Origin of the sequence: Nonomuraea sp. NPDC026600 (genome assembly GCF_040638335.1) — a bacterium.
In the GTDB taxonomy this organism is placed as follows: Bacteria; Actinomycetota; Actinomycetes; order Streptosporangiales; family Streptosporangiaceae; genus Nonomuraea.
Genome location: NZ_JBEZYD010000065.1, coordinates 1 through 43,823, shown reverse-complemented (window position 1 = coordinate 43,823; position 43,823 = coordinate 1). Strand labels below are relative to the sequence as shown.

Genomic DNA, 43,823 nt, shown 5'->3' with positions numbered 1-43,823 from the left:
ACAGCTGGCCACACCAACGACCAATAACAATCAAGCACATCAAGGGGTCAAAATTCAGACGACGCCAGGGGGTCCAGATTCAGCCGTCGTTGACATTCCAGGCCGATCCGGACATGGAGCATGGCCGCGGGCTGGCGATCGTCGCGGCCTACTCCGAGCGATGGGGTGTCGATCCCTCGCCGGACGGGAAGACCGTCTGGTTCGTCTGCGGAGAACGACCAGCTTCGCGAGCGAGCGGTCCTGCGTAGAAGAGCGCCGAGCGGGTGGCGAAGCAGTGGCGATTGGTGCGAGCTCCGGCCAGCTCCTTCTCACAGCTGTATTCGGCTACCACCCTGGCCACGTCCTCGGGCAGGTCGAAGATGAACCCCACGCCGGGCGGTCTCTCAGGCCAAGCCCAGGCGTGGATCTCCGCCAAGTCACACTCCAACTGCGACAAAGAGCTGGCCACGCCGACTCCCTCCACCTCCCCGGTGGGGCAACGCGACACCCACCGCTCGTTCGCATAGGTGATGGCATAGGTGATCGTCTTGCTCACCGACACATTCTTTCTGTGATCGCCTCCAGGCGCTTGAGGCTTCACGAAAGAGCTGCGGGTCGCGATTCGCCGAATCGTCCGGGATTGCCAGCTCGGCGAACGGCTCGGAACGAATCGGTTAGGGGCGCAGGTCTGTCTTGGCCTTACCGCTGACCGGGTCGCGCGGGACAGACAGGTGCTGGTGGACCATCATCCACTCGCCGCCCCTCCGCTCGAACACTCGCGTCCCCCGTGACCAGCTGTCAAAGCCCTGCCCGTTCGCCGCCTCCACCCGGACCCGGTTGAGGCCCCACGCCACCGCGAGGTCCTCACGTACCAGGATCTTCAGGTCTGGCACGTCCAGGCTGACCACGGCGTCACCGGCTGCCTCCAGGCCGCTCGCGCAAACGGCCCGCACCGCCTCCACGCCGACGTACTGGAGAGGCGTCTCGTGCTCGTACGAGACGATGTCGTCGGCGATGGCGGCCATCATGCCGTCCAAGTCCTTCGCCGCGGTGCCGTCGTACCAGCGCTGGTGCACCCGGCGCACCTCCCGCTCCGCCGCGTCCCGATCCACGATCGGGAACGAGTGGTGCTCGTGCGCGACGACCCATCGGTCGTCCTGCTTGCGCAGGCCGAGCGTCAGCCGCAGCCGGGTGTCCGGCTCGCCGGCCAGTTCCTCAGGGATGCCGCAGCGCAGCAGCGCGTACGCGTACGCGACGTCGCCGCCGGCGTTCACGTCCAGCGTCTCGATCTCGAACAGGGCCCCCTGCGCCAGCCACCGGAAGAAGTCGGGCCACGTCTTCCGGTAGGCCTCGATGCCGCGAACGCCCTGGTGGGGCGGCGGCACGTCGTACATCACGATGTCGTCCGCATGGTCGGCGACGACGCCTTCCAGGTCGCCGGCGTGCACCGCCTCGGCCCAGCGCTCGATCAGCGTGCGGATCTGCTCCTCATCGGTGAGCATGGCTCCAGTCCTTCCAGGTTGATGTGTCCGTCAGGACTACAACCCGGGCCGATCCGGAAACTCATCGCTCCCCAGCTCAACCGGGAGATCGAAGTCCGCGAAATCGGCCTCCAGGAACGAGACGACCTCGGAGATCCGTGTACCGCGCAGGACGAGCAGGTCCAGGCCAGCCGGCACGTAGACGCCCCGCCCCTCGTCCCACCTGAACGTGCCGAATGACAACTGCCCGTTCGCCCGAGCCGGCAGGAACCGCCAGCGGTGCGCCATCGGCCCCGCGGCCAGGAAGGCGCGGATGCGGTCGTGGCCCTGGTACCAGGCCGCGAGCGGCGGCATCGAGTATTTCGCGTCCTCGGTCAGCATGGCCACGATGGCGTCCATGTCACCGGCCTCCCAGGCGGCGGCGTACCGGCGGGCCACCTCCCGCTGCGCCTGACCGAGCGTCCGCTGCTGAGTGGCCTCGGGCAGCAGCCCGTCGAGCACCTTCCTGGCCCGCTGCAGAGCGCTGTTGACCGCCGCCACCGTAGTGTCCAGCAGGCCGGCGGTCTCGGACGCGGCATATCCGAGAACCTCGCGCAGCAACAGCACCGCCCGCTGCCGGGCCGACAGGTGCTGCAACGCGGCGACGAACGCCAGCTCCACGCTCTCCAGCGCCACCACGCGCTCCTCGGGGCCCAGCTCCGCCGTCCAGCTCATCAGCCGATCGGGGTACGGCTCCAGCCAGGCCACCTCCGCCACCGGCGCACTCGCGGGACTCAGGTCGATGGGCAACTCGCGCCGCCCGCGCCGCTCGATGCCCGTCAGCGCCCGGTTGGTCGCGATCTTGTACAGCCACGGCCTGATCGACCCGCGGTCCTGGAATCGCCCCAGATTGCGCCAGGCCCGGTCCAGCGTGTCCTGCACGGCGTCCTCCGCGTCGTGCACGGACCCCAGCATCCGGTAACAGTGCGCCCGCAGTTCCTCCCGCAACGGCCCTACCAACCGGGCGAACGCTTCCTGGTCCCCCGCCCGCGCCGCGGCCAGCAGCCCCGCCGTCTCCGCCCGGCTCGCTTCGATCCGCATCGCCACCCCGTCCTGATCTCCTGCGCGCCAAGCTATCGCCCGAGGTCTGGTGACGAGGCACAGTGGGCGCGCCTCTGGCTGGAAGACAACCGCCTTCGCACAGCGCGCGACAGCGCCGCGTCAGCCCTGCTTCCCGACGAGTCTGTACTGGTCTACGTCGTGGCCACGAACCAGTCATAGCCGTTCACTGGCCTGTGTGCAGCGGCTGCCTGGGCCCCGCTCCAGCCGGTCCGGATCGTCGGGCACGATCGAGTCGATGAAGGTGCTGGACGGCTTACTCACGTCAAGTGTCGTCGCGCTCACCGGCCTGTCGCCTGAGAAAATCGACCGACTCGGCACCATCGAATCAGCATGGGATCGGCCATCACGAACCCCGTTACCTGCAGGAGATCCGTCGTGCCGCAGCTCGCCTTCGCCAACAGCGTCCGCGATAACTGTGCTCCGCGCCCCACGGCAGGCGGAGATCCAAGCAAGGCCAGGCCCGGCGCGCATACCGCAGTATGCTTGCTCCATGGCGGATACGACGCTCATCACGGTGACACTGCCGAATGACCAGGTCGCCGAGCTCAGGAAACTCACCGACAACGTCTCCGCTTTTGTCGCCGAGGCGGTGGCACGCCAACTGCGGCACCAACTTCTCGGTGCCGAGCTCGTGCGTCACCAGGAGGAGCACGGGGAGTTTACCGACGAGGAGCTGATCGAAGCTCACACCAGGATTTTCGGGGAGACGGACCCCGGCGGTTCGGCGAGCACGGTGTGATCGAGCACATCCAGACCGTGGTTCTGGATTCCCAGGGACTCTCCGCCTGGATCGCGCAGGACCGCAAGATTCTCGGGATGTTCCAGGTGTTTCACACCGTGGGCGCCGATCTCGTGATCGGCGCAAACACCATCGTGGAGGTCAGCCACACGCGGGTGAACATGCCTCGGCTGCAATGGGTACTCTCTCGCGTCAAGGTCGAGCCGGTTACCGAGGGTGCGGCGAAGGCGTCCGCAGATCTGCTCAAGACGGCAGGTCTGCACGGCCACAAGTATGCGATCGACGCGACGATCGCCGAGATGGCGCTACGCCAGCCCGGCCCTGTGGCCATGCTCACCTCGGATGTCGATGACATGGCTCGATTGTGTGGCCATCGTGTCCGGCTCATCGGCATTTGAGCATGTAAAGGCCCTTGTCCTCCCTATCCCAGTTCGGCTTACCGTGGTCCTGGCACGTCCCTTTCGCTACACGTGGACCAGCAGAATGGCGGGGTTCTCGACGCAGTCGGCCACGTAGCGCAGGAAGCCGCCGGCGGCGCCGCCGTCGCAGACTCGGTGGTCGAAGGTGAGGGACAGCTGAGTGACTTTGCGGGGCACGACCAAGCCGTCGGACACCCAGGGCCGGTCGATGATGCGGCCGATGCCGAGGAGTGCCGCTTCGGGGTGGTTGATGATCGGGGTGGATCCGTCCACGCCGAAGACGCCGTAGTTGTTGAGCGTGAACGTGCCGCTGGTCAGCGCCGCGGGAGGCAGCCTGCCCGAGCGGGCGAGGCCGGTGAGCCGGGTCAGTTCGGCGGCGAGTTGTGCGGTCGTCATCAGATGCGCCTCCCGGACCACTGGCACGACGAGGCCGCGATCGGTCTGCGCGGCGAAGCCGAGGTTGATGTGGCCGTGCCGGACGATCTCGGCATGGGTGGTGTCGACCGAGGAGTTCAGCTCGGGGAACCGCCGCAGGCCGGCCACACAGATCCGGGCCAGGAGCGCGAGCAACCCGATGCCCAGATCTGGGCGGGTCTGTCGCAACGCGTCCTTGATCGCGAGCAGGCCGGTAGCGTCGACGTCCACCCAGGTGGTGGCGTCGGGGATCTCGGTGCGGCTGCGGGTCAGCTTGTCGGCCACCACCCGGCGCAGGCCGCGCAGGGGGATGCGCTCCGCCGTCAATGCCGTTCCGGTCACCGAGGGCGGAGGAGTGAGCACGGGCACGGGCGCAGGCGGCACCACGGAGTCCAGCGGCGCCTCGCTGACGCCGACGCTGGCGGCGATGGCCCGCTCGACGTCGCGGCGAAGGATCACTCCGCAAGGTCCGGTGGGCCTAAGGGTGGCGAGGTCCACTCCGTGCTCGCGGGCGGTCCTGCGGACAAGCGGAGAGATCACGCGGGGTGCGTGGCCGGCCGTAGACTCCGGTTCGGCTGCGGGTTGGGAAGCGGAATCAGGGGCCTCTCGGTTGGCGGTCCGAGAGACGCCGCGGCGCCGTCTGCGCGTGCCGGAGGTGTGGCCGGTGCCGTACCCGATCAGGACGTTGCCAGAGCCTGCCTGCTCTTCTTCGCGGTAACGGGCCGCGTCCGGGTCCACGTCGCGCTCCGCGGCGGGCGCCGTCCCGTCCACGTTGTCCGCCGGACCGACTTCGATGACCGGGCCGACTTCGATGAGGGGTTCGCCCACCGACAGGACGGTGTCCGCCCCCGCGTGGAGTCTCAGGACGATCCCGGCGTACGGGACCGGTACCTCCACGGCCGCCTTGGCGGTCTCGACCTCGACCACGATCTGGTCGATTTCGACCGTGTCGCCGACGGCGACCTTCCATTCGACGATCTCGGCCTCCGTCAGGCCTTCGCCGAGGTCGGGCAGGCGGAACACCTGCCGAGAAGCGATGTCCGTCATGACGCCTCCCCCGCCAGGTGAAAGACGTCGGGCTCGTCGCCGAACTGGAGCCGATCTACGGCGTCCAGAACCCGGTCGACGTCCGGCAGATGCGAGTGCTCGAGCATCGGCGGCGGGTACGGAATGTCGAACCCCGAGACGCGCAGCACCGGCGCGGCCAGCGAATGGAAGCAGCGTTCCTGTACGCGGGCCGCGATCTCCGCACCCACTCCCGCGAACCCCTGAGCCTCCTGGATCACCACACAACGACCCGTCTTGCGTACCGAGGACACCACGGTCGCATCATCGAACGGGACGATCGTCCGCAAGTCCACCACCTCCAGAGCGAGGCCGTCCTGGGCCGCGGCTTCGGCGGCCTGGAGGGCCACCGGGATGCTCGGCCCATAGGCGACCAGCGTCGCGTCGCGCCCCTCGCGCAGCACCGCCGCCCGTCCGAACCCCGCGGCGCGCCGAACCTCCAGCGCGGTCTCGCCTTTGGACCAGTACAGCCGCTTGGGCTCCATGAAGATCACCGGGTCGGGGTCGGCGATGGCGTCGCGCAGCAGCCAGTACGCGTCATCGGGGGTCGCGGGGGTCACGACCTTCAACCCCGGAGTGTGCGCGTAGTAGGCCTCGCTGGAGTCGCAGTGATGCTCGACCCCACCGATGCCGCCCGCGTACGGGATCCGGATCACCATCGGCAGCGACAGCCGCCCGCGCGTGCGGTTGCGCAGCTTGGCCACGTGGGAGACGATCTGCTCGAAGGCCGGGTAGGCGAAGGCGTCGAACTGCATCTCGACGACCGGGCGGAAGCCGCCCATGGCCATGCCCACGGCGAGGCCCACGATCCCCGCTTCGGCCAGCGGGGTGTCGAAGCACCGCTCCTCGCCGAACTCCTTGGTCAGCCCGTCGGTGACGCGGAAGACGCCGCCCAGCGGGCCCACGTCCTCGCCGAAGACGAGAGCACGTTCGTCTTCGCGCAGGGCGTCGCGCAGCGCGGCGTTCAGCGCCTTCGCCATCGTCATCGCGGTCATCTCAGTCCTCCGGGGCGGTCAGCTCGGACGCCAGCAGTGCCCGTTGCTCGCGCAACTGGGGCGTGGGCTCGGCGAAGACGTGGTCGAACAGCTCGAACGGGTCCGTCTCGGGGTCGGCGTTCATCTCGTCGCGGAGGCGCGCGGCGAACTCCTCGGCGGCCTGGTGCGCCGAGGCGACGGCCTCCGGGTCGAGCAGGCCGCGCTCGCGCAGGTAGGTCTCCAGGCGGGCAAGGGGGTCGGCCGACTGCCACCGCTCGACTTCGTCGGTCTCCCGGTAGCGGGTGGCGTCGTCGGCGTTGGTGTGGGCGTCCATGCGGTAGGTGTGCGCCTCCACCAGGAAGGGGCCGCCGCCGACCCGCGCGTGTGCCACGGCCGCGGTCAGAACCGACAGCACCGCGACGAGGTCGTTGCCGTCCACCTGCTCGGAAGGGATGCCGTAGCCGATCCCCTTGTACGCGAGCGCGGGAGCCGCGCTCTGCTTGGCCAGTGGTACCGAGATCGCGTACTTGTTGTTCTGCACGAAGAACACGACGGGGGCGTGGAGGACGGCGGCGTAGTTGAGCGCCTCGTGGAAGTCGCCCTCGCTGGTGCCGCCGTCGCCGATGAAGGCCATGACGACGGCGTCCTGGCCCTTGCGGCGTAGGGCCTCGGCCATGCCCACCGCGTGAATGGTCTGGGTGGCCAGCGGGGTGCACTGAGGCGCGACCCGCGTGGCCGCGGGGTCGTACCCGCAGTGCCAGCCGCCCCGCAGCAGGGTGAGCACCTCGACGGGATCGAGGCCGCGGGAGACCAGGGCCACCGAATCCCGGTAGGTGGGGAACAGCCAGTCGTCCTCGCGCAGCGCGAGCACTCCGGCGATCTGGCAGGCCTCCTGCCCGCGGCTGGACGGGTAGACGGCGAGCCGGCCCTGCTTGGTCAGCGCGGTCGCCTGACGGTCGAAGCGGCGGCCCAGGACCATCCGGCGGTACGCCTCCAGCAGCCGCTCGTCCGCCGGCGCCGGGTAACCGGCGGGCGGCTGGACGGCCGTGCCGTCCTCGGCCACGAAGCGCACCGGCACGGGTGAGGGAAGCAGGCCGTCGACCGTTGGGCGACTCGTCCTCGAGTACATGGCGACGCTCACTTTCTCTGGACGTTTGACAAGAGAAGCGTCTTCTTCCAGAGCCATCTGTTCAAGACATCAGGCATGATGGGCGACAAATGGGTTAAATCAGGACTTGGGGAGGGCCAATTGTCAGCCAATGAGGGCGTTGTGGGTGGCTTGCCGGGACGTTCGGCGAGCCAGTTGGACGGGGTGGACCGCGCGATCATCGCCGAACTGCTGCGCGACGGCCGGATCTCGATGCGCACCCTCGCCGAGCGCGTCCACATCTCCCGCGCCAACGTCTACGCCCGGATCACGCGGCTGATGGACGATGGGGTGATCACCGGGTTCACGGCCGAACTCGCCCCGCACAAGGCGGGCCTGGGCACCAGCGCGTACGTCTCTGTCACCATCGAGCAGAACTCCTGGCGCTCGGTGTCGGCCAGGCTCCGCGAGACCCCGTACGTCGAGCACTTCGCGATGGTCGGCGGCGACTACGACGTCCTGGTGCTGGTCAGGACGCCGGACAACGAGGTGCTCAGGCACGTGGTGCTGGAGCGCATCCAGGACATCCCCGGTGTCCGCGCCACCCGCACGTGGCTGGTCTTCGAGGAGGCCCGTGGCCTGGGCACGGAGTGGGCGGCGCGGGAGAGTTGAGCGGTGCCGGTCAGCTCTCCCGGGCCGCCCTGTACTCCTCGAGGATCGCTTCGATGTGCCGCACCATGAAGGTGTAGTAGTCGCGCATCTCCCTCAGGCGCCCGCGCTGCGGCTCGGGGAGATCGGCCGCGTGCGTCTGCGCGTTCTCGGCCAGCGCCAGCAGCTCGACCGTCTGCTCGAGCTGGTGGTGCAGGCAGCCGATCCAGGCGTCGTCGCGCCACTCGTACACGTACTGGCGGGAGCCGGGCTCCTTGAAGCGCCGCACGGTTCCGCTGAGCACCAGCAGACGGGTCATCTCGGAGACCGAGCCCTTGCTCGCGTCGAGGGCGTTCTGCAGGTCCACCATCGTCATGGGCGCCTCGCTGAGCATCAGGACGCCCGCGGCGCGCCCCGCCATCGGCGGCCATCCCATGGCACGGCCGATGTGCAGGCCGAAGTCGTCGATCAGCGGATTCGCAGCGCCGAGAGCTTCGTCACCGACAGGGCTGAGCACCAACGGACACCATCCGTTCAGAAAAAAATGAACTTTCACTATTGACTGAACTTCCCGCTGGGGGGCAGTCTACCGGCTAACAGCGGTCCGGGCATTTCCGGAGCCGCGCTCCGTGAGCCGAACGCAGGAGGTTCGCCGTGACAGGCACGGGCTGGGACATCATCGTCGTGGGTGCGGGTTCCGCCGGCGCGACGCTCGCGGCCCGCTCCGCCGAGCGGGGGAAGCGCGTCCTGCTTCTGGAGGCCGGACCCGACTACCGCTCAGCGCGGATGCACGAGGCGTGGCGGTCGCCGAACCCCGTCCGCGCGCTGCTGGACCCCAGTGCCACCGAGGGCCTGGTCTGGGCGGGCGTCCATTCCTCCCGGACCGACAAGCAGCCGCAGGGCCCGTACTGGCGGGGCCGGGGTGTGGGCGGCAGTTCGTCGATCAACGGGCAGATCGCGATCCGTCCGCCGATGGAGGACTTCGACGACTGGGCCGCGGCGGGATGCGCCGGCTGGTCGTGGCAGGACGTGCTCCCCTACTTCGCGAAGCTGGAGGACGACGAGGAGTTCGGGGACGAGCCGTACCACGGCAAGGGTGGTCCGACCCCGATCTTCCGCATGCCGCGGGAACAGTGGGGCGGTGTGGACGCCGCGCTGTGCGCCGGGGCGCTCGCCGCTGGACACCCCTGGGCTCCCGACGTGAACGCGCCTCAGGCGAGCGGGGTCTCGCCGTACCCGATCAACTCGCGCGCCGGGCGCAGGGTCACGGTCAACGACGGCTACCTCGAACCGGCCCGGTCGCTGCCCGGCCTCACCGTACGCGGTGAGGCGCTGGTGGACCGGGTCGTCTTCTCCGGTGACCGCGCCGTCGGCGTCCGGGCCATCGTGGACGGGACGGCGACGACCGAGTACGCGGACGAGATCGTGCTCAGCGCGGGCGTGATCCACTCCCCCGCGATCTTGATGCGGTCGGGGATGGGCCCGGCGGCCGACCTGCGCCGGCTGGGGATCGCGGTGCGGCGGGAGCTCCCGGTCGGCCTCGGCATGCAGGACCATCCGATGATCGTCGTCGAGCTGCCGCTGACCACGGACGCCGCCATCAAGACGGCCGACGACCGCCACACCAATGTCTGCGTCCGCTACACCAGCGGGCCCGGGGGGCTCCCCCACGACATGATGTTCGTCTCCCTGAACCAGAACGTCCTGTCCATGGAGGCCGCCGACACGCGGTTCCCGGCCGGCGGCCTGGGCGTGTGGCTGAACCAGAACCACTCGCGCGGCGTACTGACGCTGACCTCCGCCGACCCGGAGGCCCAGCCCGAGGTCCGGGAGCGGATGCTGTCGGACACCCGCGACCTGGAGCGGCTGCGTCAGGGGGTACGCGCCCTGGTCGAGCTGGCGCGCGGCCCCGAGGTCGCCCCGATCATCGCGGGCTCCGTCGAGACCAGTAACAGCCGGCTGTTCGCGGTGCTGGCCAACGACGCCGAACTCGACGATCACCTCCTCGCCACCGCGGTGGACGCCCAGCACGGCACCAGCACCTGCCGGATGGGAGCACCCGGCGACGCCACGGCGGTGGTCGACCCGTCCTGCCGTGTCCTCGGGGTCGACGGTCTGCGCGTGGTCGACGCGTCGATCTTCCCGTCCGTACCGCGGGCCAACACCAACCTGGCATCGATCATGGTCGGCGAGCTCATGGCCGACCGTCTCGGCTGACCGGATTCTGGCGAAGGAGCACCGTTTCGTGAAGACCCTGCAGAACCTGATCGGCGGCATCTGGGAGGACTCCCGCAGTGACGCCTTCCACGAGGTGATCAACCCGGCGACCGAGGAGGTCGTCGCCCGCTGCCCCAGCGGCTCACCGGAGGACGTCCGCCAGGCCGTGGACGCGGCCGCCCAGGCCCAGCCGGCCTGGGCGGCGCTGCCGGTCGCCGAACGCGTGGCGCGCCTGTGCCGGTGGGCTGACACGATCGCCGATCACGCCGACGAGCTGGCGGAGATCGAATGCCGCGAGATGGGCAAGCCCGTCGCCCTCGGCCGGACCTTCATCGCGGGCGCGACGCAGGGGTTCAAGGCGGCGGTGACCGAGGCCCTGGACTACCGGTTCGAGGAGACCATCACCGGTCCGGACGGGAGCGGCACCACCATCCTGCGCAGACCGCTCGGCGCCACGGCGATCATCGTGCCGTGGAACTTCCCGGTGCCCATGGCACTGGGGGCGCTCGGCCCGCTGCTGGCCGCGGGCAACACCGTCGTGCTCAAGCCGTCCGAACGCTCGCCGATGTCGGCGGTGCGGCTGCTGGAGCTGATGGACCTGCCGGCCGGCGTGGTGAACCTCGTCCTCGGCGACTCCCGGGCCGGTGCACCGCTGGTCGCCGATGAGCGGATCGGGCTCGTGCACTTCACCGGCTCCGTCGAGGCCGGACGCCGGGTCGGCGCGGAGAGCGGGGCCCTGCTGCACCGGTCGATCCTCGAACTCGGTGGCAAGGATCCCGTGGTCGTCGACGCGGGAGTCGACCCGGTCGCGACCGCCGCGGCGGTCGCGTTCGGCGCGTTCGTCAACACGGGCCAGATCTGCACCTCGATGGAACGTATCTATGTGCACCGCGAGATCGCCGAGGAGTTCGTCGACGCCCTCGTGGACGTCGCCGGCACCTTCGCCCTCGGAGACGGGCACGACGAGAGCACGGTGCTGGGCCCGCTGGTCGACCGGCGTCAGCGCGACATCGTGGTCCGGCACGTCAACGACGCCGTCGAGCGCGGCGCGACCATCCGCGCGGGCGGAACCGTGCCCGAGGGCAAGGGCTTCTTCTATCCCGCCACCGTGCTCACCGGCGTGGACGGCTCCATGCTGGTCATGACCGAGGAGACCTTCGGCCCGCTCGCCCCGGTCGCCGTCGTCTCCTCCTTCGAGGAGGGCCTGGAGAAGGCGGCCGGAACGCGTTTCGGCCTCGCCGCCACCGTGTACACCAACGACCCCGCGCACATGGTCTCGGCGCGCGGCATCCCCGCCGGGGTGGTCTGGGTGAACCAGTGGCAGGGCGGCGGCCCCGAGCGGCTGTACGAGCCGGCCGGCGACAGCGGCATGGGCGCGACCGGGTCCCGGGCGGCCTACGACGCGGCCACCCGGCCCGTCTCGATCCACGTCGCCCCGGCCGCCCCAGCCGCCCCGGGCGCTCCAGGCGCTCCGAGCACTCTGGACGCTTCGGGCACTCTGGGCGCTCCGGGCGCTCCGAGCGCTCCGAGCGCGTGACGCCTGCGGTCCTGGGCGCCAAGCGGCAGGCCGCCGACGCCGTCGGCGCCTGGGACGGCCGCTTGATCGACCTGTCCCACCGCATCCACGCCCACCCCGAGCTCGCCTTCGAGGAGACGCTGGCGAGCACGTGGGTGGCGAACGCGCTGAGCGCCGCCGGTTTCGACGTCCAGCACGGCTGCTACGACCTGCCCACGGCCGTATGCGCGACAGTGGGCACCGGTCCGCTGCACATCGGCATCTGCGCCGAGTACGACGCTCTGCCCGACATCGGGCACGCCTGCGGGCACAACGTCATCGCCGCCGCCGCGGTCGGCGCCGGAGCCGCGTTGGCCGGCTTGGCCGACGATCTCGGGCTGACCGTGACCGTCCTCGGCACGCCGGCGGAGGAAGGCGGCGGCGGCAAGATCCTCATGCTGGAACGCGGCGCGTTCGAGGGCCTCGACGCCGCCATGATGGTCCACCCCGCCGCCGTCGAGATGGCGGCGATGCCCGGCTCGGCGGTCGCCCAGTTCGAGGTCTCCTACCGAGGGAAGCCGGCCCACGCCGGCGCGTACCCCGAGCTCGGCGTCAACGCCGCCGACGCGATGACCATCGCGCAGGTGGCGATCGGGCTGCTGCGCCAGCAGACGGGCGCCGATGACCGCGTCCACGGCATCGTCAACCAGGCGGGTACGGCCGCGAACGTGATCCCCGACGCGAGCCACGGCCGGTGGATCGTCCGATCCTCCACTCTGGAGGCACTGGCCGAGCTCAAGCCACGCGTGCGGCGCTGCTTCGAGGCCGGGGCGCTGGCCACCGGGTGCGATCTGATGGTCACTCCGCCGGCCCCCGACTACGCCGACCTGCGGCCCGACGCGGTCATGCTGGGCCTGTACCGGGCCAATGCGGAGGCGCTCGGGCGGGTCTTCCCGGATCTGCCCGGCGGTCCCCCGGCCGGTGCGGCCACCGACATGGGCAACGTCTCCCACGTCGTGCCCAGCATCCATCCCATGCTGGGGCTCGACTGCCTGCCCGCGGTGAACCATCAGCCCGAGTTCACCGCGGCCTGCGCCACCCCGGCCGCCGACAGGGCGGTCCTCGACGGCGCCACGGCCATGGCATGGACCGCCGTCGACCTCGCCCGCGCCTCATCGGCACAGCGCGCGGCCCACGGCTGAGCCCCGTCGGGCGTTCAGAGAAGTCTGGCGTTCAGGAACGCCTGGCGCTCAGGAAGAGCGGGCGTTCGGGAAGAGCGGGTGTGCAGGGAAGTGGCGGTGTTCGCCCCGGTCACCTCGCAGGTGGCCGGGGCGATGACCGTGCCGAAGGGCGGGAGTTCAGCGCCCCTCGAAGACGGGCTGCTGCTTGGTGAGGAACGCCTCGACCGCTCCGGCGTGGTCGGCGGTCCGGCCCAGGCGCGCCTGGGCGCGGGCCTCGGTCGTGAGCACCGTCCCGAGGTCCTGGTCCCAGGCTTGCGCGATCAACCGCTTGGACTCGGCGTAGGCGGCGGTCGGCCCGGCCGCGAGGCGGGCCGCGAGCTCACGGCCCGCCGTACCGACATTCGCGCGGGGGACCACGCGTCCCGAGATTCCCCACGCGACCGCCTGCTGGGCGCTGAAGGACTCGCCGAGCAGGACGAGCTCCTTGGCCCGGGCCTCACCGACCGCCCGCGCGAGCGTCATGGACAGCCCGGAGTCGCACGTCAGCCCGATCGCGGTGAACGCCGTCGCGAGCACGGCCTCCTCGGCCAGGACCCGCAGGTCGCAGGCCAGCGCGAGGGCCAGCCCGGCGCCGACGCACGTGCCGTTGACGGCGGCGACGACCGGCTTGCCCATCGTGGCCACGAGCCGGATGATCGGCGCGTAGTCCTCCTCGACGGTGTCGAACGCGTGGCCGGCGTCGGCGCGGAGAGCGGCCGCGTGCTCGGCGAGGTCCTGACCGGCGCAGAAGGCGTTCCCCGCGCCGGTCAGCAGCACGGCACGGACGGCGGCATCGGACGCGACCTCCTCGAGGCTCCGGCGCAACGCCGTCTTGAGGGCGGCGTCGAGCGCGTTGCGGCGATCCGGGCGGTTGAGCGTCAGAACGGCCACGGCCCCGTCACGCTCGAGGACGACCGGAGCCGCCGGGACGGCGGGCGTGGTCGAGACGCCAGGAGTGGTCGAGACGCCAGGAGTGGTCGAGACGCCAGGAGTGGTCGAGACGCCAGGAGTGGTCGAGACGCCAGGAGTGGTCGAGACGCCGGGAGTGGTCGACGCACCGGGCGCGGTTGGGGCGGCGGGCGCAGTCGACGCACCGGGAGTGGTCGAGGCGCCAGGAGTGGTCGAGGCGGTGTCCATGTCAGGACTCCTCGGCGGGTGTCGCCAGCCAGGTCTTGGCCACCAGGGTCAGCACGTCGTAGGTGGCGACCGCCTGGCCGTCCTGGTTGGTCACGACGGCGTCCCAGCGGACCTCGCCGTAGTCCGCGCCGGCCCGCGGGGTGATCTGCTTGACGGTCAGCGTCACGTCGATGGCGTCGCCGGCCTTGACCGGGGTGAGGAAGCGCAGCCCGTCCACGCCGAAGTTCGCCAGGACCGGTCCGGGCGCGGGGTCGACGAAGAGCCCGGCGGCCAGGGACACGACGAGGTACCCGTGGGCGACGATGCCGCCGAACAGCGGGTTTCGCGCGGCGGCCGCGGCGTCGGTGTGCGCGTAGAAGGTGTCTCCGGTGAACTCGGCGAAGTGCTCGATGTCCGCGAGCGACACCGTCCGCGGCGCGGAGCCGATCGTGTCGCCCACGCGCAGCTCCGCCAGCGACTTGCGGAAGGGGTGAACGCCCGATTCGGTACGCGCGGCGCCCGTCGTCCACCGTCCGGTGATCGCGGTGAGCTGGTCCGGGGAGGCCTGGACGGCGGTGCGCTGCATGTGGTGTAGGACCCCGCGGACGCCGCCGAGCTCCTCCCCACCGCCGGCCCGTCCTGGGCCGCCGTGTACGAGGACGGGCAACGGCGAACCGTGCCCGGTGGATTCCTTGGCGTCGTCTCTGTCCAGGACGAGGACCCGGCCGTGCCAGGGCGCCAGGCCGAGCACGACGGACCGCGCGACCTGTGGGTCATGGGTGACGACGGAGGCGACGAGGCTGCCTTTGCCGCGCGCCGCGAGCCCGATCGCCGAGTCCAGGCCGTTGTAGGCGAGCACGGTGGCGACCGGCCCGAACGGCTCCACGTCGTGCGGCTCGGTGGCGCCGGGACGGGCGCGCAGCAGGAGCGGGGTCATGAACGCGCCGCGCTCGGGGTCGCCGTCCAGCGAGGAAGGGCCGGGGACCCCGTTGAGAAGGGACGCCCCGGAGCCGGGAGCACCGTAGACCACCTCGGCGCTCGCCGTCAGCGCCTCGACGGCCTTGCGTACCTCGTCGCGCTGGCCGAGGCTGGCGAGCGGGCCCATCCGCACGTCAGGGTTGCGCGGGTCGCCGACGGTCACCTTGGCCAGGCGGGCGGCGAGCGCCTCGATCACCTGGCCGGCCATCGCCTCGGGAACGAGCACCCGGCGGATGGCCGTGCACTTCTGTCCCGCCTTGACCGTCATCTCGGTGGCGACGCCCTTGACGAACAGGTCGAACTCCGGGTCGTCCGCCCGCACGTCGGGCCCGAGGATCGAGCAGTTGAGGGAGTCGGCCTCGACACCGAGCAGGACGCCGCCGTCGAGCACGTTCGGGTGGCGGCGCAGGATGCCCGCGGTGTGCGCCGAGCCGGTGAAGGCAACGGAGTCCTGAACCGTCAGCTCGTCGAGCAGCCCGCCCGCGCCGCCGGCGACGAGCTGGAGCGCTCCCTCGGGCAGGATGCCTGACTCGATGATCCGGCGGACGGCGAGTTCGGTGAGGTACGCGGTCTGGCTCGCGGGCTTGACGATCGTCGGCAGCCCGGCGAGGAAGGCCGGGGCCAGCTTCTCCAGCATGCCCCAGACCGGGAAGTTGAAGGCGTTGATCTGCACCGCGACGCCCGGACGGGAGGTGTAGAGGTGCTGGCCGACGAAGGTGCCGCCCTTGCCCAGGCGCTCGAGGCCGCCGTCGAGGACGACCGTGTCGTTCGGCAGCTCGCGGACGCCCTTGCTCGCGTAGCTGAACAGGGTGCCGATGCCGCCGTCGACGTCGATCATCGTGTCCCGCGCGGTGGCGCCGGTCCGTACGGACAGTGCGTACAGCTCCTCCTTGCGCTCGGACAGGTGCTTGGCCAGCGCCTTGAGCAGGGCCGCCCGCTCGTGGAAGGTCAGGGATCGCAGCGCGGGTCCGCCGGCGTCCCGGGCGTGCCGGACCATCGCGGCGACGTCCAGGCCCCGGCTCGAGACGCGCGCGACCTCCTCGCCCGTGGCGGCGTCGAGCAGGGGTTCCCCGTCGTCCGCCGCCCGGAACCAGCGTCCGGCGGCGTAGCTCTCCAGAATCGCGCTCACCTTGTCTCCTCCCTTGGGGGGACCTCTTGCGCAGGAGCCCCGACCCGTGCAACCGTATTACTGACCGAGTGATAAGTAAATATGACCGAAGCTTTGGAGGGAAGATGACAGCTGAGGCGGAGGAGCGGCTGCTTGCCGGGTTCGAAGCGACCATCGCGCGCAACGACCGGATCGAGCCGCGGGACTGGATGCCGGAGGCCTACCGTCGGACGCTCGTACGCCAGATCGCCCAGCACGCGCACTCCGAGATCATCGGCATGCAGCCCGAGGGCGAATGGATCGGACGCGCCCCGTCCCTGCGCCGCAAGGCGATCCTCCTGGCCAAGGTGCAGGACGAGGCCGGGCACGGCCTCTACCTGTACTCGGCGTGCGAGACCCTCGGCGTCTCCCGCGCCGAGCTGACCGGCCTGCTGCTCGCCGGCAAGCAGAAGTACTCCTCGATCTTCAACTACCCGACGCTGTCCTACGCCGACGTCGGCACGATCGGCTGGCTGGTCGACGGAGCCGCGATCTGCAACCAGGTTCCTCTCTGCCGGACCTCCTACGGACCGTACGGCCGCGCCATGATCCGCATCTGCAAGGAGGAGTCCTTCCACCAGCGCCAGGGGTACGAGCTGCTCATGACGATGATGCGCGGCACCGACGCCCAGCGGGCCATGGTCCAGGAGTCGGTCGACCGGTTCTGGTGGCCGGCGCTGATGATGTTCGGCCCGCCGGACACCGAGTCCACCAACAGCGCGCGGTCGATGGCGTGGGGCGTCAAGCGCAACTCCAACGACGAGCTGCGCCAGCGGTTCGTGGACATGACGGTCCCGCAGGCCGACGCGCTCGGGGTGACGCTGCCCGACCCTGGCCTGCGCTGGAACGACGAACGCGGGCACCACGACTTCGGCGAGCCGGACTGGGAGGAGCTCGCCGCCGTCATCCGCGGGGACGGTCCGTGCAACGCCCAGCGGCTGCGCCACCGTCGCGCCGCCCACGAGGACGGCGCCTGGGTACGCGAGGCCGCGACGGCGTTCGCCGACCGGCCCGTCGGGGCGGGCGCGTGCTCGTCCGTCGAGGAGGCCGCGCGATGAGCGGCGATCGGCGGGAATGGCCGCTTTACGAGGTTTTCGTCCGCGGCAAGCGGGGCCTCAACCACGTCCATGTCGGGTCGCTGCACGCCCCGGACGACACGATGGCCGTACGGCACGCGCGTGACGTCTACACGCGGCGCAACGAGGGCGTGAGCATCTGGGTCGTACGGGCCGACGTCATCACGGCCTCCAGCCCGGACGAGAAGGACCCGCTGTTCGCGCCGAACGGCGACAAGGTCTACCGGCACCCGACGTTCTACGACATTCCCGATAACGTCCCGCACATGTGAGCACCACACGATCGGAACACCCATCACCATGAGCGACGAACACGGCAGCATCTACGACGGCCTGCTCGGCGGCGACTCCTCCCAGTGGGCGTTCGGCACCGATTTCGAGGACCCGCTGGCCGGCGTCGACACGACGGTGCCCGACGGCGTCGACCACACCGAACTCGGCGAATACTGCCTCATGCTCGGCGACGACGCCCTGATCATGTCGCAGCGCCTGACGGAGTGGTGCAGCCGCGCGCCGGACCTCGAAGAGGACATCGCGCTGGCGAACATCGCCCTCGACCTCCTCGGGCAGGCGCGCCTGCTCCTGGCGCGGGCGGCCGCCGCCGACCCCGGTCTCCTGCCCGCGCTCCCCGAGGGCTCGCCGGTGCCCGCGGAGGACGCGCTGGCGTTCTTCCGTGACGCCGGGCAGTTCCGCAACGTGCGTCTCGCCGAGGTCGCGAACGGCGACTTCGGGCACGTGGTCGTCCGCCTGCTGCTGTTCTCGGTGGCCCGGCTCGCGCTGCTGGAGCGGCTGCGGGCGAGCGGCGACACGGTACTGGCCGCGGTGGCGGGCAAGGGCGTCAAGGAGGTCACCTACCACAGGGACTGGGCGGCCCGCTGGTTCCTCACCCTGGCACAGGGCACCGAGGAATCACGCAGCAGGCTCGTCACAGCACTCGGCGCCCTGTGGCCGCTCCAGCCCGAACTGGTCGCCACGCACCCCGTCGAGCTCTCGCTCGCTCGCGCCGGCGTCGGCGTCGACCCCGCCGCCACGCGCGGCGAGGTGGACGCCGTCCTCGACCAGGTACTCGCCGTGAGCGGCGTCGCCCGCCCGGACCGCCCACCCCTGGCGGGCGGCGGACGGACGGGCACGCACACCGAGGACTTCGCCGGTCTGATCGCCGAGATGCAGGTGGTCGCACGCGCACACCCGAGCGGGCGCTGGTGAACGCCGTCGAGGTCGCCGGGCAGGTACGTGACCCCGAGATGCCGATGCTCACCCTCGCCGACCTCGGCGTACTGCGCGGTGTCGACGTGGAGCGGACGGCGGACGGCCACGAGATCGTCATCGCCTCGATCACCCCGACCTACACCGGCTGCCCGGCCATGGCCACCATGCGCGACGACCTCGTCCACCACCTGAACGACGCGGGCTTCCCCCACGTCGAGGTACGCGTCGTGCTCGACCCGCCCTGGTCGAGCGACTGGATCTCCGAACGCGGCCGGGCCGCCCTTCGGGAGGCCGGCCTGTCCGCGCCCGGCCCGGCCCGGCGGACGTCCGGGCCCATCGCGCTCACGCTCGGGCCGAGGCGGCCCGCCCCGAACTGCCCGCGCTGCGGTTCGACGGCCACCCGGCTGACCTCCGAATTCGGCGCCACCGCCTGCAAGGCCCTCTACACCTGTACCCACTGCCTTGAGCCGTTCGAGCATGTCAAGGAGATATGAGATGACCACGCTCGCGCCCGGACCGGCGCCGACCCGGGCGTCCGCCACCTTCCAGCCGCTGACCGTGGCGGCGGTCGACCACCTGTGCGAGGACGCCGCGGCGATCACGTTCGCCGTGCCCGACGAACTGCGTGAGGCGTACGCCTTCCAGGCGGGGCAGTCGCTCACCCTTCGCCGCTTCGTGGACGGGCGGGAGCACCGGCGGTCCTACTCGATCTGCGCGCCGGCCGGCGCCGCGCCGCGCATCGGGGTCCGCGAGATACCGGGCGGGCTCTTCTCCTCCTGGCTCGTCCGCGAGGTGGTGCCGGGGACGCGGATCGAGGTGCAGACTCCGACCGGCTCCTGGCGGGCCGACCCGGCGCGGGGAGAACGGCACCTGTGCATCGCGGCCGGGTCGGGCATCACCCCGATGCTGTCGGTCGCCTCGACGGTGCTGGCCCACCCCGGCGCGCAGGTGTCGCTTCTGTACGGCAACCGCACGAGCCGTACCGTGATGTTCACCGAGGAACTCGGCGACCTGAAGAACCGCTATGGTGCCCGGTTCCAGCTCGTCCATGTCCTTTCGCGTGAACCACGCGAAGTAGAGCTGTTCTCGGGCCGGCTCGACTGCGACCGGCTGCGCCGCCTGCTCACCGACCTGGTGCCGGTCGAGGTGTTCGATCATGTCTGGCTCTGCGGGCCGCTGCGCATGATCCAGGACGCGCGGGCGGTGCTCACCGATCTCGCCGTCCCCGCGCGGAACGTCCACATCGAACTCTTCTACGTCGACGCGCCGCCACCGCGGCCGCGGCGGGCCGACGAGACGCCGGCCGGCGCGACCAGCGTACTGACGACGGTGCTCGACGGGCTGCGGGCGACGTCGACCGTCTCCCGGGAGACGACCATCCTCGACGGCGCCCAGGCTACGCGTGCCGATCTGCCGTTCGCGTGCAAAGGCGGCGTCTGCGGGACGTGCCGTGCCGTCGTCCGCGAGGGCGCGGTCGACATGCGCCGCAACTACGCCCTCGAACCGTCCGAGGTGGACGCCGGGTTCGTGCTCACCTGCCAGACGTTCCCGGTCGGCGAGAGTGTCACCGTCGACTACGACGCCTGATCTCGTTCCCTTTGACAGGAGTTCTTCGTGACCCAAGCCTTCCTCGTCTCCGGCGGCGCTCTCCCGCTGGAGCGGCCATGACTCTGATCGTCGAAGAAGGGGCCGACCGGGTCGTGTGGCGGCTCAACAGACCAGAGGTCCGCAACGCGATCGACCGCGAGCTGGTCTCCGCGCTCCACCAGGCGTGCGCCGCCGTCGAAGAGGAGCCGCGCGTCGTCCTCCTCACCGGCGAAGGGCCGTCGTTCGCGGCCGGAGCGGACATCGCCCAGCTCCGCGAACGCAACCGGGACGACGCGCTGCGGGGCATCAACTCGAAGATCTTCGACCGGATCCACCGGCTGCCGATGCCGACCGTGGCCCTCGTCGACGGGCACGCCCTGGGCGGCGGCGCCGAGCTCGCCTACGCCTGCGACTTCCGGATCGGCACACCACGTACGCGCATCGGCAACCCGGAGACGGACCTCGGCATCATCGCGGCGGCCGGCGCGGCCTGGCGCCTGGCCGAACTCGTCGGCGAACCCCTGGCCAAGGAGATCCTGCTTGCGGGCCGCATCCTCACGGCTGAGGAGGCGCGGGCCGTGTACCTGCTCAACGACGTCGTGGAGCCCGACGACCTGCTCGCCGCCGGCCATCGGCTCGCCGACCGCATCACCGCGCGGGCGCCGCTGGCGACCCGGCTGACCAAGGCCGTCTTCCACGCCCCGCGGGCAGCGCACCCGTTCATCGACGACGTCGCCCAGGCGATCCTGTTCGAGACAGAGGAGAAACACACCCGCATGACGGCATTCCTGGACCGGCGGCAGGAGCGAAGGTCATGACCCTGCCACGAACGGTGGGCGTCTTCGGCGGCGGGCGGATGGGGTCGGGGATCGCGCACGCCTTCCTCTCCTCGGGCAGCCACGTGATCGTCGTGGAGAACAACCCTGAGGCGGCTGACCAGGCCAGGACCCGGGTGGCCGACAGCCTGGCCAAGGCCCACGCCAAAGACCGGCTCGATGTCCCGCTCCAGGAGGCCGTCTCCCGGCTGCGGACGACGACCGACCCCGGCGAGCTGGCCCCCTGCGAGCTCGTCGTCGAGGCGGTCCCGGAGGACGCGGCGCTCAAGGCCCGGGTGCTCGCCCTGGCCGAGCAGCGGGCGCCGGGCGCGGTGCTCGCCTCCAACACCAGCAGCCTGTCGATCGACGGGCTGGCCTCCGGCCTGGCCGCACCGGACCACTTTCTCGGGTTGCACTTCTTCAATCCCGTCCCCGTGAGCGACCTCGTCGAGATCGTCACCGGGCGCCGCACCATGCCCGCGCTCGTGGCGCGGGCGCAGGACTGGGTGGTCGCGCTCGGCAAGACACCGATCACCGTCTCGGACTCGCCGGGTTTCGCGAGCAGCCGCCTCGGCGTCTGCCTGGCGCTCGAGGCGATGCGGATGCTCGAGGAGGGTGTCGCGAGCGCGGCCGACATCGACACGGCGATGACCCTCGGCTACCGGCATCCGATGGGGCCGCTGCGGACCACCGACGTGGTGGGACTCGACGTACGGCTCGCGATCGCCGAACACCTGGCACGCGAGCTCGGACCCCGGTTCGAGCCGCCGCGGATCCTGCGCGACCTCGTGGCCGCCGGGCACCTCGGCCGCAAGACCGGCCAGGGCTTCTACACCTGGTGAGAGGGTTCAGACTTCGTGCTTGGCCAGGCCGTCGAAGGCGATGACGGTGATGGCGTCGGCGACCGTCGCCAGGTCGTACACGCCGTCCGGGCGGTACCACTCGACCAGCGAGTTCACCATGCCGAACAGCAGCCGGCTCACCAGCGCCGGCGGCACGGTGTCACGCAGGGAGCCCTCCTCGACCGCGTCCGCGACGAGCGCGGCGAGGCGGTCGTCGAGCCAGCGGCGCCGCTCCAGGGCGGCCAGCTCGAGCCCGCTGTTGCCACGCACCCGCAGAAGGAGGGTGACGGAGGGCTGGTGCGCCACGAGGACCTCGACGCTGCGCCGCACCACCTCGCGCAGCCGTTCGTAGGCGGTCGCCTCGGCCCGGTCGCGAGAGGCCGCGGTCACGGCGGCGGTGAGCTCGTCGAGGGCGTCGTCGAGTGCCTGGCCGAGCAGTTGCTCCTTGCTCGTGACGTGGTGGTAGATGGCCGGCTTCGTCAGCCCGAGCTCTTTGGCCAGGTCTCCCATGCTCGTGGCGTCGTACCCCTTGCGGTTGAACAGCTCCACCGCGGCGCGCAGGATCGCCGCCTGGTCGTAGCCGGGACGGCCTCGACCACGGCGCGGAGTCGGTTCGGCTGGCTCGGTCGTCGTCACGAATGCAGCATCTCACGGCAGATCAGACGCCCTTCCACAGGCGGGACTGGGCCTGACGTACCCCGGGGTTGGTCAGTAGGCGGGCTCGGCGGAAGGCGCCAGCCGCCGCGTTTCCTGCGCGTTGGTGGTACGGACGATCACCGTAGCCGCGAGTGCCGCAGCGACCATCCACATCGCCATGCTCACCACGTCGAACTTGGCCGCGGCGGCCATCCCTTCCAGGTCGTCAGCCTTGATGAGCAGGTTGCCGACCACGCGGGCCACCCAGGAGCTGAGCAGCCAGGCCGCCCACCAGGCGATGATCACTCCGGAGCGGGGTGACTGGTCGATCCGGCGGGAGGCGCCCCAGATGTCGTCGATGATCTGCTTCGGGTACCAGAGGGAGATGATCGGGACGATCCAGCCGAAGATCAGCCAGGGCTTGCGGTGCCGCTGCTCGCCGGGTGCCAGCAGGTCGGCGTTCGCCCGGGCCCGGAACATCCACATCAGGAACGCTACGCCGGCCAGGACGAAGACCGCCGTCTCCACGTATCCGGACGCGGCGTAGATCGTGTCGCTCGACTCGATCTCCGCATCGCTGACGGAGTCGGGGTCGCTGATCACCCGGTTGATGATCGCCACTTCCCGCAAGTCGATCACGGCGACGGCGAGACCCGTGAGGCAGTCGAACGCCAGCGCGCCGAGAGCGAGGTTGGCCAGGCCACGTACCGGACGTAACGGCGGAGATGGCGTAAATGGTGGCGAGTGCATGGGAAGCCCTTCAAAACCGAGATCGACGAGATGGCCTGCCAGTATCGCCACGCCGACCGGCGGGATGGAATGAAGTCTCCGACCCCGGCACCCTTTCGTGATCAACCCGGGATCGCGGTCACCGACGGGCAGATCTCCCGGTACGGGAGCGCGGGCACGAACGCTTCACCCTCCAGGTCCCCGCCCAGTGGAGCGTCAGGCCGCTCCCGCCGGTCCGCCGGGGTGACGGACCAGCGCGGCGGGCGCGGACGGCTGCGATCAGCAGGCCCGCGCCCGCCCCGCCGGGCGAGGTCTCACCCACGCCCTTGCAGCGCCTGACCATGGACGACCACCAGGGGTGCCGGCGGCGCCCATTTTCCCACGGTCCCGCATTTGTGAATGACTGAATAAGCCCTCACGCCTGCCGTCGAGGTCATTATTATCGAAGGCCCCACACCATGGCCATAAATTCGCCATAAACTCACCACAAGGCCCCTCGACCTGCGTAGACGCATGAATAAATCGCACCCGAGGCATAGCCTCATAGGCGATTCGAACCCCGTTCGGAGAGAGCCCTTGTCAAATCGATTTACCAACACTTACTCTCCAGGTGATCAAATCACTTTCTGCCTTTACCTGGAGGCACCACTTGCGCCGATTAGCGCTCCCTGTCGCCCTCACGGCGATGCTCTTCCCCTTCCTCGCCCCAGAAGTCGCCGTGGCCACCTCCGCCGGCACGTCCGCCACCGTGCTCGCGGATCCCCCGCTGGCTGACGTTCAGGAGATCGGCCCCGGCCAGTACTCCGCCGACACCAAGACCTTCCAGCTCGCCGAGCTGGACGTGTCCGCGGGTGCGATCAGCCGCAAGCACGGTGTGGCTCTGACTGGCGGTGACCTGGCCCGGCCGCAGTCGGCCCCGGCCACCCGCCCCGAGCTGGGCGTCTTCGGGCCGGGCTGGCAGGCCGAGTTCGAAGGTGGGCAGATCAACCGGAAACTGGAGAACCAGAACGGCACCTTCGTCGTCACGGAACTCGACGAAGGGACGTCGACCAGCTACCCCCTCAAGAGCAGCGTCTCAACCCCCGACGGCGGCGCCATCACGATCTACGAGGCCGCCGACGGATCCAAGATCACCGAAACCACCAAGTGGGACGCGGTCGTGGGAGCGATGCGCACCACGACGACCGAGACGTACAAGACGGTTCTGGGCGCCCTGGACCCAGGCGACGAGCCCATGACCAACGCCGACGGCACCCCCGTCAGCGACGCCGACATCCAGCTCACCTACACCTGGGCACGCCCGTCCGGGGCACCGACCGCCGACCCCTGGCGGGTGACCAGCGTGGGCACCGTCGCCTTCGGCAAGTCCACGATCACCTACGACACCCAGGCCCGGGTCAGCACCGTCAACGAACCGGCCCGTGGCGAGAACCCCGCGTCCGTCACCAGGTTCACCTACGCCACCACCACCACGGCCACCGGCGCCTCCTTCGGCGACTACGCGGGTCGGCTCAAGGTGGCCACGGTCGCCTACGGAACCCAGGCGCCGCAGACCGAGGCCAGCTACTCCTACGACCCGAACGGCCTGCTGCGCACCGTGACCGACCCCAGCGTCGGCATCACTCAGGGAACCTACGCCTACGACTCGGTGGGACGCCTGTCGTCGATCGAGTCCGCCAGCAACGGCGCATGGCAGCTCACCTTCCCGGCGGGTGTCGCCGCTCCCCAGGTGACCGCCACCGGCACCGACATGCCGGCCAACGGCGGGACGACCGAGGGCGCGGCCGGACTCGACGACCCCAACGCCACCGAGCCGCCGGCCGGTGACTTCCTGCCGGACGGCGTGGATCCCCCGCAGTCCTACCCGAAGAAGTGTGACACCGCCAAGACCTGGATGTGGTACACGAAGTCGGGCTGCTCGGCCTGGGCATTCCACGGCGGCAGCTGGAAGAAGCCCGACTGGAAGCGGACCGCCAGCGGCTTCAAGGTCAGGGGCATCGTGCACGACCACTGCACGAAGCCGGGACCGGACCGCCCCCTCGGGTTCGACTTCCGACCGGCCTGTGACTCCCACGACTACGGGTACGGCCTGATGACCAACCAGAAGAAGCACTACAAGTATTACCTCGACCGCACTCTCTGGCGAAAGGCCGATGTGGACACCCGCTTCTACATCACCTTGAAGGACAAGGTGTGCGGTGGCTACTTCTTCCTGGTGCGGCCCTCCTGCAAGAAGCTCGCATCAGTTTATTACGCGGCCGTCCTGCTCTTCGGTATGCCCTAAGAACAGCGCTAGCACAACGTAAGACCTGCGCTGTGACCTTCCTCCGGGACCTTCCTCGGGCCGGATGGCGGCGTCGGCCGCTGTCCGGCCACCCCCTCATGCCGGCGTCGTTTCCCTGCACCTCCTTTATGTAAGGCGCGGTACGTCATGAAATTACCAGTCTTATCCTGTCTCATCGTGGCGCTGGCGGCCACGGCGATCGCGACCGGGCCGGCCTACGCGGCAGAGGCCCCTTCAGCGGCTTCTACAGCGACTCCCACAGCGGCCGCTTCGACCGCTTCAACCGCTTCGACCGCACAGCAGGCCACTTCGACGGCCCCCTATATAGAGCCCCAGCTGAGCGCGCGGGCGGCCGCCGCAGGCAAGATCAGAGTGAACGTGGTCAGCAAAACCCGCGCCGACATGCCGGACGCGGCCGCCAGCGGCCAGGTCGTCCAGCAACTGTCCCGCTTCCCCCTGATCACCCTGCACGTCGACCAGGCCGGGCTGGACCGGCTGTCCAAGCTGCCCAGTGTGGTCAGCGTGACCGAGGACAAACCGGTGCGGCCGGTACTGGCCGAGAGCATCCCGCTGATCGGCGCGGACAAGACCAGGGCCGCGGGCAAGACGGGCGCCGGCAGCGTGGTGGCCGTGCTGGACACCGGCGTCGCGGTCAACCACCCCTTCCTCAAGGACCGGGTGCTGGAGGAGGCCTGCTTCTCCCCCATCGACGCCGACTACTCCTCCACCAGCCTGTGTCCCGACGGCAACGCCGTGCAGGAAGGTCCCGGCTCCGCCGACACCGACCAGGGCCCGTGCGCCGACGTCGCGCTGGACTGCGACCACGGCACCCACGTGGCCGGCATCGCGGTCGGCGACGGCACGGGCGTGACCGGCGCCCCACCGGCCGGTGTCGCGCCCGGCGCCGAGATCGTCGCCATCCAGGTGTTCAGCAAGTTCACCTCCGAAGACCTGTGCGGGGCGGGCGCCGCTCCGTGCGTGCTCAGCTTCACCAGCGCCCAGCTCGCCGGTCTGGAGAAGGTGCTGGAGCTGAAGGACGAGGGTGTGCCGCTGATAGCCGCCAACCTCAGCCTGGGCGGCGGCCAGTACACCGCGGCCTGCGACGGCGACCCGCGCAAGACGGTCATCGACAGTCTGCGCGCCGCCGGGGTGGCCACCGTGGTCGCGGCCGGCAACGACGGCTTCGGCGCCGCCGTGGCCGCCCCCGCCTGCGTGTCCTCGGCCATCACCATCGGCGCCACCACCGACCAGGACGGCGTGGCCGCCTTCAGCAACCGCGGCGCGCTGCTGGACCTCTTCGCCCCCGGTGTGTCCATCGTCTCCTCCGTCCCCGGCGGCAAGTGGGCCTCCTTGAGCGGCACCTCGATGGCCGCCCCGCACGTCACCGGCGCCTTGGCCGTGCTGCGTCAGGCACTGCCCGACGCCACGCTGGCCGAGCTCGAAACCGCCTTGAAGACCACCGGCAAAGCCATCGCCTACAACGGCGTGACCACCCCCCGCATCCAGGTCGACGCCGCCGTGCTGGGAAAGGCCCCTAATCCCGGCGCCTGGCCCATCCCGCACTTCGAGAACATGACGAACACCGCGATCCCCGACCACGGCACCGTGACGTCCTCCATCCCGGTCACCGGCCTGCTCGGCAGCGCGCCCGCCACCACCGAGGTGTACGTCGACATCATGCACACCTGGCGCGGCGAACTGAAGATCGACCTGATCGCCCCGGACGGCAAGGTCTACCCGCTGCAGGCCAACGATCCCAACGACAGCGCCGACATCCTGCACGAGACCTACCAGGTCAACGCCAGCGCCTCACCCGCCAACGGCACCTGGAAACTGCGCGTGCAGGACGTCGAATGGCTCGACACCGGCTACATCGACGGCTGGTGGATCCGGCTGCCATGCTTCGGCAACTGGAACGACACCACCATCCCCGATCCCGGCGCCGCCGAATCCAGCATCGTCCTGGACTGGATCAACGGCAACGCCCCCACCCGCACCCGGGTCCATGTCGAGATCAATCACACCTGGCGCGGTGACCTGAAGCTCGACCTGATCGCGCCGGACGGCAAGGTGTACGCGCTGCGCGCCGCCGATGCCAAAGACGGCACCGACAACATCGACGAGAGTTACTGGGTGAACGCCAGCGCCTCAGCAGCCAACGGCACCTGGAAACTCCGCGCGGAAGATCTCGCCAAGGGCGACACGGGCTTCATCAACGGATGGACCCTGACGCTGTAGAGGCACCTGCTGGACGGCTGCTCGCGCGCCTGTCGCGGGCAGCCGCTCCGGCCGTCCTCGGTACCCGCGGACTCGACCGGCGTGACGCCCGGTATGTCATGATTTACGGGAAAGTGCGGGCCACTGAGATACTCCGGGCCATGGAGACGAGTGCGAGGACGGGCCGGGCGGTGCCGGACCATCCCGTGAAATGGACGCTGCGTTCCGCGGAGCCGGCGGATCTCGAGGCGATCGTGGAGCTCCGAGCGACGGTGATGCGCCCGGACCTGGAGCGGTTGGGACGGTTCGACGAGCATCGGGTCCGGCAGCGGCTGCGGGACTCCTTCGCTCCTGAGCACACATCGGTCATCATGGCCGCCGGCGCCTTCGCGGGCTCCGTCGCCGTGCGCCCGGCCGAGGACGGGCGGTGGCTGGAGCATTTCTATCTCGATCCCGGCCTCCAGGGCCGGGGACTCGGCTCGGCCGTCCTACGGACACTGCTGAAGCGGACCGATGCCGACGACGTACTCGTCCGCCTGAACGTCCTACAGGGCAGCGCCGCCCGGCGGCTGTACGAGCGTCACGGGTTCACCGTGGAGGCTCAGGACCCGATCGACGTCTTCATGGTGCGACGGCCGGGTGCGGGCGCCCCATGAGGTAGGTCGTCCGTATGGGCTCGATGCCTCGGGGTGGAACTCCCGGTGATCGGCATGGACGTCGGCGTCGGTCTTCGCATGGAAGGCCGTCAGCCGCCAAGTCGGTCTTCGCATGGAAGGCCGTCAGCCGCCAAGTCGGTCTTCGCATGGAAGGCCATCAGCCGCCAACCGTCCTGTCGGCCGCGACGACCTCAGTCGGCCAGGCCGCGGCGCAGGGCTGCGCCGAGTTCGGCGAGTTGCCGCTGTGACACCTCGGCGGACAGGATCGCCTGCGACCCGTGGAAGGTGCCGGGCCACTGGTGCAGATCGACCGACACACCCGCCTGCAGCAGGCGCAGCGCGTAGCCGATGCCTTCGTCGCGGTTCGGGTCGAACTCCGCGGTGGCGATGTAGGCGGGCGGCAGGCCGGACAGGTCGGTGGCCCGTGCCGGGGCGGCGTACTGCGTGGCCGGCGCGGTGCCCAGGTAGTACCGCCACGATGCGGTGACCGCGTCGCGATTTATCCAGGGCGTATCGGTGAAGTTCCGTGCCGACCAGGTGTCCTGCCGGTCGTCGAGCTCGGGCTCGTTGAGCAGTTGGAAGGAGATCGGCGGCCCCTGCTCATCGCGCGCCCGCAACGCCACCGCGGCCGCGAGCCCCCCGCCGGCGCTGTGACCGCCGACCGCGATCCGCCCCGCGTCGATGCCGAGCTCGGCGGCATTCTCGGCCGCCCAGGACAGCACCGCGTAGACGTCGTCCAGCGCGGCAGGGAACCGATGCTCGGGAGCCCAGCGATAGCCCACCGAGATCACCACAGCGCCGGAGCCGTCCGCGAGCCGGGCGGCCCAGAGGTGCTCGGTGTCCAGGTCACCCATGACGAATCCGCCGCCGTGCAGCCAGACGATGGCACCTTGGGCCTGGCGCGGGCGATAGATCCGCACCGCCACGTCCGGATCGGCGGGCACCACATGGTCCTCGACCTCCATGTCCGAGAGGTCCGGTGTCGGCCTCGCGGCGGCCGCCTTGGCGTAGTGCTCGCGGGCGGCGACCGGGTCGGTCAGATCGACCTGGGAGACCAACGGCAGGAATGCTTCAAGTTCGGGATTCATGCCGACCATTCTCACGGTCGCCACCCCTCGCGATCATCCGCCATCCGTCGGGCATCCCCACCTGGTCATGCACCGATCGGCGCTGCACTCCTGCAGCTCAGGGAGCTCGAAGGAGTAGCGGCCCATCATGGTGACGTGGTGCCGCACGATCAATTACCGGTGGTCAGGACCATGCGGAAGCGGGCCTGGCCGGAGACCATCTTCTGGAACGCCGCACCGGCTTCCTCCAACGGAACCTCCTCGGTCCACGCCCGGACGCCGCTCTGGGCGGCGAACCTCATGGTGTCCTGGATGTCGACCGCGATGCCGGAAGCATGCCCGTACACCCGCTTGGCCTCGTCCACGAGCTGCAGGGACGTGATGTCCAGCGGCTCCATGGCGACGCCGACAATGATGAGCTCACCGCGGCGCCCCAGCCCATCGACCGTCGCGGACATCGCCGCGGCGTTGGTCACCGTCGCCAACACCACCTTGGCTCCCCCACGGGCCCGCAGCGCGTCGGCCGTCTTCTCGGTGGCGCTGTCGATGTAGTGAGACGCGCCGAGCTTGTGAGCCAGCGACCCCTTTTCCGGGCCGCGAGCCATCGCGATGGTGTCGAAGCCCATCTTCGAAGCGAACTGAACGCCCAGGTGCCCCAGACCACCCAGACCAAGGACCGCGACGGTGTCGCCGGAACGCGCGGAGCTGCGGCGCAGCGCGTTGTACACGGTCACGCCGGCGCAGGCCAGGGGCGCGGCTTCCACCGCTGTCAGCTCGTCCGGGACCGAGGCCAGGGCGACGGCCGGTACCACGACCGAATCAGCGAACCCTCCGGCGTACGCGGCCCCCGGCACCTGAAGCTCGGGACAGAGGACGCCGTCTCCCTCCCTGCAGGCGTCGCAGTGGCCGCAGCTGCCGCCGTACCAGCCGACCGCGACCCGATCACCCACAGACCAGCCGGTGACGTCGTCGCCGATTATCTCGATGCGTCCCGCGATCTCGTGCCCTGGTGTGACGGGAAAGGTGGTGCCCGGAATGTGTCCGGCGGTGATCATCACGTCGGAGTGGCACACCCCACACGCCTCGACGGTGACCCGTACCTGCCCCGGCCCCGGCTCCTGGGTATCCACCTGAACCAGCGACATATCCCCGCCAGGCTGGGCGACCTGCATGGAACGCTGCATTGCAGAAGAAGACATGTCGTCTCCTTTTCTTACGAGAAGCAGCCGCCTTTCAGAGCGGCCTCTACAAGTCCACCATTTCACCCCACTCATCCACTGCTTGTCGGACCCCCTGTAAGGGTCGGCACCCAGGGGTGCGGTGGGAGCATCGGTACGTCTCGCGGGATGAGGTGGCGCTGACGGCCCGAGTCCATGGTCGAGTACGCGAAGAAGGCCGCCGACCGGGGCGGCCCCTCTCATCGTGCCGAGAAGAACGCACCCCGCTACTCGTCAGGAGGCAGGCGGGGGATGTCGGCCCGGTAGAGGCTGAGGAGCAGCCCATATGGCTCGGTCTTGGGGCCTGCGGCGTGCTGCCGGTCGTGGACCAAAGTGTCGAGCCGCTCGGCCAGCGCACGAGCCTCGTCAGAGGTGAGCCAGAGATGACGCAGCACGGTATGCCCGGGGTCATCGGGGCGGGCGGGCAACATCTCCGCCAGAGCGGCGTCGACGAGGAACTTCGCTCCGTCGCCACGCTCCTCGTCAAGCCTGAATCCCTTGCTGATGAGCTCGAAATGCTGCTCGGTGCCGCCACGCACCTGCCGCGTGCCCGCAAGGCGGACAAACCCCGCATCGCGCAGGATGCGTACGTGGTAGCCGACCGTGCCCTTGGTCGAACCGAGTGCCGTCATCAGCTCGCTCAGCGTGGCGGGGCGTTGACGTAGCAGGTTCACCAGGCGGTGGCGCAACGGGTGCCCGAGCGCCTTGAACTGCGCGGGAGAGCGCAACACCAGGTCCGGCTCAGCTTCCATGACGCAAGTGTCTAGGAACTTAGACGCTTTGACAAACTCGCCAGAGCGGCGACAGACTCCCGGGAAGAAAGCGTTGAGGATTCTCGACGCTTAGATTGGAAGGAACCTCGAATGCCCCTCTCAACGGCACATGTCGCAACAGATCGTCCGGCGCGTTACGTCAAGCAGCTGATCTCCCACATGGGTCACAAGGTCACCACCGAGCTCACCGGCGCCGGCAGAGGGACGATCACCTTCCGCGACGGCACCTGTTCGCTGGCCTCCACCCGGCAGGAACTGGTCCTGATCGCCGCCGCAGCGGACCCTGACTCCCTGAGCGGCGTGCAGGACGTCGTCACCCGGCACCTGCTGCGCTTCGCCACTCAGGAGGAGCTCCGCATCGGCTGGACCGACCCGATCGCGGGTGACACCCTCGAGATCGTCGCTCCGGCCGTCGACGACTACTTGCTCACCCACTGCACCCCGGCCGACCAGTTGCTGACGGAGCTGGCTGTCACGACACGAGAGGCCACCGGCCGTGCCGCCGGAATGCAGGTCTCGCCCGATGAGGGTGCGCTGCTGGAGATGCTGGTCCGGCTCTCCGGTGCCCGCACCGCCATCGAGATCGGGGTGTTCACCGGCTATTCGGCCCTGTGCATCGCTCGCGCGCTGCCCGCCGACGGCCGCCTGCTCGCCTGCGACGTGAGCAGCCAATGGACCGACATGGCCCGGCCCTTCTGGAAACGCGCCGGCGTCGACGACCGCATCGATCTCAGAATCGGCCCGGCCCTCCAGACGCTGCGCGCGCTCCCCGAAGAACCGGCCTTCGACTTCGCCTTCATCGACGCGGACAAGGCCAACTACCCTGCCTATTACGAGGAGATCATCCCACGGCTCAATCCCGGTGGCCTGCTCGTCCTCGACAATGTGTTCCTCGGGGGCAGAGTGCTCGACCCCGCCTTCCAGGAGGAAGACCATCAGGCGATGCGCCGCGTGAACCAGGCCGTCGCCAACGACGATCGGCTGGACTGCGTGATGCTGCCCGTCCGTGACGGCGTCACACTCGCCCGAAGGCGTTGAACCAGCGAGATCACGTCAAGCGTGCTCCGCGCAGAAGCAGCCGACGCCCTTTTCGATCCACTCCTGGCCGGCCCACTCCGGGTGCCGCTCGATCATCAGCGCCTTGACCTCCTCGACGATCGTCTCCTGGGTCATGGCCGAGTCTCGCCGTACCCAGGTCTCATCGCGCAGCAGCTCGAGATAGTCACGGACATCGACCAGCAACTGCCGGCCGGAGATGTCGCCGTGGCCGGGCACCACCACGTTCGGGTCGGTCGCGATCAGGCCGCGCATCACCTCGATCCAGCGCAGCCCCGAGACGTCGGTGTCGTACGGCGGGAACCACGGGAAGATCGAGAACTGTCCGGCATCGACCAGGTCACCGGTGAACAGCACGCCCGCGTCCGGCACGGTCACCACCTGGTCACCCTTGCTGTGGGCGCGGCCCGTGGCACGCAGCCGCACGACCCGGCCGCCCAGGTCGAGCTCGTACGCGCCGTCGTAGACCGCGTCCGGCGTGACCAGCTCGACGTCTTCCAGCTCCCGCGCGATCGGCGCGCCGAGGCCGCGGAACATCTCGAGGTACCCCGGCCCCTTTCCGGCCAGGTCCGCCGCCTGCGCGTCGTTGACGAGGTACGTCGCCTCGCCCGCGAAGGCCTGCGCGCCGAACGCGTGCTCAGGGTGGAAATGCGTCGTGGTCAGGTAGAGCTTGCGGCCCTTGGCGTACTCGGTCGCGAAGGCGAGCACCGTCTCGCCGTTGCGCGGACCCATGCCGGTCTCGACGACCAGCACCGAGTGGTCGCCGCCGATGACGCCGATGTTGGGCACGAGTTCTACCCGGCGGTTCGGGATCACCACCAGGTCGCGGGCGAGTTCCCGGACCTGGGTGATCTCGACGATCGGCTCGTGGAGGAGGGGTTCGGAAGGCATGCCCCGACCCTGCCGCCGGCGCGTGCGCGGCGTCCAACACCGATTCCGCAGGCCCGATACCGTACTGGTATCTTCGCTGATGATGGAGCTCCGCCTGCTGCGCTACTTCGTGGCCGTTGCCGAGGAACGGCACTTCGGGCGGGCCGCCGCCCGGTTGCACATGACGCAGCCACCGCTGAGCCGGGCCATCAAGCAACTGGAGACAGACCTGGGCGTCGTGCTGCTGCATCGTTCGGCCACCGGCGTCGAGCCCACCCACGCAGGCAACGCGCTGTACACGGAGGCGCGCACGCTGCTGGAACAGGCCGAGCAGGCACGCGCGCGAGTGACGGCAGCCGCCGGCGCCGTGACCCTCACCATCGGCACGCTCGCCGACAGCGCCGAAGAGGCCGGCACGCGCCTGGCCGCGACGTTCCGCCGCCGCCATCCCGAGGTCTCGATCCGGATCCGTGAGGCGGACTTCACCGACCCCACCACCGGGCTGCGCAACGGCCTGGCCGACGTGGCGCTGACCCGATTGCCCTTTGACGACGTCGGCATCAGCGTTCGGGTGCTGCGTTCCGACTCGATCGGGGTCGTCCTGCGCGCGGACGACCCGCTGGCCGGCCGCGACACCGTATGCCTGGCCGACCTCGCCGACCGTCCCTGGTTCCAGCTACCAGAAGGCACGGACCCGGTCTGGCGCGCCTACTGGAACGGGGCGACGCCCGTCGGCGAGCGGCCGGCCGGCCCGGTGGTGCGCACCGTCAACGAATGCATGCAGGCCGTCCTCTGGAACGGTACGGTCGGCATCGCACCGCTCATCCACGCCCTGCCCGACGGGCTGACCTGGGCGCCCCTGACCGACATGCCCCCGAGCCCCCTCGTCGTCGCCTGGGCGACCGAGCATGAGAGCCCCCTGGTCCGCTCATTCGCCCACATCGCCGTTGACACGTACCGGTCGGCGCAAACGTAGTCGAGCTCGTACGACCGCGTCGTGCGCCGGGTCAGGCGGATGATCGGCGGTCGCCGCCGAAGGACGTGCTGCGGCCGGGGCGTTGCAGGGGCCGTCGGCGGTCAGGCGGGCGCCTGTCCGAACAGGTAGCTGCCGTAGTTCATTCCAGGGGTCGCGCGCCCACGCTCGAAACTGGGATCTGCGGTTGGCGTTAGACTTGTACTTGTTCGAGCACCTATCGGTGATGGCGAGGTAACTCCGCGTGGGCAGGCCGAAGGATTCCGGCGAGACCGTGGATGTCGCGTGTACGCCGCTGCCCGCCTCGGCCCAGGCCGGGGCGATGAACCACGCGATCGTCCGCGTCGCCCGCCTGCACCGCATGCTCGCCGCCCAGCTCCTGCGCCGCGTCGGCCTGCACCCCGCCCAGGAGCTGGTGATGATGCAACTGTGGGACCACGGCCCCCAGCGTCAGGTCGACCTGGTCCGGATGCTCGGCTCCGACGCCGCCACCATGACCCGCACCATCCAGCGCCTGGAACACGCCGGGTTCGTCCGCCGCAAGCCCTGCCCCACCGACAAACGCGCCACCATCATCGAGGCCACCCCCGCCAGTCAGGCCGTCCGCCGGCAGATCGAAGACATCTGGACCGAGCTCGAAACCGCCACCACCGCCGGCCTCACCCCCGACCAGCAGGCCGAAGCCCTCAAAGTCCTCCAGCGGATCGAAGACGGCCTCGCCCGTGCCGTCTCCGGCTGAGATCTCCGCTTCACCCGGCCCCGTCGAGGCGTGACCTGATCAGAACCTCCACTCCGTCCAGGATCCGGTCCAGGCCGAACCCGTAGTCGAAGTGCCGCTCCTCCTCAGGGACGCCCGCCGGGTAGTCGAACGCCCCCGCGTCGACCGCCTGGCGCAGCGCGGGAAAGCGCCGCTCGTCGGCCAGCGAGCCGAGCAACGTACTGTAGGCGGCGATCGACTCCCCTGAGGCGGCCTGGCCGAGATCCACGGTCAGCCGCGCGGTGGTGAGCATGTAGTTGGCCACCAGCAGCACCACGCCGGCCTTGTCGCTTTCGCTGAGCCCGGTGCCGCGCAGCACGGCCAGGGCCCGGTCGGTCCACGCGAGCTGGTTGGGCGTGACGGGCGGCCCGGTGACGGGCAGGTGGACGATCCACGTGTGGGCGCGCAGCATCTCCCACTGCGCGCGGCACCAGCGTTCCAAGCCGGGCCGCCAGCCCTCGCAGGGCCCGTCCAGCTCGGCGGGCACGGCGGCCACCGAGTCCAGCATCAGCAGCAGCAGCTCGTTCTTGCTCTTGACGTGCCGGTAGAGCGACATCGTGGTGAACCCCAGCCGCTCGGCGACCCTGGCCATCGACACCGCTTCCAGGCCGCCCGCGTCTGCCAGATCCACCGCCGCCCCCGCGATGCGGCCGAGGCTCAGCCCGGTCCTGGGCTCGGGCGCCGGCCGGTGGAGCCGCTCCCAGAGCAGGTCGAGCCCGGCCGGCAGCTTGTCGTTCATCGTCTCCCGCTTTCATGGTCGCGCTTATGCCAAGTGTATGTCATACACTCGGTGTATGACATACACAGCACTGATCGCGGGCGGCGGAATCGCGGGTACGGCGGTCGCGATCGCCCTGCGCAAGGCGGGGATCGACGCGGTGGTCCACGAGGCGTACGACACGACCGCGGACAACGTGGGCGCCTTCCTCACGCTGGCGGTGAACGCGCTCGACGCCTTACAGGCGATCGACCTCGACATGGGCGAGGTCGGCTTCGACACCCCGCGCATCACGATCACCAGCGGTTCCGGCCGGAGGATCGGCGAGCTCCCGTACGGCACGGGCGCACCAGGGGGCCTGGTGAGCCGTACCGTCAAGCGCGCCGACCTGTACCGGTTCCTGCGCGAGCAGGCCGTCGGCCGAGGAGTGCGCATCGAGTACGGCAAGCGGCTCGTGGACGCGACGAGCACCGGCGGCGGGGTGGTGGCGCGATTCGCCGACGGGAGCGCGGCCGAGGCGGACCTGCTGATAGGCGCCGACGGCCTGCGCTCGCGCACCCGCGAGATCATCGACCCGGCGGCCCCGGGCGCGCGGTACGCCGGACTGCTCAACACGGGCGGCTACGCCCGCGGCGTCCCCGCCGCCGGGGAACCCGGCATGATGCACGCCATCTTCGGCAAGCGCTGCTTCTTCGCCTACATCGTGCACCCGGACGGCGAGGTGTGGTGGGCGGCGAACCCGGCGCAGGCCGCCGAGCTCACCCCCGCCGAAGTGGCGGCGATCACACCGGAGGAGTGGCGGACCCGGCTGAGCGAGCTGTTCAGGCGCGACCACGGGCCCGCGCTCGACATCATCGCGGCGACCGGCGAGATCTTCGCGGGCTGGAACACCTACGACGTACCCACGGTGCCGGTCTGGCACCGCGACCGGATGATCATCATCGGCGACGCGGCCCACGCCACCGCCCCGTCGATCGGGCAGGGTGCGGCCATGGCCATCGAGGACGCCGTCGTCCTGGCCAAGTGCCTGCGCGACGGCCCCGACGCCGCGTCCGCGTTCACCGCCTACGAGCGGGCGCGGCGCGAACGGGTCGAGCGCGTCGTCGAGCAGGGCAACCGTACCGGCGGCTGGAAGGCGCTGAGCCCGCTGGCCAGAGTGCCGCGCGACGTGATCATGAGCCTGGGCATGAGGCACCTGGCCAGGACCGGCAACGACCCGAGCCGCTGGATCTACGAGCATCGCCTCGACTGGGACGAGCCCGCGTGGAGCGCCTCTCACCATTAAAACTGACCAATAGAACCTATTTGGTCAGTTCGTTGGCTAAGGTGGCGGTGACTCGACAGGAAGGGAGTCGTCATGAAGGACGCAGTCAGGCGTGGCCGCGCGCTGGTGGTCGGGCTCGGGATCGCGGGCATCGCCACCGCGCTACAGCTACGGCAGGTCGGCTGGGAGCCGGTGCTGGTGGAACGGGCCCCGGCACGCCGCTCGGGCGGGTACTTCATCATGCTGTTCGGCACCGGTCTGGCCTCCGCGCGGCGGCTGGGCGTGCTGGAGGCGATCGGCGACCGTACCCCGCGGCCCGCCCCTTTCGAGGTGAACCGGGCCGGACGCCGCACCGTCGGCATGAGCCTGGCCAACCTGCCCGGCAAGCCCCGGGTGGTGCTGCGCGGCGACATCGAGCGGGCGTTGTTCTCCGCGCTGCCGGCCGATGTGGAGATCCGCTATTCCACCGTGCCCACGCGCATCACCCAGGACGACTCCGCGGCGGAGGTCACCCTGCACGACACCGCTTCCGGCGCCATCGTCACCGAGCGCTTCGACCTGGTGGTGGGCGCCGACGGGATGCGATCGACCGTACGCAGGCTGGCCTTCGGTCCCGAGGATCGCCTGCATCCGCTGAACTACATGATCGGCGCCACCGTCCTGGACAAGCCGATAGAGGGCCTCGACCAGGAGCAGGGCTTGATCCTGGCCGAGCCTGGACGCTCGGCATGGATCTTCCCCTTCTCCGACCACACTCCGGGCCTGCTGTTCTCCTACCGCACCGACGACATCGACGCCGAGTTCGCCCGCCCACCGCTCGAATCCATCCGCGCCGCCTTCGGTCCGCAGCCCCCCGGACCGCTCCTGGAGAGTTTGCTGACGGCGTTCGAGCACGCTCCGGAGGTCCTGTTCGACTCGGTGAACCAGGTCAAGATGCCGCGCTGGCACCAGGGGCGGGTCGTGCTGGTCGGCGACGCCGCCTGGTGCGTGACCTTGTACGCGGGTATGGGCGCCTCCAGCGGCATGGCCGGAGGCGAGTTGCTGGGCACCATGCTGCAGCGCCACGGCGACCTGCCCGCCGCGCTGCACGCGTGGGAGGCCCGGATGCGGCCGTTCATCCAGACCGAGCAGGACACCGCGCTGATCATGCGCAGGATCTTCACCCCCCACGACCGCAAGGAGCAGCTCCTGCGCGCCGCGATGCTGCGCCTGATGCGCTCCCCGGTCATCGGGCCGACCATGGGCCGGATAATGAACGGCGCGGACATGAAGAACAAACAGTTCGACGTCGCCGCCGTGTGACGCGTCCCGAGCACGGAAGAACAGGACAGCCCAGGTGAGCCAGCTGATCGAACACCACTCACGCAAAGCCGCCCGCATCCTGGACAGCGCACGGGAACTGGTGCTCGACCATGGTGCGCACAAGGTCACCGTCAGCGAGATCGCCCGCGCGGCAGGGGTCGGCAAGGGCACCGTCTACCTGTACTGGCCCGCCAAGGAGGACCTCATCCTCGGACTGTTCGCCCGCGAACTGCTGACCTTCCTGGATGAGATCCTCGCCCGCATCACCGCCGACCCCGCCACCGTGCTGCCGCGCCGCCTGGCCCCGCTGCTGATCCGCACCGGGCTGCGGCTCCCCCTGGCACGCCGCGTGCAAAGCGGCGACGCCGACCTGCTGCGGCTGCTCACCCAGCAGGCCGGCGACCGCGAGCTGTTCGCCCGCACCACACCCAGCGCCATGTGCGAGACGGTCATGCCGATCCACCACCGCCACGGCCTGATCCGTCACGACCGTCCCTTGCCCGACCTGACCTACGCCACGCACGCCGTACTCACCGGCTTCGGTGTCGCCCTGTCCGACCCGGCCACCGCCGTGTTCGGCGCGAACGACCCTGACCAGGTCCTCGCCGACACCGTGGCCCAGCTGCTCGAACCCCCCGTAGCCCCCGGCGAGCAGGCCATCGCGGCAGCCGCCGAGGAGACCCTCGCCGTCCTGCGCCAGCATCAGGAGGCGATCCTGGACCTCATCGAACGCAGCCAGACTCTCCAACAGTGAGCAGGACCTGAGTCGCCGGGGAGGGTGGGAGCAGCCTCGACGAAGTCAGGACGGTCCGGCACGACCGGACGGGCCGGGTCTGGTGAACGAGACGGGAAGGTATACGCGAGGAACCGGTGTCTTTACGCCTCTTGACCATCATCGAAGAGGGACTCGACCGGCACGCCGCGATCATCGACCCGTCACCGCGCGGTCGCTGACGGGCTGGCCGTTCAATCCTGCTGAGGCAGTTCCTTCAGTGAGGAGTACTGGAACCTCCAATCGTCCAATAGGACCTCTTTGAGTTTGACCAAGCCGAAAATCCCGCCGCTGACACCGTTCCACAGCGACATCACCTGGATGCTGCGGTACTGCTCGCGGTTGGGGGTGACGACAGCGACGACGTGATGCATGTTCCCCTCAATCAGAATGACATCTCCAGCGTTGATATCGTTCTCCCCTGGCGTCTCCAGGTTGTGGGTGACCTTCTTCGTTCCCTTGCTGACGAGAAAGCCGAGCAGGCGCTCGGCGGTGGTACGGGTCTTCAGAGGGCGATCGGCAGTGCTCTGTCCGTCGTCGCTCAGGTAGCTGCCGCGAAGGACTTCCATCGACACGAGACCGGCCTCGGCGGCCGCGGCCAGCACCGCTTCCCAGCAGTTGATCCGCGCGGTGACAGGGAGCGGATGGTCGAGCGCTGACGGGTCGTTGACCCACTCCGTGAAGGTTTCGCTGGGGCCAGGGATCCAGGTATAGGCACCGCGCCGGTCGGCCAGCAGCGTCAGGAACGCATCGACCCGCGTGGCCGGCGGCGGCACCGGCGGAGTCGTGTCCGGCAGCCCGAGAGCACGTTCCATTTTCGTGATCTCCTGCCGCACAATTTTGGCGGTAATGGTCTGATACGCGATTCCATCGGTAATGGTCCGATACGCGTTGATGGCTTTGATCGACCCGGTGACGAGGTGCCAGTGGGGGTCGCCCGGGTACCTTAGCCGCATCTCGGTGAGGGACATCCCCGGGTACCTTAGCTGGATCTCGGCGAGGAACATCTTCGTGTGCTCGCGGTCCCGCATTTCCTCCTGTGCTTCCTTCGGCGTGGGGTAATAACCCACTCGCGCTGGAAGATTGTCCTCGATCCACCCCCAGAACTCCTCGAGGGTCTTCCCGAGGTTCGCGAAGGCTTCGACGTCCCGGACGTTCACGGTCATAAGTTGGCTCGCTTTCCAGGAGAAGTCGAGGATGACTACGGGGGCGCATTGATCCACACGCTAGCCCTCAATGCGGGGCTTCAGCTAGGGCCTGTTCCCAGTCCGGATCAGGGGCTGCTGGTCACAATCGAGTGACTGGCTCTCGCCGAAGTGCGAGCGGGCGGTACCCCTATTGCATGACGCGCGGTGATGTGACCGATACCGAATGGGAGCGGCGCCAGTACCCGCCTGCTCAACGAAGAGAAACTCGACCGGCACGCCCCGATCATCGACCCGTCACCGCGCGGTCGCTGACCGACTGGCCGTTCAATCCTGCCGAGCCAGTTCCTTCAGTGAGCAGTACCGCAACGTCGTGGAAGTTTCCGGGATGTGCGGTAGGACGTCGGCGAGTTCGACCAAGCCGAAAATCCCGCCGCTGACACCGCTCCACAGCGACATCACCTGGATGCGGCGATACTGCTCGCGGTTGGGGGTGACGACAGCGACGACGTGATGCATAGGCTTGTCGCACGGAATAAGAATGACATCGCCAGCATCGACGTCGTTCTCCCCTGGCGCCGGGTGGTTGACCTCCTTCGTTCCCTCGCGGACGAAGACGTCGAACAGGTGATCGGCAGTGCGCTGTCCGTCGTCGCTCAGGTAGCTGCCGCGAAGGACTTCGATCGACACGAGACCGGCCTCGGCGGCCGCGGCCAGCACCGCTTCCCAGCAGTTGATCCGCGCGGTGACAGGGAGCGGATGGTCGAGCGCTGACGGGTCGTTGACCCACTCCGTGAAGGTTTCGCTGGGGCCAGGGATCCAGGTATAGGCACCGCGCCGGTCGGCCAGCAGCGTCAGGAACGCATCGACCGGCGTGGCCGGCGGCGGCACCGGCGGAGTCGTGGACGCCAGGCCGCGAAGGGCTTCCTGCATCGTGATCATCTCCCGCACAATTTTGGCGGTAATGGTCGAATGCTCGTTAATGGCGCTGACCGACGCCATGACGAAGTCCCGGGCGAAAACGCCCGGGTACCTTCGCCGGATCTCGGTGAGGGACATCCCCGGGTACCTTAGCTGGATCTCGGTGAGAAACATCTTCGTGTGTTCGCGGTCCCGCATTTCCTGCGACGTGGGGAGGCCAGAAAATGGCGAGAGGTGAAAACCGACCTGGAGTGTGCCGTTCGCGGTTTGCTCAGCGAATTCCACGTTTGAAAGACGTTTCCTGAGGAGCGTGAGGTCGTCGAGGAAGCTTTCTACGTCCCGGGCGTTCACGGTCATAAGTCGGGTCGCTTTCCAGGAGAAGTCGAGGATGACTACGGGGGCGCATTGATTCACACGGTAGCCCCCAATGCGGACTTCAACTAGGGCCTGTTCGTAGTCCGGATCAGGGGCCGCTGGTCACAATCGGGTGACTGGGGAGACCGGGAGAAGCCGTGGGAAGTCAGGCCGCGAGTTCGACTGGTTGGCCGTTGAGCCCTGGGTACCAGCGGGCGAGGTCGTTGTTGAGGACGCGGGTGCGGACCTGGAGGAGGAGGTGGGCGCCGCGTGGCGACCAGCGCATTTGTTGTTTCTTGACCATGCGGCGGCTGATGACGTGGTTGACGGTGGCTTCGGCGGTGGCGCTGGAGATGGGTTCGCCGCAGCGGTGGCGTTCGCCGTAGTTGGGGATCTGCTCGCGGTTGCCTGCGATGTAGCCGCGGAACTCGATGACCCGAGAGAAGAACGCGCGCTGCCTGTCGTCGGGCTGGTCGGCGCAGAGGAGTTCGAAGTCGTCGACGAGGTCGGTCAGCAGGTCGAGGGCGCGGAAGGGTGTTGCCGTGCCACAGGAAGTGCTTGATCCGCTCCAGCGTCTGGTCGGTTCGGTCGGGGTCGACGGTGAAGGTCTCGGCGTCCTGGTCGTCGCCTGGGGTGGGTAGGGAGCGGGTCATCTGGCGGAGCACGGTGAGGCGCATGGTGATGTGGAACCAGTCGAGGTAGTGCTCGGCTTGGGGGTTGAGGTAGCGGGGCAGGGTGCGGATGTCCTCGCCGCCGTCGGTGAGGAAGACGATCTGCTGGTTGTCGGTCAGGCCTTGGGAGCGCAGGACTTCGTACAGGCGTCGTTTGGGTTTGTGATCGTAGGTCTGGACGAAGGCGAAGCATTTGGCGGGGCCGCCGCCGGTGGGGGTGCTCTTGCCGGTGACGGCCTCGAACCAGCCGTCGCGGCGGGAGGTCTGGTTGCTGGAGTGGACGTAGCCGCCGTCCAGGGCGACGACCAGGGGAAGGTCCGGGCGGGGAGATGAAGAAGATCCTCTCGGAGATCCAGTCGGGCGCCTTCACCGAGAAACTCATCGCGGACGACGACGCCGGTGGGCCGGCGCTCACCAAGTACCGCGAGGAGGGCGCCGCCCACCCGATCGAGGTGACCGGAAAGAAGCTTCGCGACATGATGTCGTGGGTCGACCGCCCGATCACCGAAACCGCCTGATCTCAACGATGTGAAGCGCCCGGCCGAAGTCTGCGGCCGAGCGCGCATGATCGAAAGAGAGAGAGGAATTCCGTGTTCAGCAGACGGAAGGCGATCGGCGCCGCCACGATGGCGGCCGGCGCGACGCTGGTTCTGGGCACGCCCGCGCAGGCGACGCCGCCGGGACCCGGCGTGGTCGGCACGATCATCGCCCAGAAGACGGTCGGCGACACCGACTACATCCTGCGCGAGATCACGATCCCGGCAGGTCAGGCCACCGGGTGGCACTACCACACCGACACCCTCTACGGCCGGGTCAAGAAGGGCACGCTGAGCCACTTCGACTCGACGTGCGAGTCTGACGGGGTCTACCCGCGCGGCAGCCTCATCCAGGAGCCGAGCGGTGCGGACCACGTGCACATCGGCACCAACCGCGGTTCTACTCCGGTGGTGCTGGAGGTCCTCTACGTCCTGCCGACCGGCTCCCCGTTGTCGGTCGACGCGCCCAACCCCGGATGCGACTTCCAGTGATCGGCCGTCTCGCGTGAGGTGATCCGGGCCCGACGAAAGAGACGCGCGCCGGTTCAGCGGTGCCGGACCGGCGCGCCTCCGTCACGACGATTCAGTGATCGTTCACGCTTCTTCAAGTTGGCTCCTGAGGCCAGGGACAGCGCGGCAAACGGGTCAATCTCCGCCTGTCCGACGCCGAGCACGCCGCGCTGGAGACGGCCGCCATCCGGCACCAGCAGACTCTGGCCGGGTACGCAGGCGCCGCCGCGCTGGCGGCCGCGCGCGACGAAATGCCCGCCGACGCCGGAGAGGCCCGCTCCGGCTGCCAAGGCGGTGATCCGCAACAGCCCGTGGCCTTCGACGCGGTGCTATCGGTCTTGAACCGCTCCTCGTTGCTCTTCGGATCCGAAGGTGGCGGCCGGCCGGCGCGATCCCCCGGCGTCGAAGCGGTAAAACGGCGCGGCAAGTTCCTCGAGCGAGGCGTACTTGATAAGTACTGGACAGAAAGCGGAAGCGCGCTGGTCGAGAGCCTTCTTTTATGGTCCGCGATAGAAAAGTCAAGTGGAATTTGTTGATGACGAGTGGACTATCACTGGATTCGTCACCGGTTCTGCAGGCCTGGCCGGCTGCCATCCAGATTTTCGGGAGTTCTGCCGCCATGAAACTCCTACCGAGCTGTGTGGCGTTCATCACATACCCAATGTTAATTTTTACACAGAACACCTACTACCGTAGACATTCAGCCTGTGCGCGATAAGTGACGGGCGTTCTGGTCTCGTCACATGGTGTGATTTTGATCATCTCGGCCGGGCATGGTGAGATCGT

At 69.4% G+C, this 43,823-nt stretch carries 45 protein-coding genes; 26 read left to right on the top strand and 19 right to left on the bottom strand.

The features are described from left to right. Positions 1-148 precede the first annotated feature (148 nt). The 3 genes from AB0F17_RS63450 to AB0F17_RS63440 form a co-directional block, all read right to left on the bottom strand. Complete coding sequence (locus AB0F17_RS63450) at positions 149-535, bottom strand: hypothetical protein (RefSeq protein WP_358046368.1); 387 nt, start codon at positions 533-535, stop codon at positions 149-151. A 118-nt stretch (positions 536-653) separates the two neighbouring features. Continuing rightward, positions 654-1,481 (bottom strand): SgcJ/EcaC family oxidoreductase, encoded by an 828-nt coding sequence (locus AB0F17_RS63445; RefSeq protein WP_358046365.1) that lies wholly within the window; start codon positions 1,479-1,481, stop codon positions 654-656. Positions 1,482-1,517: 36 nt separating this feature from the next. Further along, positions 1,518-2,540, bottom strand: coding sequence for a sigma-70 family RNA polymerase sigma factor (locus tag AB0F17_RS63440; RefSeq protein ID WP_358046363.1), 1,023 nt, complete (start codon positions 2,538-2,540; stop codon positions 1,518-1,520). A gap of 511 nt (positions 2,541-3,051) precedes the next feature. On the opposite strand from AB0F17_RS63440, the gene AB0F17_RS63435 reads away from it, so the two are divergent. Continuing rightward, on the top strand, positions 3,052-3,300 hold the full coding sequence (locus AB0F17_RS63435; protein ID WP_358046360.1) for a hypothetical protein: 249 nt from the start codon (positions 3,052-3,054) through the stop codon (positions 3,298-3,300). Continuing rightward, the gene (locus AB0F17_RS63430; protein ID WP_358046357.1) at positions 3,297-3,698 is read left to right on the top strand and encodes a DNA-binding protein; all 402 of its coding nucleotides are present in this window, start codon (positions 3,297-3,299) and stop codon (positions 3,696-3,698) included. The genes AB0F17_RS63435 and AB0F17_RS63430 overlap by 4 nt, the downstream gene beginning before the upstream one ends. Before the next feature lie 66 nt (positions 3,699-3,764). Here the strand turns inward: AB0F17_RS63430 and AB0F17_RS63425 are convergent, their stop codons facing one another. Genes AB0F17_RS63425 through pdhA form a run of 3 tightly spaced genes read right to left on the bottom strand, consistent with a single transcriptional unit; the run spans position 3,765 to position 7,301 of the window. Further along, positions 3,765-5,180 carry a dihydrolipoamide acetyltransferase family protein gene (locus AB0F17_RS63425; RefSeq protein ID WP_358046354.1) on the bottom strand — a complete coding sequence of 472 codons (1,416 nt, stop codon included), beginning with the start codon at positions 5,178-5,180 and terminating at the stop codon, positions 3,765-3,767. Further along, the gene (locus tag AB0F17_RS63420) at positions 5,177-6,193 is read right to left on the bottom strand and encodes an alpha-ketoacid dehydrogenase subunit beta (protein WP_358046351.1); all 1,017 of its coding nucleotides are present in this window, start codon (positions 6,191-6,193) and stop codon (positions 5,177-5,179) included. Before AB0F17_RS63420 ends, AB0F17_RS63425 begins: the two co-directional genes overlap by 4 nt. Position 6,194: 1 nt before the next feature. Further along, positions 6,195-7,301: a pyruvate dehydrogenase (acetyl-transferring) E1 component subunit alpha gene (pdhA, locus tag AB0F17_RS63415; RefSeq protein WP_358046348.1), complete on the bottom strand. Its 1,107-nt coding sequence runs from the start codon at positions 7,299-7,301 to the stop codon at positions 6,195-6,197. A gap of 141 nt (positions 7,302-7,442) precedes the next feature. Here pdhA and AB0F17_RS63410 point away from each other — a divergent pair, with 141 nt between their 5' ends. Continuing rightward, on the top strand, positions 7,443-7,931 hold the full coding sequence (locus AB0F17_RS63410) for an Lrp/AsnC family transcriptional regulator (protein ID WP_358046345.1): 489 nt from the start codon (positions 7,443-7,445) through the stop codon (positions 7,929-7,931). Positions 7,932-7,941: 10 nt separating this feature from the next. Here the strand turns inward: AB0F17_RS63410 and AB0F17_RS63405 are convergent, their stop codons facing one another. Further along, positions 7,942-8,424 (bottom strand): hypothetical protein, encoded by a 483-nt coding sequence (locus AB0F17_RS63405; RefSeq protein ID WP_358046342.1) that lies wholly within the window; start codon positions 8,422-8,424, stop codon positions 7,942-7,944. A gap of 137 nt (positions 8,425-8,561) precedes the next feature. Here AB0F17_RS63405 and AB0F17_RS63400 point away from each other — a divergent pair, with 137 nt between their 5' ends. Genes AB0F17_RS63400 through AB0F17_RS63390 form a run of 3 tightly spaced genes read left to right on the top strand, consistent with a single transcriptional unit; the run spans position 8,562 to position 12,821 of the window. Beyond that, positions 8,562-10,124 carry a GMC family oxidoreductase N-terminal domain-containing protein gene (locus AB0F17_RS63400; RefSeq protein WP_358046339.1) on the top strand — a complete coding sequence of 521 codons (1,563 nt, stop codon included), beginning with the start codon at positions 8,562-8,564 and terminating at the stop codon, positions 10,122-10,124. Between the two features lie 28 nt (positions 10,125-10,152). Next, the gene (locus AB0F17_RS63395) at positions 10,153-11,661 is read left to right on the top strand and encodes an aldehyde dehydrogenase family protein (RefSeq protein ID WP_358046336.1); all 1,509 of its coding nucleotides are present in this window, start codon (positions 10,153-10,155) and stop codon (positions 11,659-11,661) included. Further along, a complete protein-coding gene (locus tag AB0F17_RS63390; RefSeq protein ID WP_358046333.1) occupies positions 11,658-12,821 on the top strand; it encodes a M20 family metallopeptidase in 1,164 nt (387 codons plus the stop codon). Before AB0F17_RS63395 ends, AB0F17_RS63390 begins: the two co-directional genes overlap by 4 nt. Positions 12,822-12,977: 156 nt before the next feature. Here AB0F17_RS63390 and AB0F17_RS63385 read toward each other — a convergent pair whose 3' ends face one another. Together AB0F17_RS63385 and paaZ are read right to left on the bottom strand one after the other, a co-directional pair. Next, the gene (locus tag AB0F17_RS63385) at positions 12,978-13,976 is read right to left on the bottom strand and encodes an enoyl-CoA hydratase-related protein (protein ID WP_358046330.1); all 999 of its coding nucleotides are present in this window, start codon (positions 13,974-13,976) and stop codon (positions 12,978-12,980) included. Position 13,977: 1 nt separating this feature from the next. Further along, entirely contained in the window at positions 13,978-16,062 is a 2,085-nt protein-coding gene (gene paaZ / locus AB0F17_RS63380) for a phenylacetic acid degradation bifunctional protein PaaZ (RefSeq protein ID WP_358046327.1), read from the bottom strand. Between the two features lie 104 nt (positions 16,063-16,166). On the opposite strand from paaZ, the gene paaA reads away from it, so the two are divergent. The 7 genes from paaA to AB0F17_RS63345 all read left to right on the top strand — a co-directional run bounded on the left by paaA (position 16,167) and on the right by AB0F17_RS63345 (position 21,609). Further along, positions 16,167-17,138, top strand: coding sequence for a 1,2-phenylacetyl-CoA epoxidase subunit PaaA (gene paaA, locus AB0F17_RS63375; RefSeq protein ID WP_358046324.1), 972 nt, complete (start codon positions 16,167-16,169; stop codon positions 17,136-17,138). Further along, positions 17,135-17,428, top strand: coding sequence for a 1,2-phenylacetyl-CoA epoxidase subunit PaaB (gene paaB / locus AB0F17_RS63370; RefSeq protein ID WP_358046321.1), 294 nt, complete (start codon positions 17,135-17,137; stop codon positions 17,426-17,428). The genes paaA and paaB overlap by 4 nt, the downstream gene beginning before the upstream one ends. 28 nt (positions 17,429-17,456) lie before the next feature. Next, a complete protein-coding gene (gene paaC / locus AB0F17_RS63365) occupies positions 17,457-18,362 on the top strand; it encodes a 1,2-phenylacetyl-CoA epoxidase subunit PaaC (RefSeq protein WP_358046318.1) in 906 nt (301 codons plus the stop codon). Next, positions 18,359-18,859, top strand: coding sequence for a 1,2-phenylacetyl-CoA epoxidase subunit PaaD (gene paaD / locus AB0F17_RS63360; RefSeq protein ID WP_358046315.1), 501 nt, complete (start codon positions 18,359-18,361; stop codon positions 18,857-18,859). Before paaC ends, paaD begins: the two co-directional genes overlap by 4 nt. Before the next feature lies 1 nt (position 18,860). Continuing rightward, the gene (paaE, locus tag AB0F17_RS63355) at positions 18,861-19,952 is read left to right on the top strand and encodes a 1,2-phenylacetyl-CoA epoxidase subunit PaaE (RefSeq protein ID WP_358046313.1); all 1,092 of its coding nucleotides are present in this window, start codon (positions 18,861-18,863) and stop codon (positions 19,950-19,952) included. Positions 19,953-20,029: 77 nt separating this feature from the next. Further along, complete coding sequence (locus AB0F17_RS63350) at positions 20,030-20,770, top strand: enoyl-CoA hydratase/isomerase family protein (RefSeq protein ID WP_358046310.1); 741 nt, start codon at positions 20,030-20,032, stop codon at positions 20,768-20,770. Continuing rightward, on the top strand, positions 20,767-21,609 hold the full coding sequence (locus AB0F17_RS63345; protein WP_358046308.1) for a 3-hydroxyacyl-CoA dehydrogenase family protein: 843 nt from the start codon (positions 20,767-20,769) through the stop codon (positions 21,607-21,609). Before AB0F17_RS63350 ends, AB0F17_RS63345 begins: the two co-directional genes overlap by 4 nt. 6 nt (positions 21,610-21,615) lie before the next feature. On the opposite strand, the gene AB0F17_RS63340 is transcribed toward AB0F17_RS63345, so the two are convergent. Together AB0F17_RS63340 and AB0F17_RS63335 are read right to left on the bottom strand one after the other, a co-directional pair. Next, on the bottom strand, positions 21,616-22,245 hold the full coding sequence (locus AB0F17_RS63340) for a TetR/AcrR family transcriptional regulator (protein ID WP_358046305.1): 630 nt from the start codon (positions 22,243-22,245) through the stop codon (positions 21,616-21,618). A 72-nt stretch (positions 22,246-22,317) separates the two neighbouring features. Then, complete coding sequence (locus AB0F17_RS63335; RefSeq protein WP_358046302.1) at positions 22,318-22,995, bottom strand: DUF4328 domain-containing protein; 678 nt, start codon at positions 22,993-22,995, stop codon at positions 22,318-22,320. 628 nt (positions 22,996-23,623) lie between these two features. On the opposite strand from AB0F17_RS63335, the gene AB0F17_RS63330 reads away from it, so the two are divergent. The 3 genes from AB0F17_RS63330 (at position 23,624) to AB0F17_RS63320 (ending at position 28,131) form a co-directional block, all read left to right on the top strand. Next, positions 23,624-25,258: a phospholipase A2 gene (locus tag AB0F17_RS63330; RefSeq protein ID WP_358046299.1), complete on the top strand. Its 1,635-nt coding sequence runs from the start codon at positions 23,624-23,626 to the stop codon at positions 25,256-25,258. Between the two features lie 378 nt (positions 25,259-25,636). Continuing rightward, entirely contained in the window at positions 25,637-27,496 is a 1,860-nt protein-coding gene (locus tag AB0F17_RS63325) for a S8 family serine peptidase (RefSeq protein ID WP_358046296.1), read from the top strand. A 140-nt stretch (positions 27,497-27,636) separates the two neighbouring features. Next, complete coding sequence (locus AB0F17_RS63320; RefSeq protein ID WP_358046293.1) at positions 27,637-28,131, top strand: GNAT family N-acetyltransferase; 495 nt, start codon at positions 27,637-27,639, stop codon at positions 28,129-28,131. 191 nt (positions 28,132-28,322) lie between these two features. Here the strand turns inward: AB0F17_RS63320 and AB0F17_RS63315 are convergent, their stop codons facing one another. The 3 genes from AB0F17_RS63315 to AB0F17_RS63305 form a co-directional block, all read right to left on the bottom strand. Beyond that, complete coding sequence (locus tag AB0F17_RS63315) at positions 28,323-29,219, bottom strand: alpha/beta hydrolase (RefSeq protein ID WP_358046290.1); 897 nt, start codon at positions 29,217-29,219, stop codon at positions 28,323-28,325. A gap of 149 nt (positions 29,220-29,368) precedes the next feature. Continuing rightward, entirely contained in the window at positions 29,369-30,397 is a 1,029-nt protein-coding gene (locus AB0F17_RS63310; protein WP_358046287.1) for an alcohol dehydrogenase catalytic domain-containing protein, read from the bottom strand. 245 nt (positions 30,398-30,642) lie between these two features. After that, positions 30,643-31,167 carry a winged helix-turn-helix domain-containing protein gene (locus AB0F17_RS63305; protein ID WP_358046284.1) on the bottom strand — a complete coding sequence of 175 codons (525 nt, stop codon included), beginning with the start codon at positions 31,165-31,167 and terminating at the stop codon, positions 30,643-30,645. Between the two features lie 111 nt (positions 31,168-31,278). On the opposite strand from AB0F17_RS63305, the gene AB0F17_RS63300 reads away from it, so the two are divergent. Beyond that, positions 31,279-32,226, top strand: a complete 948-nt coding sequence (locus AB0F17_RS63300) for a DUF2218 domain-containing protein (RefSeq protein WP_358046281.1) — start codon at positions 31,279-31,281, stop codon at positions 32,224-32,226. Positions 32,227-32,241: 15 nt separating this feature from the next. On the opposite strand, the gene AB0F17_RS63295 is transcribed toward AB0F17_RS63300, so the two are convergent. After that, on the bottom strand, positions 32,242-33,135 hold the full coding sequence (locus tag AB0F17_RS63295) for an MBL fold metallo-hydrolase (protein WP_358046278.1): 894 nt from the start codon (positions 33,133-33,135) through the stop codon (positions 32,242-32,244). A gap of 79 nt (positions 33,136-33,214) precedes the next feature. Here AB0F17_RS63295 and AB0F17_RS63290 point away from each other — a divergent pair, with 79 nt between their 5' ends. Both AB0F17_RS63290 and AB0F17_RS63285 read left to right on the top strand, forming a co-directional pair. After that, entirely contained in the window at positions 33,215-34,090 is an 876-nt protein-coding gene (locus AB0F17_RS63290) for a LysR substrate-binding domain-containing protein (RefSeq protein ID WP_358046275.1), read from the top strand. A gap of 241 nt (positions 34,091-34,331) precedes the next feature. After that, the gene (locus tag AB0F17_RS63285; protein ID WP_358046273.1) at positions 34,332-34,826 is read left to right on the top strand and encodes a MarR family winged helix-turn-helix transcriptional regulator; all 495 of its coding nucleotides are present in this window, start codon (positions 34,332-34,334) and stop codon (positions 34,824-34,826) included. A gap of 10 nt (positions 34,827-34,836) precedes the next feature. Here AB0F17_RS63285 and AB0F17_RS63280 read toward each other — a convergent pair whose 3' ends face one another. Beyond that, positions 34,837-35,583, bottom strand: coding sequence for a TetR/AcrR family transcriptional regulator (locus AB0F17_RS63280; RefSeq protein ID WP_358046270.1), 747 nt, complete (start codon positions 35,581-35,583; stop codon positions 34,837-34,839). 55 nt (positions 35,584-35,638) lie between these two features. Between AB0F17_RS63280 and AB0F17_RS63275 the strand changes: the two genes are divergently transcribed. The 3 genes from AB0F17_RS63275 to AB0F17_RS63265 all read left to right on the top strand — a co-directional run bounded on the left by AB0F17_RS63275 (position 35,639) and on the right by AB0F17_RS63265 (position 38,882). Then, on the top strand, positions 35,639-36,847 hold the full coding sequence (locus AB0F17_RS63275) for an FAD-dependent monooxygenase (RefSeq protein WP_358046267.1): 1,209 nt from the start codon (positions 35,639-35,641) through the stop codon (positions 36,845-36,847). A 72-nt stretch (positions 36,848-36,919) separates the two neighbouring features. Continuing rightward, positions 36,920-38,128: an FAD-dependent monooxygenase gene (locus AB0F17_RS63270; protein WP_358046264.1), complete on the top strand. Its 1,209-nt coding sequence runs from the start codon at positions 36,920-36,922 to the stop codon at positions 38,126-38,128. A gap of 34 nt (positions 38,129-38,162) precedes the next feature. Next, positions 38,163-38,882: a helix-turn-helix domain-containing protein gene (locus tag AB0F17_RS63265; RefSeq protein ID WP_358046262.1), complete on the top strand. Its 720-nt coding sequence runs from the start codon at positions 38,163-38,165 to the stop codon at positions 38,880-38,882. Positions 38,883-39,094: 212 nt separating this feature from the next. Here the strand turns inward: AB0F17_RS63265 and AB0F17_RS63260 are convergent, their stop codons facing one another. Then, positions 39,095-40,066: a hypothetical protein gene (locus tag AB0F17_RS63260; protein WP_358046259.1), complete on the bottom strand. Its 972-nt coding sequence runs from the start codon at positions 40,064-40,066 to the stop codon at positions 39,095-39,097. 306 nt (positions 40,067-40,372) lie between these two features. Further along, entirely contained in the window at positions 40,373-41,323 is a 951-nt protein-coding gene (locus AB0F17_RS63255) for a hypothetical protein (RefSeq protein ID WP_358046256.1), read from the bottom strand. A 130-nt stretch (positions 41,324-41,453) separates the two neighbouring features. On the opposite strand from AB0F17_RS63255, the gene AB0F17_RS63250 reads away from it, so the two are divergent. The 4 genes from AB0F17_RS63250 to AB0F17_RS63235 all read left to right on the top strand — a co-directional run bounded on the left by AB0F17_RS63250 (position 41,454) and on the right by AB0F17_RS63235 (position 43,019). Continuing rightward, on the top strand, positions 41,454-41,882 hold the full coding sequence (locus AB0F17_RS63250; protein ID WP_358046253.1) for a hypothetical protein: 429 nt from the start codon (positions 41,454-41,456) through the stop codon (positions 41,880-41,882). A 121-nt stretch (positions 41,883-42,003) separates the two neighbouring features. Beyond that, complete coding sequence (locus AB0F17_RS63245; RefSeq protein ID WP_358046251.1) at positions 42,004-42,324, top strand: hypothetical protein; 321 nt, start codon at positions 42,004-42,006, stop codon at positions 42,322-42,324. Next, the gene (locus AB0F17_RS63240; protein ID WP_358046248.1) at positions 42,321-42,509 is read left to right on the top strand and encodes a hypothetical protein; all 189 of its coding nucleotides are present in this window, start codon (positions 42,321-42,323) and stop codon (positions 42,507-42,509) included. Before AB0F17_RS63245 ends, AB0F17_RS63240 begins: the two co-directional genes overlap by 4 nt. Before the next feature lie 72 nt (positions 42,510-42,581). Next, the gene (locus AB0F17_RS63235; RefSeq protein WP_358046245.1) at positions 42,582-43,019 is read left to right on the top strand and encodes a cupin domain-containing protein; all 438 of its coding nucleotides are present in this window, start codon (positions 42,582-42,584) and stop codon (positions 43,017-43,019) included. Positions 43,020-43,072: 53 nt separating this feature from the next. Here the strand turns inward: AB0F17_RS63235 and AB0F17_RS63230 are convergent, their stop codons facing one another. Further along, positions 43,073-43,342 (bottom strand): hypothetical protein, encoded by a 270-nt coding sequence (locus AB0F17_RS63230; protein WP_358046242.1) that lies wholly within the window; start codon positions 43,340-43,342, stop codon positions 43,073-43,075. Between the last annotated feature and the right edge of the window lie 481 nt (positions 43,343-43,823).

Coding starts and splice junctions, on each gene's coding strand:
- AB0F17_RS63445 (WP_358046365.1), bottom strand. CDS start 1,481: ATGCTCACCGATGAGGAGCAGATCCGCACGCTGATCGAGCGCTGGGCC.
- AB0F17_RS63440 (WP_358046363.1), bottom strand. CDS start 2,540: ATGCGGATCGAAGCGAGCCGGGCGGAGACGGCGGGGCTGCTGGCCGCG.
- AB0F17_RS63435 (WP_358046360.1), top strand. CDS start 3,052: ATGGCGGATACGACGCTCATCACGGTGACACTGCCGAATGACCAGGTC.
- AB0F17_RS63425 (WP_358046354.1), bottom strand. CDS start 5,180: ATGACGGACATCGCTTCTCGGCAGGTGTTCCGCCTGCCCGACCTCGGC.
- AB0F17_RS63420 (WP_358046351.1), bottom strand. CDS start 6,193: ATGACCGCGATGACGATGGCGAAGGCGCTGAACGCCGCGCTGCGCGAC.
- pdhA (WP_358046348.1), bottom strand. CDS start 7,301: ATGTACTCGAGGACGAGTCGCCCAACGGTCGACGGCCTGCTTCCCTCA.
- AB0F17_RS63385 (WP_358046330.1), bottom strand. CDS start 13,976: ATGGACACCGCCTCGACCACTCCTGGCGCCTCGACCACTCCCGGTGCG.
- paaA (WP_358046324.1), top strand. CDS start 16,167: ATGACAGCTGAGGCGGAGGAGCGGCTGCTTGCCGGGTTCGAAGCGACC.
- paaB (WP_358046321.1), top strand. CDS start 17,135: ATGAGCGGCGATCGGCGGGAATGGCCGCTTTACGAGGTTTTCGTCCGC.
- paaC (WP_358046318.1), top strand. CDS start 17,457: ATGAGCGACGAACACGGCAGCATCTACGACGGCCTGCTCGGCGGCGAC.
- paaE (WP_358046313.1), top strand. CDS start 18,861: ATGACCACGCTCGCGCCCGGACCGGCGCCGACCCGGGCGTCCGCCACC.
- AB0F17_RS63350 (WP_358046310.1), top strand. CDS start 20,030: ATGACTCTGATCGTCGAAGAAGGGGCCGACCGGGTCGTGTGGCGGCTC.
- AB0F17_RS63345 (WP_358046308.1), top strand. CDS start 20,767: ATGACCCTGCCACGAACGGTGGGCGTCTTCGGCGGCGGGCGGATGGGG.
- AB0F17_RS63335 (WP_358046302.1), bottom strand. CDS start 22,995: ATGCACTCGCCACCATTTACGCCATCTCCGCCGTTACGTCCGGTACGT.
- AB0F17_RS63320 (WP_358046293.1), top strand. CDS start 27,637: ATGGAGACGAGTGCGAGGACGGGCCGGGCGGTGCCGGACCATCCCGTG.
- AB0F17_RS63315 (WP_358046290.1), bottom strand. CDS start 29,219: ATGAATCCCGAACTTGAAGCATTCCTGCCGTTGGTCTCCCAGGTCGAT.
- AB0F17_RS63310 (WP_358046287.1), bottom strand. CDS start 30,397: ATGTCTTCTTCTGCAATGCAGCGTTCCATGCAGGTCGCCCAGCCTGGC.
- AB0F17_RS63305 (WP_358046284.1), bottom strand. CDS start 31,167: ATGGAAGCTGAGCCGGACCTGGTGTTGCGCTCTCCCGCGCAGTTCAAG.
- AB0F17_RS63300 (WP_358046281.1), top strand. CDS start 31,279: ATGCCCCTCTCAACGGCACATGTCGCAACAGATCGTCCGGCGCGTTAC.
- AB0F17_RS63295 (WP_358046278.1), bottom strand. CDS start 33,135: ATGCCTTCCGAACCCCTCCTCCACGAGCCGATCGTCGAGATCACCCAG.
- AB0F17_RS63290 (WP_358046275.1), top strand. CDS start 33,215: ATGATGGAGCTCCGCCTGCTGCGCTACTTCGTGGCCGTTGCCGAGGAA.
- AB0F17_RS63280 (WP_358046270.1), bottom strand. CDS start 35,583: ATGAACGACAAGCTGCCGGCCGGGCTCGACCTGCTCTGGGAGCGGCTC.
- AB0F17_RS63275 (WP_358046267.1), top strand. CDS start 35,639: ATGACATACACAGCACTGATCGCGGGCGGCGGAATCGCGGGTACGGCG.
- AB0F17_RS63270 (WP_358046264.1), top strand. CDS start 36,920: ATGAAGGACGCAGTCAGGCGTGGCCGCGCGCTGGTGGTCGGGCTCGGG.
- AB0F17_RS63260 (WP_358046259.1), bottom strand. CDS start 40,066: ATGACCGTGAACGTCCGGGACGTCGAAGCCTTCGCGAACCTCGGGAAG.
- AB0F17_RS63255 (WP_358046256.1), bottom strand. CDS start 41,323: ATGACCGTGAACGCCCGGGACGTAGAAAGCTTCCTCGACGACCTCACG.
- AB0F17_RS63240 (WP_358046248.1), top strand. CDS start 42,321: ATGAAGAAGATCCTCTCGGAGATCCAGTCGGGCGCCTTCACCGAGAAA.